The organism is Rhodococcus sp. NPDC077669 (assembly GCF_040686915.1).
Classification (GTDB): Bacteria; Actinomycetota; Actinomycetes; order Mycobacteriales; family Mycobacteriaceae; genus Rhodococcoides; species Rhodococcoides fascians.
Window position 1 is genome coordinate 1 of the sequence record NZ_JBFBMD010000017.1, and the last position, 57,671, is coordinate 57,671.

Annotated in this window: 52 protein-coding genes; 18 read left to right on the forward strand and 34 right to left on the reverse strand. The window is 63.1% G+C overall.

The window, feature by feature from the left end; genetic code table 11:
- Positions 1-109 precede the first annotated feature (109 nt).
- Both AB0P23_RS18130 and AB0P23_RS18135 read right to left on the reverse strand, forming a co-directional pair.
- Complete coding sequence (locus AB0P23_RS18130) at positions 110-946, reverse strand: adenylate/guanylate cyclase domain-containing protein (RefSeq protein WP_283551133.1); 837 nt, start codon at positions 944-946, stop codon at positions 110-112.
- Positions 943-1,923, reverse strand: a complete 981-nt coding sequence (locus AB0P23_RS18135) for a helix-turn-helix domain-containing protein (RefSeq protein ID WP_283551132.1) — start codon at positions 1,921-1,923, stop codon at positions 943-945. The genes AB0P23_RS18130 and AB0P23_RS18135 overlap by 4 nt, the downstream gene beginning before the upstream one ends.
- Before the next feature lie 122 nt (positions 1,924-2,045).
- Here AB0P23_RS18135 and AB0P23_RS18140 point away from each other — a divergent pair, with 122 nt between their 5' ends.
- Genes AB0P23_RS18140 through AB0P23_RS18155 form a run of 4 tightly spaced genes read left to right on the forward strand, consistent with a single transcriptional unit; the run spans position 2,046 to position 4,782 of the window.
- The gene (locus AB0P23_RS18140) at positions 2,046-2,678 is read left to right on the forward strand and encodes an isochorismatase family protein (RefSeq protein ID WP_363798653.1); all 633 of its coding nucleotides are present in this window, start codon (positions 2,046-2,048) and stop codon (positions 2,676-2,678) included.
- A 21-nt stretch (positions 2,679-2,699) separates the two neighbouring features.
- A complete protein-coding gene (locus AB0P23_RS18145) occupies positions 2,700-3,119 on the forward strand; it encodes an EVE domain-containing protein (RefSeq protein WP_230593327.1) in 420 nt (139 codons plus the stop codon).
- 12 nt (positions 3,120-3,131) lie between these two features.
- Positions 3,132-4,118 (forward strand): alpha/beta fold hydrolase, encoded by a 987-nt coding sequence (locus AB0P23_RS18150; RefSeq protein WP_032399070.1) that lies wholly within the window; start codon positions 3,132-3,134, stop codon positions 4,116-4,118.
- Between the two features lie 7 nt (positions 4,119-4,125).
- Positions 4,126-4,782 (forward strand): nitroreductase family protein, encoded by a 657-nt coding sequence (locus tag AB0P23_RS18155; RefSeq protein WP_032399071.1) that lies wholly within the window; start codon positions 4,126-4,128, stop codon positions 4,780-4,782.
- Positions 4,783-4,804: 22 nt separating this feature from the next.
- Here AB0P23_RS18155 and AB0P23_RS18160 read toward each other — a convergent pair whose 3' ends face one another.
- The 3 genes from AB0P23_RS18160 to AB0P23_RS18170 all read right to left on the reverse strand — a co-directional run bounded on the left by AB0P23_RS18160 (position 4,805) and on the right by AB0P23_RS18170 (position 6,906).
- Entirely contained in the window at positions 4,805-5,095 is a 291-nt protein-coding gene (locus tag AB0P23_RS18160) for a DUF1330 domain-containing protein (RefSeq protein WP_032399072.1), read from the reverse strand.
- A gap of 103 nt (positions 5,096-5,198) precedes the next feature.
- The gene (locus AB0P23_RS18165) at positions 5,199-6,266 is read right to left on the reverse strand and encodes a ParB/Srx family N-terminal domain-containing protein (protein WP_283551129.1); all 1,068 of its coding nucleotides are present in this window, start codon (positions 6,264-6,266) and stop codon (positions 5,199-5,201) included.
- A 109-nt stretch (positions 6,267-6,375) separates the two neighbouring features.
- Positions 6,376-6,906, reverse strand: a complete 531-nt coding sequence (locus AB0P23_RS18170) for a GNAT family N-acetyltransferase (RefSeq protein WP_283551128.1) — start codon at positions 6,904-6,906, stop codon at positions 6,376-6,378.
- A gap of 191 nt (positions 6,907-7,097) precedes the next feature.
- On the opposite strand from AB0P23_RS18170, the gene AB0P23_RS18175 reads away from it, so the two are divergent.
- The 5 genes from AB0P23_RS18175 to AB0P23_RS18195 all read left to right on the forward strand — a co-directional run bounded on the left by AB0P23_RS18175 (position 7,098) and on the right by AB0P23_RS18195 (position 12,179).
- Positions 7,098-7,883: an ABC transporter permease gene (locus tag AB0P23_RS18175; protein WP_363798658.1), complete on the forward strand. Its 786-nt coding sequence runs from the start codon at positions 7,098-7,100 to the stop codon at positions 7,881-7,883.
- A 3-nt stretch (positions 7,884-7,886) separates the two neighbouring features.
- Entirely contained in the window at positions 7,887-8,603 is a 717-nt protein-coding gene (locus tag AB0P23_RS18180) for an ABC transporter ATP-binding protein (RefSeq protein ID WP_283551126.1), read from the forward strand.
- A 96-nt stretch (positions 8,604-8,699) separates the two neighbouring features.
- Complete coding sequence (locus AB0P23_RS18185; RefSeq protein WP_283551136.1) at positions 8,700-9,686, forward strand: ABC transporter substrate-binding protein; 987 nt, start codon at positions 8,700-8,702, stop codon at positions 9,684-9,686.
- Positions 9,687-9,714: 28 nt separating this feature from the next.
- Positions 9,715-10,818, forward strand: coding sequence for an LLM class flavin-dependent oxidoreductase (locus AB0P23_RS18190; RefSeq protein ID WP_032384806.1), 1,104 nt, complete (start codon positions 9,715-9,717; stop codon positions 10,816-10,818).
- Between the two features lie 104 nt (positions 10,819-10,922).
- A complete protein-coding gene (locus AB0P23_RS18195) occupies positions 10,923-12,179 on the forward strand; it encodes a DUF4143 domain-containing protein (RefSeq protein ID WP_363798660.1) in 1,257 nt (418 codons plus the stop codon).
- Between the two features lie 37 nt (positions 12,180-12,216).
- On the opposite strand, the gene AB0P23_RS18200 is transcribed toward AB0P23_RS18195, so the two are convergent.
- From AB0P23_RS18200 to AB0P23_RS18215, 4 genes are read right to left on the reverse strand one after another with little or no spacing between them, the layout of a single operon-like run.
- Positions 12,217-13,350, reverse strand: a complete 1,134-nt coding sequence (locus AB0P23_RS18200) for a serine hydrolase domain-containing protein (protein WP_283551125.1) — start codon at positions 13,348-13,350, stop codon at positions 12,217-12,219.
- Complete coding sequence (locus tag AB0P23_RS18205; protein ID WP_283551124.1) at positions 13,340-13,966, reverse strand: TetR/AcrR family transcriptional regulator; 627 nt, start codon at positions 13,964-13,966, stop codon at positions 13,340-13,342. Before AB0P23_RS18205 ends, AB0P23_RS18200 begins: the two co-directional genes overlap by 11 nt.
- Positions 13,963-15,525, reverse strand: coding sequence for a class I adenylate-forming enzyme family protein (locus tag AB0P23_RS18210; RefSeq protein WP_363798663.1), 1,563 nt, complete (start codon positions 15,523-15,525; stop codon positions 13,963-13,965). The genes AB0P23_RS18205 and AB0P23_RS18210 overlap by 4 nt, the downstream gene beginning before the upstream one ends.
- A 26-nt stretch (positions 15,526-15,551) precedes the next feature.
- Entirely contained in the window at positions 15,552-16,214 is a 663-nt protein-coding gene (locus tag AB0P23_RS18215) for a nitroreductase family protein (protein ID WP_027497814.1), read from the reverse strand.
- A 184-nt stretch (positions 16,215-16,398) separates the two neighbouring features.
- On the opposite strand from AB0P23_RS18215, the gene AB0P23_RS18220 reads away from it, so the two are divergent.
- Positions 16,399-18,324 (forward strand): NAD(P)/FAD-dependent oxidoreductase, encoded by a 1,926-nt coding sequence (locus AB0P23_RS18220; protein WP_363798666.1) that lies wholly within the window; start codon positions 16,399-16,401, stop codon positions 18,322-18,324.
- Positions 18,325-18,333: 9 nt separating this feature from the next.
- On the opposite strand, the gene AB0P23_RS18225 is transcribed toward AB0P23_RS18220, so the two are convergent.
- On the reverse strand, positions 18,334-19,008 hold the full coding sequence (locus AB0P23_RS18225; RefSeq protein ID WP_283551121.1) for a hypothetical protein: 675 nt from the start codon (positions 19,006-19,008) through the stop codon (positions 18,334-18,336).
- A gap of 263 nt (positions 19,009-19,271) precedes the next feature.
- Between AB0P23_RS18225 and AB0P23_RS18230 the strand changes: the two genes are divergently transcribed.
- Complete coding sequence (locus tag AB0P23_RS18230; protein ID WP_283551120.1) at positions 19,272-19,796, forward strand: hypothetical protein; 525 nt, start codon at positions 19,272-19,274, stop codon at positions 19,794-19,796.
- 23 nt (positions 19,797-19,819) lie between these two features.
- The gene (locus tag AB0P23_RS18235) at positions 19,820-20,335 is read left to right on the forward strand and encodes a hypothetical protein (RefSeq protein WP_283551119.1); all 516 of its coding nucleotides are present in this window, start codon (positions 19,820-19,822) and stop codon (positions 20,333-20,335) included.
- 66 nt (positions 20,336-20,401) lie between these two features.
- On the opposite strand, the gene AB0P23_RS18240 is transcribed toward AB0P23_RS18235, so the two are convergent.
- Positions 20,402-21,175, reverse strand: coding sequence for a hypothetical protein (locus AB0P23_RS18240; RefSeq protein WP_287454843.1), 774 nt, complete (start codon positions 21,173-21,175; stop codon positions 20,402-20,404).
- A 173-nt stretch (positions 21,176-21,348) separates the two neighbouring features.
- Between AB0P23_RS18240 and AB0P23_RS18245 the strand changes: the two genes are divergently transcribed.
- Both AB0P23_RS18245 and AB0P23_RS18250 read left to right on the forward strand, forming a co-directional pair.
- Positions 21,349-22,287 (forward strand): hypothetical protein, encoded by a 939-nt coding sequence (locus tag AB0P23_RS18245; RefSeq protein ID WP_283550880.1) that lies wholly within the window; start codon positions 21,349-21,351, stop codon positions 22,285-22,287.
- Positions 22,288-22,705: 418 nt separating this feature from the next.
- Complete coding sequence (locus AB0P23_RS18250; protein WP_283550881.1) at positions 22,706-23,623, forward strand: NotI family restriction endonuclease; 918 nt, start codon at positions 22,706-22,708, stop codon at positions 23,621-23,623.
- A gap of 24 nt (positions 23,624-23,647) precedes the next feature.
- On the opposite strand, the gene AB0P23_RS18255 is transcribed toward AB0P23_RS18250, so the two are convergent.
- The 5 genes from AB0P23_RS18255 to AB0P23_RS18275 form a co-directional block, all read right to left on the reverse strand.
- Positions 23,648-24,685, reverse strand: coding sequence for a DNA cytosine methyltransferase (locus AB0P23_RS18255; protein WP_363798670.1), 1,038 nt, complete (start codon positions 24,683-24,685; stop codon positions 23,648-23,650).
- A 566-nt stretch (positions 24,686-25,251) separates the two neighbouring features.
- Complete coding sequence (locus AB0P23_RS18260; protein WP_283550882.1) at positions 25,252-26,121, reverse strand: hypothetical protein; 870 nt, start codon at positions 26,119-26,121, stop codon at positions 25,252-25,254.
- A gap of 341 nt (positions 26,122-26,462) precedes the next feature.
- Positions 26,463-26,840 carry a hypothetical protein gene (locus AB0P23_RS18265; protein WP_063216776.1) on the reverse strand — a complete coding sequence of 126 codons (378 nt, stop codon included), beginning with the start codon at positions 26,838-26,840 and terminating at the stop codon, positions 26,463-26,465.
- A 61-nt stretch (positions 26,841-26,901) separates the two neighbouring features.
- On the reverse strand, positions 26,902-28,212 hold the full coding sequence (codB, locus tag AB0P23_RS18270; RefSeq protein WP_283550883.1) for a cytosine permease: 1,311 nt from the start codon (positions 28,210-28,212) through the stop codon (positions 26,902-26,904).
- Positions 28,209-28,673, reverse strand: a complete 465-nt coding sequence (locus AB0P23_RS18275; RefSeq protein ID WP_032368971.1) for a nucleoside deaminase — start codon at positions 28,671-28,673, stop codon at positions 28,209-28,211. The genes codB and AB0P23_RS18275 overlap by 4 nt, the downstream gene beginning before the upstream one ends.
- 144 nt (positions 28,674-28,817) lie before the next feature.
- Between AB0P23_RS18275 and AB0P23_RS18280 the strand changes: the two genes are divergently transcribed.
- The 3 genes from AB0P23_RS18280 to AB0P23_RS18290 all read left to right on the forward strand — a co-directional run bounded on the left by AB0P23_RS18280 (position 28,818) and on the right by AB0P23_RS18290 (position 32,667).
- Positions 28,818-30,371, forward strand: coding sequence for a PucR family transcriptional regulator ligand-binding domain-containing protein (locus AB0P23_RS18280; protein WP_283550884.1), 1,554 nt, complete (start codon positions 28,818-28,820; stop codon positions 30,369-30,371).
- A gap of 117 nt (positions 30,372-30,488) precedes the next feature.
- Entirely contained in the window at positions 30,489-31,832 is a 1,344-nt protein-coding gene (gene gdhA, locus AB0P23_RS18285; RefSeq protein ID WP_363798674.1) for an NADP-specific glutamate dehydrogenase, read from the forward strand.
- Positions 31,833-32,196: 364 nt separating this feature from the next.
- Positions 32,197-32,667, forward strand: a complete 471-nt coding sequence (locus AB0P23_RS18290) for a GreA/GreB family elongation factor (RefSeq protein ID WP_363798676.1) — start codon at positions 32,197-32,199, stop codon at positions 32,665-32,667.
- A gap of 3 nt (positions 32,668-32,670) precedes the next feature.
- Here the strand turns inward: AB0P23_RS18290 and AB0P23_RS18295 are convergent, their stop codons facing one another.
- The 5 genes from AB0P23_RS18295 to AB0P23_RS18315 are packed head-to-tail and all read right to left on the reverse strand — an operon-like array spanning position 32,671 to position 37,541.
- Complete coding sequence (locus tag AB0P23_RS18295; protein ID WP_094643679.1) at positions 32,671-33,147, reverse strand: RidA family protein; 477 nt, start codon at positions 33,145-33,147, stop codon at positions 32,671-32,673.
- Positions 33,144-34,808 (reverse strand): M24 family metallopeptidase, encoded by a 1,665-nt coding sequence (locus AB0P23_RS18300; RefSeq protein ID WP_363798678.1) that lies wholly within the window; start codon positions 34,806-34,808, stop codon positions 33,144-33,146. Before AB0P23_RS18300 ends, AB0P23_RS18295 begins: the two co-directional genes overlap by 4 nt.
- A gap of 32 nt (positions 34,809-34,840) precedes the next feature.
- Positions 34,841-35,620 carry an ABC transporter ATP-binding protein gene (locus AB0P23_RS18305; protein ID WP_094643677.1) on the reverse strand — a complete coding sequence of 260 codons (780 nt, stop codon included), beginning with the start codon at positions 35,618-35,620 and terminating at the stop codon, positions 34,841-34,843.
- Between the two features lie 25 nt (positions 35,621-35,645).
- Positions 35,646-36,665, reverse strand: a complete 1,020-nt coding sequence (locus tag AB0P23_RS18310) for an ABC transporter substrate-binding protein (protein ID WP_094643767.1) — start codon at positions 36,663-36,665, stop codon at positions 35,646-35,648.
- A gap of 21 nt (positions 36,666-36,686) precedes the next feature.
- Positions 36,687-37,541, reverse strand: a complete 855-nt coding sequence (locus AB0P23_RS18315) for an ABC transporter permease (RefSeq protein ID WP_255032359.1) — start codon at positions 37,539-37,541, stop codon at positions 36,687-36,689.
- A 366-nt stretch (positions 37,542-37,907) separates the two neighbouring features.
- On the opposite strand from AB0P23_RS18315, the gene AB0P23_RS18320 reads away from it, so the two are divergent.
- Positions 37,908-38,555, forward strand: coding sequence for a TetR family transcriptional regulator (locus tag AB0P23_RS18320; protein WP_094643674.1), 648 nt, complete (start codon positions 37,908-37,910; stop codon positions 38,553-38,555).
- Between the two features lie 43 nt (positions 38,556-38,598).
- Here AB0P23_RS18320 and AB0P23_RS18325 read toward each other — a convergent pair whose 3' ends face one another.
- The 13 genes from AB0P23_RS18325 to AB0P23_RS18385 all read right to left on the reverse strand — a co-directional run bounded on the left by AB0P23_RS18325 (position 38,599) and on the right by AB0P23_RS18385 (position 57,635).
- Positions 38,599-39,435 (reverse strand): NmrA family NAD(P)-binding protein, encoded by an 837-nt coding sequence (locus AB0P23_RS18325; protein WP_363798681.1) that lies wholly within the window; start codon positions 39,433-39,435, stop codon positions 38,599-38,601.
- Positions 39,436-39,444: 9 nt separating this feature from the next.
- Positions 39,445-41,361 carry a hydantoinase B/oxoprolinase family protein gene (locus tag AB0P23_RS18330; protein WP_363798734.1) on the reverse strand — a complete coding sequence of 639 codons (1,917 nt, stop codon included), beginning with the start codon at positions 41,359-41,361 and terminating at the stop codon, positions 39,445-39,447.
- A gap of 14 nt (positions 41,362-41,375) precedes the next feature.
- Complete coding sequence (locus AB0P23_RS18335; protein WP_027497755.1) at positions 41,376-43,475, reverse strand: hydantoinase/oxoprolinase family protein; 2,100 nt, start codon at positions 43,473-43,475, stop codon at positions 41,376-41,378.
- A 248-nt stretch (positions 43,476-43,723) separates the two neighbouring features.
- Positions 43,724-44,386, reverse strand: a complete 663-nt coding sequence (locus AB0P23_RS18340; protein ID WP_032384873.1) for a carbon monoxide dehydrogenase subunit G — start codon at positions 44,384-44,386, stop codon at positions 43,724-43,726.
- Positions 44,383-46,863: an aerobic carbon-monoxide dehydrogenase large subunit gene (gene cutA / locus AB0P23_RS18345; RefSeq protein WP_363798683.1), complete on the reverse strand. Its 2,481-nt coding sequence runs from the start codon at positions 46,861-46,863 to the stop codon at positions 44,383-44,385. The genes AB0P23_RS18340 and cutA overlap by 4 nt, the downstream gene beginning before the upstream one ends.
- Complete coding sequence (locus AB0P23_RS18350) at positions 46,860-47,498, reverse strand: (2Fe-2S)-binding protein (RefSeq protein ID WP_032384874.1); 639 nt, start codon at positions 47,496-47,498, stop codon at positions 46,860-46,862. The genes cutA and AB0P23_RS18350 overlap by 4 nt, the downstream gene beginning before the upstream one ends.
- Complete coding sequence (locus AB0P23_RS18355) at positions 47,498-48,412, reverse strand: FAD binding domain-containing protein (RefSeq protein WP_363798685.1); 915 nt, start codon at positions 48,410-48,412, stop codon at positions 47,498-47,500. The genes AB0P23_RS18350 and AB0P23_RS18355 overlap by 1 nt, the downstream gene beginning before the upstream one ends.
- Positions 48,413-48,492: 80 nt before the next feature.
- Complete coding sequence (locus tag AB0P23_RS18360) at positions 48,493-49,953, reverse strand: solute carrier family 23 protein (protein WP_363798687.1); 1,461 nt, start codon at positions 49,951-49,953, stop codon at positions 48,493-48,495.
- A gap of 129 nt (positions 49,954-50,082) precedes the next feature.
- Positions 50,083-51,687: a helix-turn-helix domain-containing protein gene (locus tag AB0P23_RS18365; RefSeq protein WP_363798689.1), complete on the reverse strand. Its 1,605-nt coding sequence runs from the start codon at positions 51,685-51,687 to the stop codon at positions 50,083-50,085.
- A 56-nt stretch (positions 51,688-51,743) separates the two neighbouring features.
- Positions 51,744-52,886, reverse strand: a complete 1,143-nt coding sequence (locus tag AB0P23_RS18370; protein WP_363798691.1) for an XdhC/CoxI family protein — start codon at positions 52,884-52,886, stop codon at positions 51,744-51,746.
- A gap of 141 nt (positions 52,887-53,027) precedes the next feature.
- Entirely contained in the window at positions 53,028-54,404 is a 1,377-nt protein-coding gene (locus tag AB0P23_RS18375) for an amidase (protein ID WP_363798693.1), read from the reverse strand.
- Positions 54,405-54,425: 21 nt separating this feature from the next.
- Positions 54,426-56,144, reverse strand: a complete 1,719-nt coding sequence (locus tag AB0P23_RS18380) for a PucR family transcriptional regulator (protein WP_032375226.1) — start codon at positions 56,142-56,144, stop codon at positions 54,426-54,428.
- Between the two features lie 42 nt (positions 56,145-56,186).
- Entirely contained in the window at positions 56,187-57,635 is a 1,449-nt protein-coding gene (locus AB0P23_RS18385) for an amidase (RefSeq protein ID WP_032375225.1), read from the reverse strand.
- Positions 57,636-57,671 lie beyond the last annotated feature (36 nt).

The window sequence follows — 57,671 nt, forward strand, 5'->3', positions numbered from 1 at the left end:
TACGACTCGACGGCCTGAGCCCGGTGCAATACCGAGCCCAGGCCCTCGCAGCCTAGGATTTCCATTAACCGGTCCAACCCACGGGGTCCAGTGCATGTGAATGGGACATTCATGCGCTCGCGTGGCCGGTCTCCGCACTCGGAAGTGCCGGCAGCGCCACCGGATACAACTGAAAGCTTCCGCTCATTCCCTTGAGTTCGACGTCGCGGGGCGTCCCCAGAGTCAGGCCGTCCGCCCTGGCGATGGCGTCACGCACCGGCTCGCTGACAAGAATTTCTCCGCCCTCGGCTTGGTTCGCCACTCTTGCCGCCATGGCGACGTTGAGGCCGAACAGGTCGTCGCCTCGGCGCACCGAGCTGCCGACGTGCACGCCCATGCGCACGCGGATGCGGTCCCACCGATCTGGGTTCTTCAGCAGGGCTTCTTGGACTTCCACTCCGCAGCGCACGGCCTCGGCCGGGTCGGAGAAGGCGATCATGTAACCGTCGCCCTGGCTCTTGACCACATGTCCGCCGTGGTCCTCGACGTGTTTGCGGATCAGCTTGTTGTGCTTCTCGAGCAGTTTCACCCAACCGCGGTCGCCCAGTTCCTCGTTGCGGGCGGTGGACCCTTCGATGTCGGAGAACATGACCACGATGTCGCCGTCGGCGGTCATGCGTGCCAGGTCGGGGCGTTCGACCTTCGCCCAGCCCGCGAGGTCTTCGACGGAGTTGCGGACGGTCGCGCCGAATCCCTTGTTGATGAGTAGGTCCGTGGTGTGGAACGCGGTTCTGATCGCGAAGGGCACCAGACCACGTCGCTTACGGCGTTGCTGCGATTCGAGAGCGCGGTCGAGTGCTCGGCGCGTGTGCTTCAACTTTCGTCGAGACACGATGAGAACCACACCGAGCGCGATAATGGCGGCGAGCTCGACTCCGGCAACTATCCACAGGATCACGTTGCTCATCCTCGCCTGTCGGCGGTGTCCGTGGTTGCACAACCGACCGCGAACTGCTTCCGATAGGCCGTCGGCGTGACGGCGAACGCCGAGTGGAAGTTCTGACGCAGGGTGACGGCGCTGCCGAATCCGCACGAGGCAGCTATGGTCTCGATGCTGTGGCCGGTCGTTTCGAGTTGGCTGCGGGCGGCGTCGAGCCGCTGGTCGAGTACCCAGCGCGCGGGCGTGGTTCCCGTCGCATACTGAAATTGCCGGATGAAGCTACGCCGGCTCATACGTGCCCGCTCGGCGAGCCGCTCGATCGGTAGTGGCTCGGACAGTCGTTCCAGCGCCCAACTCTGGACGTCGGCGATCGCGGAGTCCTCGGATGCCTCGATCACCGGCCGTTCGATGTATTGCGCCTGACCGCCGTCGCGATGGGGTGCGACCACCAGACTGCGCGCCACTCGCGTTGCTGCTGCCGCGCCGAGGTGTTTGCGGACGATGTGCAGGCAGGCATCTATCGACGACGCCGTGCCCGCGGAGGTCATGACGTCGTCGTGGTCGATGTAGAGCACGGACTCGTCGAGGCCGCTTTGCGAATTGCGGTCGCGCAGTTCGGTCATCTTGGACCAATGGGTGACGGCAGGGCGTCCGGCGAGCAGTCCGGTGTCGGCGACGGCGAACGACCCCAGACACAGTCCCGCGATCTGGGCTCCCCGTCTGTGAGCGCCTCGAAGAGCGGTGGACAGGTGAGCGCCGATGTGTGGCAACGACTCCGGCCACGACGTCACGATGACGATGTCGGCCCAATCGGCGATGTCGGGACCTTCGATCTCGCCGACGGGGAAGCCCTCCTCGGTGCGGATCGACCCCGGTTTGTCGGACCACACCCGCGTCTCCCAGTCGGGGGCCAGCCCGAGGCGCGTCACCTCGCCGAACACCATCAACGGCGCGGCGAGGTGGAACATGGTGATGCCGTCGAACACGTACAGCGCGATGCGCATGAATCTCCGATCGACGAATTGGCGCAATTTCATCGAAAGTATGCATCCGTGCCACTCGTGAACGCAAGGTCGGTGCCGAAGTATGGGTATTGACCGAGTACGCCACTTGAAGGAGAACGTTCATGACTGCACCGCGTAGAGCCCTCATCGTCATCGATGTACAGCAGGAATACTTCGAGGGAGTTCTGAAGATTCAGTACCCGCCTCGCGACGAGTCGTTGGCCAACATCGTTCGTACCATCGAAGCGGCTGTGGCGCAAGATGTTCCGGTGGCCATCGTGCAGCACGAGATGCCCGAGGGCTCGCCTGCTTTCGTCAAGGGAACCCCAACGTACGAGCTTCATCCCGACATTCAGGCCGTCGTGCAGCCGTCCTTCGAGCGGGTCGAGAAGCAGTACAGCAGCGTCTTCGCCGGAACCGACGTCGCGAAGTGGTTGCAGAGCAACAACGTCGACACCGTCACGATCGTCGGATACATGACCAACAACTGCGATCTCGCCACCAGCGCCGACGCCGAAGCACTGGACCTGACCGTCGAAATCCTTTCCGACGCCACCGGCGCGATCAACCTCTCGAACGAGGCGGGGACAGTCTCAGCCGAACAACTCCACAAGGCGCTGATGGTGCTTTACCAGTCCAATTTCGCAGCGGTGGCGACGACCGACCAGTGGATCGACGCGGTCAAGAACGGAAACGGGCTCACAGCGAGCAATCTGGTGGTCTCGGCTGCGCAGGGCAACGACGCGGTGGCGTAGTTCGTCATTAGGATTACAAGTGTGACGGCACGGGCGATAACGGACCAGACGCTCGGCGCATGGGTGATCAAGTGCAATCCGCACAAGACCGACCTCGCACCGATGGTCGAAGCCGGACGTGCGCACGAGAATTGGTGCGTCGCCGACAACTATCGAACTCGTCTGATGGCACCTGGGCAGCCGGTGTTGTTCTGGGTCAGTAGCCATCCGCGACGCGGGATCTGGGGTGCGGGTCGGTTGACCGGCACTCCGGTCCCCGGCCCGCAGTGGAAGGTGTCGACGAACATCACGCTGTTCGATGAGCCGATCCTCGCGTCGGATCTACAGGCCGTTACGGAACTGTCGATGCTCGAGGTGTTCCGGTCGCCGCAGCAGTCCAACCCCTCATGGGTCGACGCGTCAGCGTGGGCAGTGATCCGACAGATGCTGCCTCTCGAATGATGTGATGGCGCTATGACACCGGAGAACGAGCCGACACAGCACGGAATGCTGGATGTCGCGGACGGTCAGCGGATCTACTGGGAGCAATGGGGTCCGTCCGACGGCGTCCCGGCGGTCTACTTGCACGGCGGACCGGGCGGGACCCTGAACTCCAGTCAGTTTCGTCGCCACTTCGACCTGTCCCGTGTTCGCGCGATCGGATTCGAGCAGCGCGGGTGCGGACGGTCGACCCCGCACGCGTCGGATCCCTCGACGTCGTTGGCTACCAACACCACTACGCATCAGATCGCCGATATCGAAGCCCTCCGTGTGCACCTCGGCGTCGAGGCGTGGATCGTCAACGGCGCGTCCTGGGGATCCACTCTTGCTCTTGCCTACGCTCTCGCGCATCCGACGAGGGTTCTCGGCATGGTGCTCGTGTCGGTGACGACGACCAGCCGCGCGGAGGTCGATTGGATCACCGAGGGCGTCGGTGCGGTCTTCCCTGAGGCGTGGGATCGGTTCGCCACCTTCGCCGAGCAGGCCGGCGTTGGCTATCGACGCGGTGAGGGCCGTATAGTCGACGCGTACGACCGCCTGTTCAATTCGGCCGATTTACAGCTGCGGGACAACGCATCTCGCGAGTGGGCACTGTGGGAGGACGTGCACATCTCGATCGGTACCGATGGCGTGCGGCGCAATCCGCGGTGGGACGACGACCGGTTCCGACTCGCCTTCGTGCGGCTGACCGCGCACTACTGGTCGCACGACGGGTTCTGCGATCCACCCTTGCTCGATCGTGCCGACGGTCTGCGAGATGTTCCGGGCGTCCTGATCCACGGCCGAAAAGACATCTCGGGACCAGCTGTCACTCCGTGGCATCTACACCGACGTTGGCCCGGGTCGACACTCGTCATCGATGAGGGCGACGGGCATGGAGGCATGTCCATGGCGGCGCGCTGGGACGCTGCGAACGAAGAATTGACCGACCGGGCCCTGCAGAGGCCGAATGGTGCATGATCGAAGGGTGACTTCTTTCCCGATCGTTGATCTGACTCCCGACGAGCTGCTGACCACCACGCGTACTGTGCGTAAGCGTCTGGACCTGACGCGGCCGGTGCCGATGGAGCTGATCAAGGAATGTCTCGAGATCGCACTGCAGGCCCCATCAGGCTCGAACAAGCAGGGGTGGCAGTGGATCGTCGTCACCGATCCTGATCTCCGTGCCCGCATCGGTGCGATCTACGGCGAACTGTTCGCCGAGTACCAGGCATCGAAGCTATCCGCGTCGGCCTTGTTCGCGGACGATCCCGAACGCGCATCGGTTCAGAAGCGCGTCGGCGACAGTGCCGGTTGGCTCGGCGAGCACATGGGTGAAGTTCCCGTCCTGCTGATTCCGTGCATCAAGGCCGGCAAGACGCTTCCGGCCGGCAACCAGGCCGGTTTGTGGGGCTCGCTGCTGCCTGCGGTGTGGAACTACGCCCTGGCTGCACGGGCACGTGGTCTCGGAACAGCGTGGACGACAATTCATCTCGCGAAGGAAGCCGAGATTTCCGAACTGCTCGGTATCCCCGAAGGCTTCCATCAGGGTGCACTGATTCCGACTGCCTACTACACGGGGGAGACGTTCAAGGTTGCTCCGCGGGATCCGATCGAGACGGTTCTGCACGTCGATCGCTGGTAGGCGCATCGGCCCGGCGCAGCCATCAGACGAGCGTCTCCACGTGGATGATTTCGGTTCTCGCCACGGCCCGCCGATGGACGTCGGCGAGCGCAAGCCGCTCGGGGTCCTTCATGTAGGCCTGCAAGGCCCAATCATCCGGTAGGTGGATGACCTGCACCTCGAGTGGTCCGTCGCCGGTGTCGACTCGGCGGACTCTGCTCACTACTTCGCCGCCGTACTTCGGAATCAGGTCCTGCACCGTGTCCTCGTAACGAGTGAGCGCGTCTGCTTGTCCGTCCGCCGCCCACAGCAGCACACACAGCTTCAGGTTCATGACGCGAGACGGTACCGGACGCCACGAACTGGACCTGGTCGATCACGTATGCAATGCCCGACGCCAGCCCGGCGACATGACGTGGACCTACCGCGACGCGGAGTTAGCGCGGCAGTCCCGACTTGTACTGCAAGGCATACGCCAGTTTGCCGGGCTTGTCGCTCGCGTACGGTGCCGAGAGTTTCCCGAACTCGCCCTTACCAGCAGCCTTGCCGTCGTTCCAGGAAGCCAGTGCGCCGAGTTCCGCTGCGGTACGGTCACTGTCGATCACAGCGTCCTTCGGGGCCGCGACCTGAGCGCGCGAGACCGCGTCGACCGTGCTGAGGTAGCTCGCCAGGTTGTTGCTGTCCCAACCGCTGATGTCCACCGCTCCGGAGTCGCGAACCCATGCACCCCAATAGAATTCCTGGAAGGGGATGGTGCCGGGGGTGAAGCCGATGTCGCGAGCGAAGTACATCAGGCTCCGATACTTGTCGTTCTGGAACATCGCAAGACCGACTCCGGACGGAAGCTGTTCCACCGGTACCTCGTTGCCGTCGACGTCGTAGTTCCACACCCACTTCTCGGCCTTCATCCGAGCCCAGAAGTCGGCAGGGCTCAGGTCGCTGAGATTCGCGACCACTCGCAGACGAAGATGCAGATTCGGTCCACCGTCGGCCGTTTCGTAGAACGACGTCAGAGTGTGGTGTCCGTCGGTCAGATAGGGCACGCCGCCCGGTCCGATGACAACCGTCTTCATGGGCGCGATCGTGTCGGGCGTTTCCTGGCCGACGGGCACGGTGCAGGTGAACGACGACGGATTGTCCAGGCGCGCATCGGGTAGCGCCGAGGCGGCCTCCTCCTGGCCGTTGGCCTCGCACCAGTCGTCGAACTTCTTGTTGATCTCGTCTTTGCCGAGCGTGTAGCGACCGAGTTTGTAGTACACCTCGTCGTATCCGAGTGAGGGTTGCGTCGCGCGCACATCACCGATCGGGAGATCGAGAAGCTCACCCGCTTCGGCACATTGGTAGCCGAGGCCCGAGGACGATCCACTGGGGAGCAGGTCCGCAACCTGACACAACGGCGACGCCGTCCGTGCCGGGGCGGCAGTGGCGACGCCGCCCATCGACGTGGAGACGATCGAGATCAAAGCGAGCGTGCCCAGTAGAGCAGCTCTGCGACGCGATGCCATTCGTGAAACTCCCATAAGTTCGGAAAGTGAAGTTTTCCGAGACTGTCGCACCGCGGTCACCGGCCGGTGTCTAGGAACCGACGCGGAGGTGAACGTCGCATGATGTGCGTCAGCGATCCTCGCGCAGCAGTGCGTAGACGAGCGTGTCGGTCCACTCGCCCTTGCACCACCAGTTCTGGCGGAAGTGCGCTTCCTGACGCATCCCGACCCGGGCGGCCAACCGGGCCGACGCTTCGTTGCGTCCGTCCATCTGTGCGCTGACCCGGTGGATCTGGGGCAGTGAGAACACGTGCTCGATCAACGCATCGACCGCCTCGGTCGCGTAACCACGACCGGCCACGGACGGTGAGAACGTCCAGCCGAGTTCGACGAGTGCCGGCGAACCGTCAACGAGCCATGCTTCGACGTTGCCCACCACGGTCCCCTCGTGTTCGACGACCATCGCGAGCGCCTGGGTGTGCAATCCGGATCGCTTCATCCGCTTACCCACCGCCGCAACGGCGTCGGCATGGGTCCACGTTTCGTGGAGGAGATAGCGGCACACCTCGGGATCGCTGTAGTACGCAAGAACTCTGTTTGCGTCGTCTGGTTCGTACAGACGAAGGGTCAGGCGCTCGGTGTGGATGGGCTCGACTGTCATATGTCCGATTCTGCCCGACCTAAATTCACGCTGATTCGAACCCTGGCCCCGGACCCCTCTCGTAACGGAGGGTGGTGAGTCGAAGCTGATCGTCATCAAGTGGAAGGCACGTGAACATGGTCGTGACGTCGTACGCCGCTCCCGCGGGACCTGTGGACACGCGGCACAGCGTCGTACCGAAGGTCGACCCGGTGCCTGTCTCAGCGAAAACTCCACTGTGGCAGCGATACCGATGGACCGTCCTGCGCGCCTTGTCGCCGATCGTCCTACTCGTTCTCTGGCAGATCGCCAGTGCTGCCGGAGTTCTCTCCGAACGTGTTCTCCCCGCACCGTCCCTGATCTTCGACGCGGGTCTGGAATTGCTGCGCAACGGTGAATTGGCCGACGCTCTGGCTATTTCCGGAACGCGAGTGGTTCAAGGACTCCTGCTGGGCGGCCTGATCGGGGTGGCACTCGGGGCGCTCGTCGGACTGTCGAAGCTCGCCGAAGCAACCGTCGACCCGCCGTTGCAGATGCTGCGCGCACTCCCACACCTCGGATTGATCCCACTGTTCATCCTGTGGTTCGGGATCGGCGAGGCTCCCAAGATTCTGCTCGTCGCTCTCGGAGTCGCATTTCCGTTGTACCTCAACACGTTCTCGGCCATCCGCCAGATCGATCGCGACTTTCTCGACACCGCAGTTGTCCTCGGTTTCTCGTGGCGACAACGATTCACAACGATCATTCTGCCGAGCATCGCGCCCCAATTGCTGGTGGGACTTCGGCAGTCGTTGGCCATTGCGTGGCTCTCGTTGATCGTGGCCGAGCAGATCAACGCCGAATCGGGGCTCGGCTACATCATCAACAACGCGCGGGACTTCCTACGGGTCGACACCATCATCTTCGGGCTCGTCGTCTACGCGCTGATGGGAATCGGCACCGACGGAATCGTACGAATCCTCGAAAAACGAGCCCTCCGTTACCGATTGGATGCGTGAGGCATGACTACGACGACTTCCGTCGCCACCCTGCACGGCATCGACAAGTTCTACGGATCCAGTCACGTGTTGAAGGGTGTCGACCTGTCCATCGAGCGCGGCGAAATCGTCTCGCTGGTCGGACGATCCGGCTCCGGTAAGTCGACCATCCTGCGTGTCCTGGCCGGACTGTCGACCGACCACACGGGGGAGCGGCACGTCGCCGGACATCCTGCAGTCGCGTTCCAGGAACCACGACTGTTCCCGTGGCGGTCGGTTCGCCAGAACGTCTCCTACGGTCTGAACACCGCAGGCGTCACCGGCAACGAAGCATTGACTGCTGCGGACGCGACTCTCGACGAGGTGGGGCTGGCCGAGAAGCGAGACGCATGGCCACTCACATTGTCCGGTGGGCAAGCTCAGCGCGCTGCGCTGGCGCGGGCGTTGGTGGGGGAGCCCGAACTGCTGCTCCTCGACGAACCGTTCGGCGCGCTCGACGCACTGACCCGACTGACCATGCAGTCACTTCTGCTCGACCTGTGGGGACGGCACCGCTTCGGCATCCTCCTGGTCACGCACGATGTCGACGAGGCGATCGCGCTGGCCGATCGGGTTGTGGTGCTCGAGAACGGGGCAGTCTCGGACACTGTCACCGTCGATCTGCCTCGCCCCCACGATCGCGGAACGCCGGGCTTTTCCCGCCTTCGCACCCATCTGCTCGGAGCTCTCGGAGTTCACTGACCGTCCAATTCGGCACCTGACAAGGATCTTTCACGCATGTCGTCACACGCTCGTCCTCGTTCTGTGCGCGCACTCGGTGTGCTCGCTGCCCTGTCCATGACGGTCGTCGGACTCACCGGCTGCGTCTCGCGTGGCAGCGACACCACCGCCACCGAAGCCCCCGCGCTCGTCTCGAACGATCAGCTGGCCACAGTCACCCTCGACGTCGGCGACCAGAAGGGTGGCACCGAAGCCCTGCTGCGCGCGTCGGGTGAGCTGGACTCCGCTCCCTACGATGTTGCGTTCTCCACCTTCACTTCCGGCCCGCCTCAGGTGGAGGCCGCAACGGCCGGACAGATCGACTTCGCGGTCACAGGCAACACGCCTCCCGTCTTCGGGGTTGCAGCCAATGCACGCATCAAGGTCGTCTCCGCCTACACCAACGATGCGAGCGGGGATCAGATTCTCGTGCCACCGGATTCGACTCTGGCGTCGTTCGCCGACCTGCGCGGTAAGAAGATCGCGGTGGGCAAGGGAAGTTCGGCGCACGGCCACGTGCTGCTGCAGTTGCAGAAGGCCGGCTTGACCACCGACGACGTTCAGCTGGTGTTCCTTCAGCCTGCCGATGCGCTGACGGCATTCACCTCGGGCGAGGTCGATGCCTGGGCGATCTGGGATCCGTTCACCGCGATCGCGCAGGTGCAGAACGGCTCGAAGACGCTGACCACTGCCGAGGGTGTGGCCAACGGTTATGGCTTCGGTATTGCCTCGCAGCAGGCTCTGGACGATCCCGCGAAGAACACCGCGCTGCAGGACTTCGTGGTTCGTCTGGCCAAGGCCTCGGCCTGGGCCGAGAAGAATCCGGGAGAGTGGGCGGCGGCATACTCCACGGCCGTCGGCATCGACCCGGCCGCGGGTGAATTGGCGCAGGGGCGAAGCCAGCGACCAGCAATTGCTCTGGACGACAACGTGATCGAATCCGAGCAGACGCTCTTCGATGTATTCGTCGAGAGCGGAAGCATCCCTGGCGGCAACACGTTCGAGGACTTCGTCGACACGCGTTACAACGACGCCATCGCCGCCGCGACCGCCTCCGCCAACTGATCACCCACCACGTCGTAGGAGTTCACTCGTGACCGCACGCATTTTCTGGTTCCTCCCCACCGCAGGCGACGGCCGCTCCATCGTCGGTGCATCTCACGCGTCGGCCAACATCGTCGAACCTGCCGGCTTCCGTCGTCCGTCGCTGCGGTACCTCACGGAGGTGGCTCAGGCCGCGGACCGACTCGGCTACGAGGGGGTGCTGACTCCGACGGGAACGTGGTGCGAGGACGCCTGGCTGACCACGGCGGCTCTACTGCAAAGCACCCGACGGCTGAAGTTCCTCGTCGCCTTCCGTCCCGGCCTCACGCCGCCCACGTTGGCGGCGCAACAGGCAGCGACGTTGCAGCGGTTCTCGGAAGGTCGGGTGCTGTTCAACATTGTCACCGGGGGCGACGACGTCGAGCAGCGTCGGTTCGGTGATTGGATCGACCACGATCGGCGCTACGCCCGCACCGACGAATTTCTCGGATTGGTGCATCGGATCTGGACGGAGACGTCGGTCGACCACGAAGGCGAATTCTTCAAGGTCGCAGATGCACGCGTGTCGGAGGCCCCGGACCCGTTGCCCGAGTTCTGGTTCGGCGGTTCCTCCGATCCCGCACTCGCCGTCGCGGCCAAGCACGTCCAGACGTATCTGACGTGGGGCGAGCCGCCGGCCGACGCCCGCGCCAAGATCGAGAAAGTGCAGGCGCTCGCGGACGCCGAGGGCCGCAAGCTCACCTATGGCATTCGCTTGCACACCATCAGCCGCGACACCTCCGAAGAGGCCTGGGCCGTCGCACAAAAGCTGCTCGACGAGCTTCCCGAGGAGCAGGTGTCTGCGGCACACGCGCTGCACTCGTCCTCGCAGTCCGAGGGACAGCGTCGGATGGCCGCATTGCACGGCGGCAGCAAGGATTCCCTCGAGATCTACCCGAACCTGTGGGCCGGAGTCGGCCTGGTCCGCGGCGGTGCCGGTACCGCGCTGGTCGGTTCGCACGAGGAAGTTGCCAACCTGATCGGCGAGTATCACGACGCCGGATTCGACGAGTTCATCCTGTCGGGCTACCCACACCTCGAGGAGGCGTACCACTTCGCCGAGGGAGTACGCCCCATCCTCGACGCACGAGGAATCACGGTTCCCGCGCGCTAGAGCACGTGGGATCGAACCCGCCGGGTCTGCGCAATTGGGAAATCTGTCCAGTAGATGGTGTGAAAAATGGATGATAGACGAGGGCAAATCTGCATGATGGCTGCGTGTCCAGTGCCATGTACGTCCCGCGAATCGTGGACGAGGAGCTCGACGACCTCCTCCCTCACCTAGCCGCGATCAACCTCGACGGTGCGAAGGGCGTAGGCAAGACCGCCACCGCCACCCGCCGTGCGAAGTCGGTTCTCGAACTCGACAACGCGGTGGATCGGCAGCTGATTTCTGCGGACCCAGATCTGCTCGCGAGATCGGCGCGCCCCATGCTTATCGATGAATGGCAACGATTCCCGCCGTCATGGGATCTGGTTCGCAGAGCCGTGGACAACGATGCGTCGGGTGGGCAATTTCTGCTGACGGGAAGCGCGCCGCCTTCCGACGCTGTCGTCCACTCCGGTGCAGGCCGAATTGTCCGTGTACGAATGTGGCCTCTGAGCTTCGCCGAACGTCGGCCGTCGGATTCGGCTGTATCCCTGAAGGACTTGCTGTCTCCCCGGCAGGTGACTATTTCGGGTTCGACCGAGACCGTGCTCGGCGATTACATCGAAGAAGTGCTGGTTTCCGGCTTCCCTGGCATCCGTCGTCTCGCCGGTCGCGCGAATCGCGCAGCTTTGGACGGCTACCTGCACGCGATCATCGAACACGACTTTCCGGAGCAAGGCCACGTGGTTCGACGTCCGGAATCCCTTCGTGCCTGGATGACTGCATACGCCGCAGCCACATCGACCACAGCATCCTGGGAGTCGATCAGGGATGCGGCAACGCCGGGTGCGACCCACAAGCCAACCCGTCAAACATCGATCAACTATCGCGATGTGCTCAGTCGCCTGCGCATGCTGCATGACGTAGAAGCATGGTTGCCGCAGGATAATTCGTTGGGGAAGCTGGCCAAGGCACCTAAGCACCATCTAGTGGACCCAGCCCTGTGCGCTCGATTGCTCGGCGTGACAGCTGAGTCCCTGTTGACGCCTGGCGGCTCGGCGGGCGTCAGATTGGGGCACCTTTTCGAGTCGTTCGTAACGCAAAGCCTCGAGGTGTACGCGCAAGCGAACGAGGCGAGGCTGTTTCATTTCCGTGGCAGGACTGCCACGGTGGATCTGATCGTCGAGCAAGGCGATGGATCGTTCATCGGCATCGAGGTGAAAGTCTCGCCCGATATCACGGACCACGATGTCCGACATCTGAAGTGGCTTCGGAGCGCAGTGGGCAGTCGAATGAGGGACGCGATCGTAGTGACGACAGGTCCTCACGCTTACCGCCGACAGGACGGTATCGCGGTGATTCCGTTGGCTTTGCTCGCGCCGTAGCCGGTCCTCGGCCGCTCGGAGTCGGTGATACGCACTGTCAGCAGATTCCGGCGTACACCGCCCGGACGTACTGCTCCGCGCGGTCCGAGCCGATGATTCCGGGCCCCATTCGGTTCATCACGTACGAGATGGTCAGCTTCGACTCCGGGTGCAGGACGGTGAGTGATCCGCCCCAGCCTCCCCAGAAGCAGATCTTGCCGTCGGGGATGTAGGGAATCGATTCGTGCTGTGGGAGGGCAAAACCCAGGCCGAAGCGCAACGGAATGCCCAGGGCCAGATCGATTCCGTTGGACTGCTCCTCGAAGATCGTGTCTATCGTCTCCGGGCTGAGCAGCTGTACGCCGTCCACGGTTCCGCCGCGGGAGATGACCGACAGGATTCTCGCGACTGATCGTGCATTTCCGTGCCCGTTCACCGCGCCCATGTCCGCGGCACGCCACGCCGCGGTGTTCGCGGACGAGGCCTTCACCAACGGTCCGAGGAACGTCTTGCGACGCACCATCGTCGGATCGGGCACGGCATCATCGGTCGGCGGGGGCGGCGGAACCACATCGGCGATCCGGGCCCAGTCGCTATCGGCGGCACCGATCTGGAAGTCGGCTCCAAGAGGACCGGCAATCTCGTCGGCGACGAACTGCCGCAACGGCTTTCCGGTGACGCGGCGGACGACTTCGCCGATCAGGTGGCCCTGACTGGCCGCGTGATACCCCGATGTGGTTCGCGAATCCCACCATGGGGCCTGCTCAGCCAGACATGAGGTCGAGAGTTCCCAGTCGTAGAGGTCCTCTTCGCTGAACGGCCTGTCCCAGCCGGAGACCCCGGACGTGTGCGACAACAGGTTCCGAACTGCGATGTCCTGCTTGCCTGCGGCCGCGAACTCGGGCCAGTATGTCGCGACCGGCGCATCGGGATCGAGCACTCCGCGGTCGATCAGCATCAGTGCCGCCAGGCACGTCACCATCTTTGTCGTCGACCACACGTTGGTGATGGTGTCCGACTCCCACGGCAGGCTGCGCTCGGTGTGGCGGTAGCCACCCCAGAGGTCGACAGCGGTATGGCCGTCGATGTCGACCACGATCGACGCGCCGAGTTCGGCTCCGCTGTCGAGGTTGGCGGCGAGCGCGTCACGCACCGCCGAGAACTTGGGGTCGCAGTGACCGTCAATTGCCATGTGATGCCCCCAGAACGCGATGAACGGCCAATTCGACATAGTTGTCGGCGACATCCTCGATGCTCAGCTCGCCGCCGTCGTGGAACCAGTTGCTGATGCCGTTGAGCATGTCGGTCAGCGCGAACGACGCCAGCCGCGCATCAGGAACGGTGAATTCGCCGCTGCGCATCCCCGCGGTGATCACGTCGCGGACGCGTCGTTGGTACTGACGGCGATAGTCCTCGACAACAGTGCGGTGCTCGGGGGTGAGCGAGGCCAGCTCGTGCAGGCCGACGATGTACTCCACCCGTCGCCGATTCAGGTGCACCAGGTGCGCACGCACCAGAGACGACATGCGTTCGGTGGGGGTTCCGGCCGCATCGAGCAGCGGCAGGTTCTCCTCGGCCGGCTCCTGCGTGACCGTCAGACAGATCGCGAAGAGGATGTCTTCCTTGGACGGGAAGTGGTGGTAGAGACTGGCACCCTTGATACCCACGGCGTCGGCGATATCGCGCATCCCCACATTCGAGTAGCCCTCACGCGCAAAGATATTCGCGGCATTGGCGACGATGTCGTCACGTCGTTGTTGCGTCCGAGCCTGGCGAGGCAGTGGACTCACATCGGCCGGCTGCGTCATACGGTCTCCTCGACCGCCGCCAACAGTCGCAGTTCACGCTTGAGGATTTTGCCCTGCGGGTCGACGGGCAGTTCGGCCACGACGTGTACCGACTTCGGTGCCTTGTACGACGCCAACTCGGTGCGGCAGTATTCGATGATCGCGGCCGGGTCGGCGGTCACCCCGTCGCGGGCGATGACGAAGGCGGTCACGGCCTCGGACCAATACGGGTCGGGCACCCCGACGACGGCGGCGCGCAGCACATCCGGGTGCGTGTGGATAGTGCGTTCTACTTCCTGCGACGACACGTTCATCCCTCCCGACTTGATCATGTCCTTCATCCGATCGTAGAAGAACAGGTTGCCGTCGGTGTCGATGCGCACCATGTCGCCGGTGTGTACCCAGCCGTCGCGGAACACCTCGGTGGTGCGCTCGGGGTCCTTGAAGTAGCCGAGCATCACCGACGGAGTGCGACAGATCAATTCACCGATCTCGCTCTCGTTGCCCGCGGGGTCGACGACCTTGATCTCGAGGTGCGTGACGGGCTTGCCGATCCACGACGCGTCGCCGTCGGGAATATCGTCGAGGGTCGAGAACCAGCCGACCGAGCCGAGTTGCGAGAGTTCGGACTGTCCCCAGTAGGTGCCCCAAATGGCCTCGGGTGCCGCGGCGGCCCAGGCGCTGATCGTGTGCGGTGACACCTGGCCACCGTAGGTGAGGCAGCGCCTCACCTGGCTCACTGCCTCCGGGCCGAACTGCTCGTCACGGGCCAGGGCCAGATAGAACGTGGGAGTCTGCGCGATGACGGAGATCTTCTCGGCGGCGACGATGCGCAGCGACTGAGCCGGGTCGACCGTCGCGGGCAGTACGAGGGTGGCTCCCATCAGAGTGAGGGTTGTCATCGAGCCGAGTCCGGCGATGGTGTGGAACGGCATGACGAACAGCCAGGTGTCCTCCGGTCCCGTCCGCATGCCCCAACTCCACGCGGGCGCGGTGGAGATGAGGAAGTTTCGGTGCGGGATCATGACGCCCTTGGGAGCTGCTTCGGTTCCCGAGGTGTAGATGACCATCGCGACGTCGTTTTCGTCCATCTCGACGTCCGGCTCGGTGGACGGGGTGTTCGCCGTCAGTGCGGCGTATTCGGTACCGAAGGTCACCAGGGTGGTGGTGTCGGGCTTCACCGAGGAGATGATCTCGGCGTAGGCCCGATCAGCTACCACCACAGTCGGTTCCGCGTGTTCGAGTTGGTGCTTCACCTCGGCGGCGCGATACATCACGTTGATGCCGGTGAAGGCCGCACCGGCCTTTAGGGTTCCGTAGTACGCCACCACCACGTCGACGCTGTTGCGAGCCATCGATGCGACGCGGTCACCCGTTGTCACCCCGAGATCGACCAGCAGGTTGGCGAACTGGTTTGCGCGCGAATCGAGTTCGCCGTAGGTGGTGACTTCTCGGGTGCCGTCCGCCGCGTAGCTGATGAACGCGACCTTGTTCGGCTGAGTCCGCGCATGGCGACGCAGCTGATCGCCGATGGTGGCGCGGCCGATGGGGGAGCGGTGGTGAATGGCGGTACCGGGCACGGCGGACTCCTTCAGATTCTGTGGTTTTACAGTGCAGGCGAGAGCGCAGCAGAGTCGAACATCGGCTGCGAGAACGTCTCTGCCGCAACGATTTGCTCTACCGGATCACGGGTGAGCTTGCGCGGGAACGACTTCTCCGGATAGCCGACGGCGATGTGCGCGGCGGTGATGTAGTCGTCCGGGATGCCGAGCAGTTCACGAATGGCGGGCTCCTCGTGGCACAGCAACGTCGTCACCGCGGTCGCGACGCCCTGATCGCGCAGACTCAGGCACAGGTTCTGCACGGTGGGGTAGATGGACGCGCCGCCGACGACGGAGAGTCGGCCGAGTTCGTGATCGGTGGGGTGCAGTCCGTCCAGCGCGGCGCAGACCACCACGATGGCGGGCACCTCGTGGAGGTGGCGGGCGAAGTAGTCGGCGTCCTGCACGGTCTTGGGCAGTGCGCCGACGGCGACGGTTCCGCCGGTGATGCCGGCGAAGTAGGCGTCCCACATCGGGAGGTACAGATCGGCGAGAGCCTGCTTGCGGGCGGCGTCGCGCACGACGATCCACCGCACGGGCTGACGGTTGCCGCCCTGCGGGCCGAAGCGCGCGACGTCGAACGCGGCTTTGAACACCTCGTCGGGAACAGGATCGCTGAGGTACCGCCTGCAGGTGCCGGTGGTGCGCATCGCCTCGGTGAGTTCCATGGGTGTTTCCCTTCGCCTGTCCGCTGTTAGGTAGTGCCCTGAAGCATTGTGTGGCGTGGGCCACATTGTCAAGGGCTGAAATGCTGTGAATATCGAGACCGCGAATCCCTTGCGCGAAATTGCCTAACCGTGGTTAGTTGAGCTATCGGAGTCGGATAGAGCAGCACGCAATAGGAGGTAACCGGTGTCCACAGATGCAGCAACGGCAGCGGAGACCGTGGGTGAGGTAGATCGGGATCGGCTCTCGCGGGCTCTCACTGCGGCCAATCTGCCCACACTGGTGGCGGTGCTCTATCAGTTGACCGGCGATCGCACGTGGCTCACCGATCCGTATCGCCCCACCCGTAGTCGGGGTATGGACAACAACGACACGGGCGGGTTCGACGACGCCGTGGCCGACCACATTCGCGCCGCTGCGCTCGACGCGATCTGCGCGTTCCACGAGGGCACGCCCATGGCGGTGCCCGCACCCGACTCGGAGCACCTCGTCGAGATGATCAGCGTGGCTGTCGGTGAGCAGGTTCCACCCGAGTTCGGCGTCATGGTCGCCGAGGACATGGGCTTCACCGCCGCGGACACTCCGGTGGCCGCACCGAACGATATGGCGGTCATCGTGATCGGTGCCGGCGTCTCGGGAATGCTCGCGTCCATCAAGTTGCACGAGGCGGGCATCAGTCACACGGTGCTCGAGAAGAACTCCGACGTGGGTGGTGGCTGGTTCGAGAACACCTACCCCGGAGCCGGCGTCGACACCCCCAGTCACCTGTACTCCTACTCCTTCGCGCCGCGCGCGTGGAGCACACACTTCGGCAAGCGCGACGAGGTGTGGCAGTACCTCAGCGATGTCGCCTCCGAACATGATCTGCGGCAACGCATTCGCTTCGACACCGAGGTGGCGACCGCCGAGTACGACGCGCAGCGGCAGGGCTGGACCGTCACCACGGTCGACGGCGACACGCTGACTGCCGACGTGGTGATCACCGCTACTGGTCAGCTCAATCGGCCGAAGGTTCCCCACATTCCCGGGCTCGAATCGTTCGACGGACCGATCTTCCACACCGCCAACTGGCCGGCCGATCTGGATCTGACCGGCAAGCGGGTCGCCATCGTCGGAACCGGGGCCAGTGCCATGCAGGTGCTGCCGGCCATCGCGTCGACGGTGGGGCATGCGACGGTGTTCCAGCGTTCACCGCAATGGGTCTCGTCGAGTGACGTGTATTTCACCGAGATGGGCGACGACGCCAACTACCTCATGGACGTCGTTCCGCTCTACAGGCTGTGGTACCGAACGCGGCTGGCCTGGAACTTCAACGATCGTGTGCACAGCTCGCTGCAGGTCGATCCCGAGTGGGAGCATCCGCAGCGCTCGATCAACCCGATGAACGACGCCCATCGACGGGTGTTCACCCGCTACATCGAAGCCGAGCTCGAGGGCCGACCGGACCTCATCGAGAAGTCGTTGCCCGACTACCCGCCCTTCGGCAAGCGGATGCTCCTCGACAACGGCTGGTACGCCGCACTCAAGCGCGACAACGTCACCCTCATCGCGGACGCAGTCTCGTCCATCACCGCCAACTCGGTTGTCGCGCAGAATGGTATGGCGACCGAGGTCGATGTGGTGATCCTCGCGACGGGCTTCGAGACGCATAAGCTGTTGACGCCGATCGATGTGCGCGGACGATCGGGTGAGTCCATACGCGATATCTGGGGCCCGGAGGATGCGCACGCGTATCTCGGCATTACTGTTCCCGACTTCCCGAACTTCTTCATCACCTGCGGTCCAGGCACGGTACTGGGCCACGGGGGCAGTTACATCACGATCGCCGAATGCCAGGTGCGCTACATCGTCGATGTGTTGATCGACATGGTGGACAAGCGAATCGGAGCCATCGAGTGCAAGGCGGACGTGGAGACGGAGTACGTCCGCAAGCACGACGAGGCGCACGCGAAGATGATCTGGTCGCACGGCGGCATGGACAACTGGTACCGCAACGACGCCGGGCGCGTGGTCTCGACGTTGCCATGGCGCATTGTCGACTACTGGGAAATGACGCGGCGAGCGGATCTCGACGACTTCGTCACCGAGCCCCGTCGGAACCAGCTCGCGTGAGAGCCGTTCTCAGAACGCGATGTTGACGTCGCGGGAGATCACGAAGCCGTGGTCGCCGCTGTAGCAGGCAATGCCGCCCTCGGTGGAGCGGCAGAAGGTGCCGGTCACTCCGATGACCTGGCCGTACTCGAGTACTCGAGGCTCTCCGTTGCTCGGATCTCCGACGAAGATGCCCTGGTTGGTGCAGATCTGTTCGACGGTGTCGTCCTGGTTAATCTTCACCCCGTAGGTGTTGTTCGCGGCGTTGGCGCACTCGCGTCCGGTGTTTCCCGGCACCGAGTAGCGGACCTGGCAGCCCACGATGGTTCCGGGTGCGTTGGATGAGTTGAAGCCGCAGAACACGTTTTCGCTGGGGGACTGGAAGAAGTACTGACCGCCGGGTTGTTCGTAATCGCGGGCATCGACGTTGACGTCGTCGCGGTTCGGGGCAGGTGGCACAGCAGGGACGCCTTGCTCGACGGGTATGGCCGGCACCGGGGCGACGTCGGTGGTGAGCTCAGCGGTGGGCTCGGAGCCACTGCCGCCGTCGGAGTCGGTGTAGCCATTGGCCGACGGAGCTGCGGCTGCACTGGTGGTGGGCGGTGACGCGGTTCCTGTGGGTTCCTCGGATCCGCAGGCGATGGCTGCGAAACCGGTAGCGGCGATCAGTGCGCAGGTAGCCACGACTCTGCGGACTCGATTCATTTTGTTCGTCCTCACCGGCGTCTGCACAGTGCATCACCTCTGATCAGAGAATCGAACGGGCCAAGTGGTCTGTTAACGTCTTTCGTGTCACGACCCCGTCACGAATCGATATACGAGTGGTCCTTTTGTCGTGATTTCTGCGAGGGTGGGTCGGGAAACGAACCCAGAAGCGCTCGATGTTCCAGGTTCGACCGCGAGTGCTCGGTCCGGTGTCGCAAGCGAACCCGGTATTCCATTGTGCGACGTATCGGAAGGCGTGCTGTATGCGAAAGACGTTGCGGCGAGCGGTTGTATCGATCGCACTGACCGTTCCCTTGATTCTTGGAATCGGCGCAGGAACGGCTGCGGCAGCGCCGCAGACCACGCTGCTCCAGATTCCGGTGGTCACCGGTTTCCAGATCGCACCGGGCGCAGTGCCCGGTGGGCTGTTCCAGACCATTCCGATGAAGGCCACGGTCGGTACCGAGCCGGGTGTTCTGCTGTTGTCCGCGGCGAATATCGCGCCGTATGCAGACCAGTATCCGTACCGAAGTCTCGGTGTGACTTGGCGAAACTGGGACATCGGCTTTCGCGGAAGCGCGGGCCTGCGGCACTGGCAGGACAACCCCAACCCGGGCCCGCCCAACGACCTGCCGCCGCTACACAGTGAGCAGTACCCGCGCGAAGTAGCCCTGCCCACGGGGAGTGGGTGGGTCGAGATCACCGTGACTCACTACCGCGATTACTACGACGGCGAGCCGTACGCCGACACGCTGATCCCGGGCAAAGGCTTGATCTACGTGCCGTGATCGCACCTACGAAAGGCAACTCGATGAGGACATCGATCCGATGCGGAGTCGCCGCCCTGGCGCTGTCCGTCCCCCTGGCCTTCGGCGTAGGTGCCGGAACTGCAACCGCTGCGCCGCAAGAGTCGGTACTGCAGGTGCCTGTCGTCACCGGGCCGGAATTCGTCCCCGCGGGCGTTCCCGGCGGACTGATCCAGACCATTCCGATTCGCGCGGTGGTCGGGGAGAAGCCGGGTGAGGTGCGGTTCTCGGCCGCCGACATCCGGCCGTACTACTACCAGTTCGCTTACCGGCACCTGACGGTCAACTGGCGCAATCTGGCTACCGGTGAGGTGGGTTCTGCGGGGCTGCGCCACTGGAATGACGAGATCGATCGGACTCAGCCGGCCAATCAGGGTGGTTCGCAGGCCTATCGCCTGCCGACCGAGGTGACAGCTCGAACGGGTGCGGGTCCGGTGTTCGTAACGGTGACCCACGACCGCGAGAATCCCGATGCGTCGAACGCTCTGATCCCCGGCTTGGGTGTGCTGTTGGTGCCATGATGTGTGGCATCGGTCGCCGTACTGCGAAAAGTTCCATGCTCGTATCACTATGAATCGCAGGCTGATTCAGAACAACGTGGGTGCGGTGTAGCGGCCGTGTCGTGCTTCGTTCAGTCGGGCGCTCCAGCGCTGCACGAGCCACATTTCGACGAGCTCGGGGCTGGTGCCGATGTCGGTGGCCCATGCCGTGATGAGTTCGACGTAGCGGTCGTAGCGGCGACGGGTGAATCCGGCGACCGACGGGTCTTCGAGCCACCCTTCGTGGATGAGGGTCGAGACTCCGTATTGATCGATCAGCTGCGCCAGGCCGCCGTAGACCGACGCCTTCACCGCCCACAGGAACGTGGCCATCAGGGACATTCCGACGCCGGGTGCATCGGGCCATCCGGACCAGGTCGAGTTCGGGTGGTCGGGCACTGCGCGGTTGCGGACGCAGCTGTCGAGTACAGCGAGGGTCTTGGCGACGGGGTTCTCGTCGGGACGGTTCAGGTGCGGATTCATGACATCCGGGAATCGTCGCATCGCTCTGCGGTGTCGATGGCTGCCCTGCCACGCTGCGCAGAGGAACAGTAGGCCGAGCGAATCGTGTTCGCCTACAGCCAGATCGGTGCCGATCCGTAGATCGTTCCGCTGCACAGTGGCACCGCCGTATTCGACGATTTCGCCGTCGAGATTGCGGCCGTACAGTCGCAGATCGTGCCCAGCCCTGTCGAGGTGGCCGTTCCACCAATCCAGGTCCACCTCCACGCCGTCGTCGAGGACATGCAGGTCGTAGCTGCGGTGCTGACACCACTGCACACAGGCCGTGGGAGGCGGGAACCCCTCGTCGAGTCGTGACATACCGCCATCGAAGCATTGGGTACCGACACATTCGGCGGCGTTTCCGATCTCCCTGCGAGTCACAGTAAACAAGCGCCGGATTGACTGACGTCAAGCTAAAGTGTTCTGAAGCACAACCGAGCAACTTCGGAGTCTGCAACCTAGCGTCGTAATGCCGAATACGGGGGCGAAGCATGATTGGCAAGGATGCGGACCGCCCACTACCGCGTCGGAAGACGCTGGATGAGCAAGCGGACGATTTGCAGCGGTGGAACCAGCGCTGGCTGGAGGTAGAACGGCTTCGGCGCGTCGTAGAGGAGGCAATGCCCGGCAGATCTAGGTTTACCCAGGAAATACACCTGTTCATGTTCATAATCGAGGCGCATCTCGGAAGCGACTGGGTGACGGCAAACGCGGAGTTTCACGCCGATGAGAAGCCCGGCAAGGGAGCCGAGTATCTCCGCAGGGATAGCGACCTTCGAATACCCGAGTTGTCTCAGCACTACCTACGACTGCGGGAGCTCGCTCGCAGACTTTTTGCGTTCGAGGACGAGAATTTCTATGGCCGGCTGCGTGCCAATCTGTTACGGCGAGACCTGGAGGGCGCAGCCTTCGAGGCCGACGTAGTCCAGTCTTTGCTTGCTCTTCCGGTGCTGATCGACCTGCGAGGAGAACGCAACGTCAAGGGAGACGATTACGATATCGACGTCTGGCTCCGTCCACCTCACAAGAAGTGGTCGATCGAGGCCAAGACCAAACACGACGACGGCCCCTACACGAGAGGGGGCTTGCTTAACACAATTCGGGGCGCACGCAGACAACTCCCGGCGAACGGAATCGGCTCCATCTTTATCAAGGTGCCGCAAGCGTGGGCCAGCAACCCTGCCTTTCAGGCCGAAGCAGAGGAGGCAATCGAGTCCTTCCTGCGCAACACATCTCGTGTGCACGCCGTCGTAATCGTGTGGGACATCTACAGCTATGATTCCGTTAACGAGAAGTCGTGGAGCTGGAAGCCAGCTCGGATGGTCTATCGATCACCGGACATCGACCCGCTGGTCGACGAATTGCTAGGATTTTACGAAAGGCTGTGGAGTCAGCCGCGCGACTATGCCGAGCTTATCTTCCCGTTTTAAACGGTCGGTACGATGATGAGATTGGACGTCGTCATTTTTGCGCGTCCTGTTCCGTGCGCAGAAGTTATCCTCGACCGGCAACGAACTGTGACCTGCACCCAAGGCATTACCGTTGTCGGCGGTCGGTGTGGGTCAGGCAAGCTGAGCGTCGCCGAGGCTGGCCGATTTTCGCCGGGGGTGAGGGTGAGAGCTGCCCCGCCGAAGCGCAAAGCTGCAGACGGCAATACCTTCGTCACGGCAAACCGTGTGAGTTACACGCTTGGCGATCGACCGCACGCGACTCAACGATCGGACGCCACGATGCCGCCGATGAACATGAATCCCCCATTGGCCGTCGTCAGAACCGTGTGCCAAAAGGCCTACGAGGTATGCAACTCCAATGCCAGGGTGTAACAACCGGATGAACTAGGCTAGTTGCATGGCTGGAGAAATTTACGAATGGTTTGGGTTTCGCGCGGCGGACCGCTCAGTTCTTGCGCGGGAGTCTGCCGATGCGAAACGGTGCCCGTTTGTTGATGGTCCTTGCACGAAAACAGGAGGGGTATGCTCGGTAAAGCTCCATCAGAGCCAAGAAATCGTGCCGGTATGCCCAAAACGTTTGTACTTTCGGGGCCACGAGTTTTTGCGCGAAATTGCGAAGGAGGCGTTCTCCGGTCTTGATCTGATTCTTGCGCCTGATGGATTGCCCAACCTACTTCCGGGGAGCGACCTCAAGACTGCTAGATCTGAGCACGGAAAGTTTAGAGCGGGCGCGTTTGGCCAAGGCTGGGCAGCTGAAATACGCCTACCTGCGGCGATAAAAGGAGGTGCCCGATATTCGGTAGATTTCACTGTCGTCGCAGTTGATGAAACTGGTGAATTAGTTTCATTTGTTCCAGTCGAGGTTCAGACGATCGATACCACGGGTAGTTATAAAGTGAGCCTGGATGCCCTACATGATGACCGTGAGATTGTCTCGTCAAACATTGGAATGAACTGGGAGAACGTCAATAAGAGAATACTTCCCCAGCTCATCATTAAAGGTTTAATGCTGCAAGCGGAACGATTTTGCAAGACAGGGATCTACTTCGCCACACCAGAATCTGTCTACCGACGCCTCGTTCTCCGCTTAGGCGGAGAAGATCGACTCCGGCAGATACCGAAACAGCCCGGCAGCATCACATTTATGCGCTACCGCCACGACATCGAGGCGGCTTCATTGCCCGGCGCGGTCGTCCCGCTTAGGCGGCTCCCTGACACTACGATCTCTACCAGTGACATGAGCCTCGCATTCATCACTCCGCAGAATCTTCCGCCTGGTGGTGCGTTCGAGCAAGAAATATTGAAGAAGATTTAGCTATTAGCGAGGCTACATGTCGTCTTACAGAGCGGGTATAGCCGGCCTTTTTCTCGCCCGGGTGGACTTTTTGGGTGCTGGCGTGAGTAGAGAAACAACGTGTCTTGCCACCGCTTCGGCCAGAAGTACGGGAACAGCATTTCCAATTTGCCGACCCTGGGCCGTTTTAGATCCCTGCAGTATCCAGTCGTCAGGGAAGGACTGAATCCGTGCAGCTTCGCGTACCGTTAGTTGTCGCGGTAGGGTTGGGTGAATGGGTGGATGAAAGCCAGCCAAATGATTACCGTTTGGGCCGTATCCCCCTCCTGCCCGGATGGTATGCGACGGTTTGTCGTAGTCGAGTCGTGCTCGACGATAGTTGGGGTCTGTTTCGCCGGGTGCTAGATTGTCCCACCGCTCAGCAACGTGGCGGGCGTGTGATGGGGGTACATGGTTGAATTCTTGGTCTTCCAAACCTTCCAGGTCGGCGATCGCGTCCCTAACTGTCTTCCGGTGGTCCTTTGTGGACGGAACTGGCAGCGATGGATCGCCGTCTTTAAGCCCAATAACAAACAGGCGGCGTCTGGCCTGTGGTACACCGTAGTCAGCCGCGTTCAATACACCCATCGCGAAGTTGTAGCCGTGGTCCTCAAGGGCGGACAGTATTCCGGATAAATGATCGCCATTGCGCCTGTGCTGAAGTCCTGAGACGTTCTCGATTACGATTGCCCGGGGCTTTACGGCAGCAACAACGCGGAAATATTCTCGCCATAGAAAGTTTCTTGGATCGGTTGGGTCGCCCTTGCCTGCGCTGCTAAACCCTTGGCAGGGCGGGCCTCCAATAACAATGTCAACGTTAGAGTGCTTCGGCTTGTAGTCGCGGATATCGCCCTCGAATACATCCCACTGTGGCCGGTTATATCGGAGTGTCTTGCAGGATTCGTAGTCATTGTCGACCGCTACCAGAGTCTCACAACCTGCTCTCTCAAAGCCGAGGTCAAGCCCACCTGCGCCAGTGAACAACGATACAACCCTCAGGGATTTCCTCACGCCGCTCCTCGTATCTTCCTGACCGCCCGGCACTGTTCACGACTCGGTAGCCCCAACCGGGTGGCTCGCAACCGTTCTACCTACACCACCGCTTCCGGCACCTGACGAGCCTACAACGTCTGTACGACTCCGTTGGACGTAGCCGCGGACACCACCAGCGTCGCATGGTTCTCTCCAAGCTACGGGGGCCACTTGCACCTGTCGGACCGCCACCCGACCGAGCACTGTCACGGGTCCGGGACCGTGGCCATCAGCGCCCGCGGCGTCTCTGTGACGAGGCAGGTGAGGAGGCGGCAGTGTCTTCGTTCTTCGACCCTCCATGTAACTTGGCTTCCGTATGCCGAGTAGCTCTAGAGTTATTGAGGCTCTGTGATTGCGGAATGGACTTGGGTGACGGCCTCATGGCCTTGGCGCGTGGCGCACGATCTGGGTGTTGAACAGCGTCCATGTGTCGGCGGTGCCGCGCTAAGGGGCGGGAGATTTTAATGTTGGGAGTAGCTCTAAACCGAATTTGACATGTCTGCATTCTTGGTGGTGCTGAGGGGAATGCACTGCCAACTCTTCGGCAATATGTTGGAGGAAATTTTCTCTACTTTGCGTTAGCTGGATTTTTGAGGTTTCGCATTTTGGGCTGCCGCATGGGTTGCTTGTATGCTTAGATTTGTAAATTCAGGTGATACTCTCAGTCCATCGGCCTCTTTTGTGGCAGACAGAATGCGTCTCTCGGACCTCTCGTCACTAAGTAGTGGCCGTCCGCCGAAGGATAGCCGGCCGGCGTCGTCTCTCCAGATAAACTGTTCGACTTGGATATTCTGATATATTCGTGCAACTTGCGGCGCACCTCCGACCGTCCTTGCTGTCTTCGACGCAATTAGTTTGAGTAGAACTTCAAGGGGTTCCCAATCGAAGTACATCCGACGTTGCATAGATTCTTCGAAAGGGTGTCCTCGCATCGGTAGCGGCAGCAGGCCCGCGCTTTGCCCGCGGCTCAGAAGAATTCTCAGTTCTGCCTTGGCTTCTTTCTCAGCGTCACCCACGAAGGTGCAGCGGAATCCAGATTCAGTCGAAATAGCCTTTACTTCTGTCATGGACAGGGATCCCTCTGGACTATATTGAAAAGTGTAGAGCTCAAACCTGCTTCTGCGCCAGGACCAGCCGGCAAGCGCTACCTTAATTTGGGGAGTGTGTTTTCTGTCGCCGATCGGAAGATCGGTTACATGTTCCCTATTGTCGTTATAGACCCGCTTCAGTTCCCTCGCTAAATATCGTATGTCCGTCCGCCCGGCGATGTGTCCATCGAGCAAGTGGCACGTATTGATGGCGTGGATCAAAAAGGCGTAGGCCTCCTCCGCGTCTCCTGACATGATCATTGCGGTTCCCGGATGCGGCAGTGGAACAATTTTCGGGCAACTGTCCCAGCTTTCGCCGCCGCTAATGCGTGAATCGGCCGCAATCACTAATTCTTCCAATGTCGAATTTCGTCGGATCCATATCGCAATTAGAGTCAACTTCCGTGCTCCATCTATGTAAGGGCAAATCTGTCGTTGGTGTGTAAGTCTAGTGCGGGCCGTGTGGGGCTCAGTCAGCCGTTGAAGCTTACCGCTCGACGTTGGAAGGGGTGCTTACTTTTCTAAGACTCAGAACTTTCCTGGGTGAAAGTCAGTTACGCAGAGTGCTTGCAGGCGAAAGCGCGGACATGCGCCGACCCGGCAACCGAAACAGTGTCGATTCCGAAATCGGAAAACGGACGGTCAACGCCATCGAGTACATCAACTGTTGTCGGCGGGTATGTATCCGGTGGCTCTGGGTGTCATCCGAAAGCGATGCGAAGCCCGACGCTCGCTGTGGCCCCACCGGCGCTGAGGATGAAATTGTGTCGTCCTTCGTTGCGGAAGACCATCTGCATCGGCAGGAACCAGAATCGATTCTCGCCGGTGAAGCCGGCACCGGGGATCTGCAGGCCCCGCTGATTCACGATGTGTTCGCCCGTGGCGTCGAGCACTTCGAGCGTCGCGGGAAAGTCCTTACCGATGTCGTCCGGTCCTGTCTGTAGCAGCGCGACCAGACGGCATTCAAGCATGCGGGTGTCGCGAGGGACGGTGCAGGTATCCCAGACGCCGCCGAGGATGTCGAGCATGTCTTCGCTGACTCGCGCGTACTCCGCGAAGAACAGCCCGGTGATGATCATCGGCTTCGGCCACCTCTTTCGACCAACACTGGCGTCGGGGTTGACAGTCGTGTCGACAACCCTAAGCGGCCAGGGAGCCATCTGCTGACGCAGCGCCGCGTCGATGCAGAACCATCGTCAGTGCGATGGCGACGATGATGCCGATCAAGGGCGGAATTCCGAATTCAAGTTCCCCGGACAACCATGCGAGGAATGCGGCAAAGGCGTAGACCGCGAGATGTCGGCAATGCACGAGCGGGGGAGTGTGTCCTTCAGGGATGCCCTGACGCCAGCGGCACAGGAAGTCCCCGATGAGTACACCGCCCAACGGGGGAATGAAAGTGCCGAGCAGGCTCAGGTAGTCGACGAGATGGTTGTGCACGCCGACGAGCGCGAGCAGGGTCCCGATGACGCAGCCGCCGATGATGAACGGTGCCTTGCGCGGATGCCGGAACATCTCTGCGCCCGCAACTCCGAAGGCATATGCGGTGTCGGCGTTGCTTTTCCACAGGTTGCCGAACAGCAGGATCAGGCCCCAGCCGACGAGTCCCAGGTTGTAAAGAACCAGAACGAAGTCGCCCTCACCGAAGGTGATCGCTCCGATCGCCCCGAACAGAATCATCATTCCGTTGCCGAGAAGGAACCCGATGATGCACGCCCACGCCGCTTGCGACCCGGATCGCGCGAACCGAGTCCAGTTGGGTGCCTGGGTCCCCGCGGAGACGAAAGTGCCGACGACCGTCGTGATGGCGAGCGTGACCGTCATGGTCGTCGTGGGTGCGATCGACGTCAGACCGGCGAACCCACCGACCTCGTCGAGAGAGCGGGAGACCACCCAACATGCCAGCGCGATGATCAACGGCGTCGACACGACCGAGACCCAGTACATCCCGCGGTATCCGTAGCACGCGGTGATGCACATGAGGATGCTCGCACCGATCATGACGGCCGCCCGCGCGGCATAGGACTCCCAGCCCAAAGCCTGCGAGGTGAGCTCACCGATGGTGCCGATGATGACGCCATACCAACCGATTTGCGTACCACCGAGGAGCAACGACGCGAGCTTGGATCCACGGGTGCCGAAGCTGTAACGCGCCATGAGCACGGTCGTCAAACCCGTACGTGCACCGGCAAATCCCATCATGGCCACGTACGCGCCCAGAATCGCCGAGCCGGCGACGATCACCAGGATGAGGGTCCAGAAACTGAACGCCGTGCCGAGTGCAGCGCCGGCCAGCATTGTCGGAGTGAAGATGGTGAAGCCCAGCAGCACGATGGCCAACGAGAAGAACGGCTTGCGGGCACTGCGGGGCACGGGCGTGACGGGGTAGTCCAGGTCTACCGGTTCGTCGGCCTTCTGTCCGGTGGACTCGTGATCGGCTCGGTTGCTCATGCCTCCTCGCCGATGTCTTCGAGCCACAGGCCCGGGCGCTCCGCCAACATGCGTTCCATGAGCTGCAGACAGGCGGGGTCGTCGACGACGTCGAGCTGTACCCCATGCTCGCGCAACAGACTCTCCGACATCTCGAAGGAGCGGTTCTCGCCGATCACGATTCGCGGAATTTCGTACAGCAATGCGGTTCCCGCACACATGAAACACGGGGACAGGGTGGTGTAGAGGACGGACTTGCGGTACACCGAAGCCGGCAGCCGCCCCGCTCGCTCGATGCAGTCGGTTTCGCCATGACGAATTGCGCTGTCCATCTGCACGCGCCGGTTCCGTCCCACCGCAAGTACTTCGCCGTCGTGCACGAGTGCCGCGCCGATGGGAACGCCGCCTTCCTCCCAGCCGATCTGTGCCTGTTCGATTGCAAGTCCGAGGAAGTACTCGTCGGTGTGCGCGGGATCGGTCAAGGGGTCCTCCTGAATCGTCTACGAACGGTGAGGGTGATGCGTGCCATCAGTCGACCAGGCCTCGCACAGATTGCCAAGGGACAACGTGTCACTCGAGCAATAGTCGATCTGGAGCACTGTGTCCCGTCGGCGGAGCATGAACGAATGCTGCCGACTCTGCGAAACGTTCTGGCGCTGCCGTCCTTCGAAGCGGCTGCTGTCGAGGTACTCACGGGCTCACCCGACACCGTGGTCGTCCGCTGGGTGCATTCGTCCGAGGTCTACGAGATGGGCGGCTTGCTGTCGGGCGGAGAGCTGTTGTTGACCACCGGACTCGGCCTCCAGGGACGATCGGCCCAGCAGCTGACCGCCTACGTCGACCAACTGGCCGACGCGGGATGTGCCGCTCTCGCAATGGAAGTCGGGCGCTCATTTCTCGTGGCACCGCCGGAATTGGTCGAGGCCGCGCGTCGCCGAGGGGTGGCATTCCTGACGCTGCACACGATCGTCCCCTTCGAGCGGATGGTCGAGGACTTCCACGACCTCGTGATGAGGCGCCGGCTCGGAATGCAGCGCACCGGCGAGCCGGTCTGGCATCAGCTCATGGACCTCGTCGTGGCGGGGCAGGGTATGACTGCCCTACTCGACGCGATCGCACGGCTGGCCGGCTGTGGCGTCGATCTGATCGACGCGGAGGGCCGCGTCGTCGAACACAACGCTACCGCTGCGCCGCGATCGGCCGATGAAAACACGGTCCTCGACGTGCGCGGACCCGCGGGCTCGCTCGGTCGGCTCGTGCTGGCCGGACGGACCACTGCACGGCGCTCGGCCATCGGTCACTGTGCGGCCGTGGCGGTAGCTCTGGAACTCGGTCGACATCCAGGCCTCGGTCCCCGGCAGTCCCGTGCACAGGCCGTGATCACCGATCTCGTGGGAGGCACGTCGACCTCACACGGTGACCTGGTCGAGCGCCTCGGCGCAGCCGGTTGGGCACCCACCGAAGGCCACCATGTTCTGGTGGCCGCCGTCGACGTCGATCAACGAACTCCGGCGCGCGAGCTGTTGATTCCGGTTCGAGAGGCGGTCGAGTCCGTCCTCGGGCGGTGTTTGGTCGGGGTGGCTGCGAACCACGTCGTCGTGCTCGCGCAGGGCTGGGTGCAGCCGTCGCCTGCGCGAGTTCGCTCCGCGTTCAACGAGATCGAGGCTCTGCTCCGCGGCGGATCTCATGGTTCAGCATTGCGCACGATCGGTGCGTCGGCTCCGGTCCTCGGGTTGTCTCACATCTCCGATGCGATCGGCCGAGCGCGTGAGGTGGTCCAGATCGCGCGGCGCTTCGGAACTCGCACCGGTGTTCTGTGCGCTCGCGATGTCGGTGTTCAACGGTTGCTGGGCGCGTGCGTACCGGCCATGATCACGGAGTTCGTCACCGAACAGCTCGGTGACGTGATCGCCTTCGACACCGAACACTCTGCCGATCTCGTGCGAACCCTCGATGCCTTCGTGGCGAACGGCGGTAGTAAAGCCCAGACCGCGATCGGACTGGGCATCAGGCGACAGTCTCTCTACGCCCGGTTGTCGCGACTCGACACGCTCCTGGGCACCTCGCTCGATGATCCGACGCACCTGGCCGGTCTGGGACTCGCTCTGACGGCGTGGCGTATGCAGACAGGTGTTGACCCGCAGGCCGCATTCGCGCGTACATCGCGCTGCGGAAGCTGACCCCACTCGATCGGGAACGTCGTGGATCCGGTCCTGTGAGTCCCCAACCTGTGTGCCCATCTCGCGTCCGTCATTGTTACGGTCTTATTTCACATTCCTCACATAGGAGACGCACGAGTGTCGACGCGAGACCAGATCGAGACGATCTACCAGCAAGTTCGCGCGCGGAACGCGGGGGAGCCCGAGTTCCATCAAGCGGTGACCGAGGTGTTCGACTCGCTTCGAGTGGTGGTCGATCGCAGTCCGGGTTACGCCGACGGCGGGTTGATCGAGCGTTTGTGTGAGCCGGAGCGTCAGATCATCTTCCGTGTTCCGTGGATGGACGACGCCGGCGCAGTGCACGTCAACCGTGGCTTCCGAGTGCAGTACAACAGCGCCCTGGGGCCGTACAAGGGTGGATTGCGGTTCCACTCCAGCGTCAACCTGGGCATCGTCAAGTTCCTGGGTTTCGAGCAGATCTTCAAGAACGCACTGACCGGGCTCCCCATCGGCGGCGGCAAGGGCGGCTCCGACTTCGACCCCAAGGGCCGATCCGAAGCCGAGGTCATGCGGTTCTGCCAGTCCTTCATGACCGAGCTGCACCGCCACATCGGCGAGTACACCGATGTGCCCGCCGGCGACATCGGCGTCGGTGGCCGCGAAATCGGTTATCTCTTCGGGCAATACAAGCGTCTGACCAACTCCTACGAATCCGGCGTGCTGACCGGCAAAGGCACCTCGTGGGGTGGTTCGCAGGTACGCCGGGAAGCCACCGGCTACGGCGTCGCCTATTTCGTCGCAGACATGCTCGAGACGCTCGGCACCTCACTGGATGGCAAGACCGTCGTCGTGTCCGGGTCCGGAAACGTCGCCATCTACGCGATCGAGAAGGTGCATCAACTCGGCGGCACGGTGATCGCATGCTCGGATTCCTCGGGCTACATCGTCGACCCCAACGGCATCGACCTCGAACTGCTCAAAGACATCAAAGAGGTGCGACGCGAACGCATCAGCGCGTATTGCGAGACCGTCGACGGAGCATCGTTCATCGAGAACGGCTCGATCTGGGATGTGCCGTGCCAGGTAGCAATGCCCTCGGCCACGCAGAACGAACTCGATGCCGACGCGGCGAAAGTCCTCGTCTCCAACGGCGTGAAGGTGGTGGCCGAAGGGGCCAACATGCCGACCACACCGGAGGCCGTCCAGATCTTCCGCGACGCCTCAGTCGCGTTCGCACCTGGCAAGGCGGCCAATGCCGGAGGAGTGGCTACCTCCGCTCTCGAGATGCAGCAGAACGCATCTCGTGACTCGTGGAGTTTCGAGTACACCGACGAACGCCTCGCCGCGATCATGCACGGAATCCATCACCGAACCATCGCGACCGCCGAGGAGTACGGCAAGCCGGGCGACTACGTCCACGGCGCGAATATCGCCGGTTTCATCAAAGTCGCCGACGCGATGATCGCTCTCGGCATCGTCTGAAGCACCGGCCTCATCACCGACTGGCTTTTTATTTTCTTTCGGCTACAGTCGGCTGCACGAGCTCGAACCGAAAGAAGGTGTGTCGCTGTGATCCCCGATGGAGCAGAGGTGCGGTAGCGTTCGCGCTTTCGTCACCTCGTTCGATCCTCGGTCCCTCGACTCCGTCCTGGACCCGATTGCAGCGCCACCTCTTTCGACCACCGGCCGTTCTGATCGCGCTCGGTAAAGCCCCTCCGTCGGCGCATCGAGAAACAGCGGTCATCGAATAGTCATCTCGAATCGGCGGGCGCAGTTCTGCGTCCGTGCATCGCGCAATGACGTGCTGCTCGAGCACTCTCACAACCCCAGTCACACAGGAGAAACCGTGACCACTATCGATCACCTGCCGTTCGACACACCCGCACCCCGTGAGCAACAACTGCCGGAGCTACTGGAGAGCCGAGTGATGGCTTTCAACAACGTTCTGGTGCAACGTGCTTCGGGTGACCTCGACAACAACGACGCGTACCACCGCGCTCGCGCCGAGCTGCAGCGCATCGATCGCACGATCGCAGAAGTGAAGAGCCGCATCGCAGAATCGGACGCATCGATAACCATCGACCGCGATATCGCCGGCCCCGGATCTGCTGTCACCGTCATGTTCGATGGTGACGAGAAGGACGTGGACACCTTCGTGCTGGTCGAACACGCGATGGAGAGCAGCGACCGAAGCTGCTCGACCGCTTCACCTTTGGGCGCTGCCTTGGACGGGAGTCGAGTGCGTGACGTACGCACGTACTCGCTCCCCTCCGGTGCCGAAAGCACAGTGACCGTTCTCGACATCGCCTGGAACTAGTCGCTACTTCTTTACTGCAACAACGGCTTCGAGTTCGACCAGCGCGTTCTTGGGCAATACGTGTGTCGGCAAAGTTGTTCTCGCATGGCGTCCAGCTCTGCCCAATACGTCGATCAGCAACTGCGATGCGGTTTCCGCGACGACTGGTTGATCGGTGTAGTCGGGTCCGCTTGCGATCCACACGTTCAGCTTCAGGATCTGCTCGACATTGTCGAGGCCGACGGCCTGTTCGATCCTGGCAAGCAGATTCAGCGCTGCGACTTCTGCTGCAGCAGCAGCGTCCGCCGTGGTGGCGTCCACACCGGCTCGCCCATCGAGAACTTCCCCGTTCGGCGTGCGTGAGATCTGTCCGGACATGTAGAGAACGTCGTCGTGCCGGGTCCACGCGTCGTAGGAGTACGCCGGAGCACCGAGGTCCGGGAGCGTCAAGTTGCGCGTCGCCAAACGCGACTTCGCGTTTTCGGTAGTGGTATAGGTCATGATGCAACCAGGTCGCGCTGGGTGAGAATGTACGTTCGGTTCCGTCCGATGAACCACAGATCCTCGGTGCCGATTGCGACGCCCCCGTAGCGCCAGGGTATTTCGGCGGCTCCGTACGAGCCGACATCGAGTGCGTGCTTGTATCCCGGACGAAGTTCGTTGGCGAACGACTCTTGCTTGCCCATCAGATGCCCGACGTTACGGCCTCGATAGATGGCATCGAAATCCGTGTCCTCTCCGAGCATCCCAATTTCGATCATCCGGGGCAGGTGAGGAGCGAGGAACCGAAGTGCCTCCTCGTGTACGTCTTCGCAGACGACGCCGGGGCGCAACTGGCCGATGATTCCTTGCCTGACGACGGTGAAGAAGAATTCGTATGCTTCCTTGGCCGCGGGTGTGCGGGGGAGCGAACGAGCCATGTCGGATGTCGCGACCACAACGCCGTCGATGGTCACCTGCACTCCTGCGTCGAGTTGAATGCATCTGGTGTCGGAGTCGATCGGGAAATCGACGGGCGGACCCGGGAAAAGCATGCGGTTCGATGAATGCAGGTTGGTGAAGTACGGTTTCACCTCGAACTCGATGTCATTGTCTTTCTTGAACTTGTCGATGTATTCGAGATAGCGGCGGTGGATGTCCAGTTCGGTGAACTCGACACCAGCGTCGATCGCCCCCTTAGCCCAGTTCAGCGCTTCCTCGATCGCGTATACGCTCGTTCTGGCCGCAATTATCTGAAAGGGTAGATCCTCGTGATCGCGAATGTCGCGCCAATGTGCGAGATCGTTCGACGTCGGAACGAGGTCGAGGCCCGCATCGATCAGTTGACCGGCGATACCGACGGACATGAATTCCTCTTCGATACCGATCCGTTTGCCGGGAACTAGCGTCGAAACAGCTTCGCCGAGCGATGAGTAGTCACCGACCGTGTCGCCATAGGAACCTGCGTCGGCAACGGCGAGTCTAATGACGTAGACCTGCTCGTCACCTGGCATCCACACTGCAATGTCGCCGTTGCCGGGTTTACCGGTGACCTCGGAGAAGTTCGGCGGTGCGAGTAATACCAGCGCATCGATGTCGCGTTCGGCAGCAACAGCTTCGAGACCGGTGAAGCGGGCATCGGAGGTGACGAACTCGTCCGTCAACCCTTGAAGATGGGGTACGTCTGCAATCAGCTCAGCGGCGCTCTGTGCACCGCGTACGCGCCACCGCGCGAATTGTGTCATGACCGTCGACGCCGGAATTGCCTGCACAGAAACACGATTCGGTGCGGTGGGTTCGGTTACGACCGTGAGCTTGTCTGCGAGCGTCAGTTGGTGGCTGTAGACGACGTCTGCGTCGAGCAGTACCGGCTCACCCTCGCTCAGTTCGTCGATCAGGGATGTCAAGGTTTCGGCCACGTCGACCCCGGCGATGGGGCGTGGGTCGATCGTGACCCACGGGGCATAGAACCGTATACGCTCGGGGTCCACCCCGGCGGACAGAACGTTGCCCTGTTCTTGTTGGCGTACCAGCAGGGTCGGTTCGGTGCGCTCGCCAGTTGCGATCAAGGGCCGCACGAGGGGGTGCGAGTCCAGACGTATAGCGGTGAACAGCAGGCTTCGGTGCGGATACAGATCGAAATCACTGGCCAGTGTGTCGAGATTTGCGGATAGCCGCAGCATGAGAACTCCAGTCGTAGAGCGGATGTGCAGGGTCAGCTAATTCCAGCGGTGACCCCGATGTGCGATTCGACTTCGCTGACGTAGTCGGCGAAGGTGGGGGAGTAGCGGTGTTCCTTGCCGCGTGGTCGAGGGATATCGATGGTGATGTCGGCGATGATCCGTCCCGGACGATCACCCACCACGACCACTCGATCACCCAGCCAGACGGCCTCGGAAATACTGTGTGTAACGAACACGACACTGCACTGAGCCTTCTGCCAGATGCGTTGAATCTCGAAGTTCATGGTGTCGCGAGTCATCGCATCGAGCGCTCCGAACGGCTCGTCCATGAGTAGCAATTCCGGATCGGAGACCAAGGCCCTACAGATCGCGACGCGCTGTTGCATGCCGCCCGAAAGTTCGTATGAGTACCGTTTGGCCTTGTCCTTCAAACCGACCATATCCAACAGCTCGAGTGCGCGAGCCTTCGATTTGTTGTCACGGGTGCCACGAAACTCGAGCGGTAGCAGGACGTTATCGAGATTGTTGCGCCACGGCAAAAGCACAGGACTTTGGAACACCATGCCGATCTCCTCGATGCCCGCGGCAATCGGCGCACCTTTGATCAGGACATCGCCCTCGGTGGTTGCCTGCAAACCCGAAATGGTCTTGAGTAGCGTCGTCTTCCCACTGCCGGACTGTCCGACGATGGATACGAACTGACCGCTCTCGACGTCGAAATCGACCCCCCTTAGGACGTCGTTCGTTTCACCGTCGCGAGATTTGAAGGAGACTCCGACGTTGTTGACTTCTACTGCATTGCGGCTGTTCATGATTCGCTCCCAGGCGAGTAGACGATCATGGCGCGGAGATAATCTCGGCGGAGATCGGGTCGATGTAGTCGTTGCTGTAAACCTGATCGGGTGTGAGAGTCGAGTTCGGGTCGAGCCCGAGGAAATCACGCGATACGTCGATCATTTGTTGGACGCCCTCGTCGGTCATGAGTCCGAACGGTTCGGACTCCTCCCCGACGCGATTGTTGAGCGCGCACTGCTCGTCGAGCGCGAGCACCACGGTGCTGGTTTCGTATCCTTGGACTTCTTTGTGGAACGACTCCGCGGCATCTTCGGGGTTGTCGCACGACCATAGATACGCCCGCTGCATTGCTCGGTTGAATTTCACGACCTTGTCGGGGTTGGTCTTCAGCTGCTCGTTCGAGAAGATGATGCCGTTTCCGTACAGATCGATCCCAAGATCCGACCACTTCAGTACCACCGGTGTTTTGCCGAGGGCGTCGATCGCCGGTCCGTCGGATACAGACAGCGCCAAGTTGGCATCCCACTGGCCCGAGAGCAATCCGGGAATCTTGGCGCTGCTGGCGGCGTGAATGACGTCCACGTCCTGATCGGCAAGGCCCAACTTGCTCAGCGCGTAGGGCCACATTGCGGTCATGGCCCCGGCACCCTCGGTGGCGATGGTCTTGCCCGGCAGGTCACTCCAGTCGTGAATATCGCCGTCCGACATGGCTACTACCGCGTAGGCAGAGCGAGCCTGAAGCAGGTCTACTTGCGTGACCTGAGCGCCGCGCCCCTGGTTCAGTACTGTGACACCGAAGTCGGCCCACCCTGCGTCCACCTTGCCGGTGTCCACGGCGGCGACGGTGTTGCCTGAACCGGAGCCGGGCATGACGGTGACATTGAGGCCTTCCTCGGCGAAGAAGCCACGGTCGACAGCGGCGAAAAAAGGTGCGTGTTTGGGTAGGTAGCCCACATCAACCATAAGCGACATCGAATTCTCGGAGTTCGTTCCGCCGCAGGCGGCGAGGGGAAGAAGAAAGACTGTCGCAATCAGAACTCGTGCTGCATGTGTCTTACGCATGGTCATCTCCAAGTCGACAGATCATTTCGCGTGGGACTTCCATGGCATGAGCTTCTTGCCTGTGAAATCGACGATGAAGAAGAGCACCAGGGCAATAGCGGCCAGCACGAAGAACGCAGCGAACATCGCGGCCAGATCGACCTGACTGTTGGCAAGCATGATGACGTAGCCGAGTCCCTTCGACCCGGCAATGAACTCTCCGACGACGGCACCGCCTACCGCCAGCGAGATGGAAATCTTGGCCCCGGAGAAGATAGATGGCAGGGCGTAGATGAATTCGATCTTGGTCAGTCGCTTCCACGTCGACGCCCTGTTGATACGGGCCAACTCCTTCAACTCGTGTGGAACCGTGCTGAGGCCGTCGAAGGTATTGATTACTAGTGGGAAGAAGGCAATTGCCATGGCAACGAACGCCTTCGACTCGAAACCGAAACCGAACCACACGATGAACAGCGGGGCGAGAGCAACTTTGGGGATCGTATCGATCGTGACCAGCGCTGGATACAGAAACGTTCGGATGGTCGGCGAGTAGTGGAGAAGCGCGCCACAGATGACGCCCAGGAGGGTTCCGCCGACGAAGCCGGCCAATGCTTCTCCAACCGTGACCCAGGCGTTGGTGGTGAAGTAGTCGAAGCGGTCGAACAGTTCGGCGAAGGCCGCAAGTGGGCCCACGAGAATGTACTCGGGTGGCCGAGTGATCACCACGGCCAACTCCCATAGGCCCAGTAGGCCGAGAATGCCCACGATGGCCTTGGTGCCGGTCAGAAGCGAGTCGCGACGTGGCCATTTCTTTCGTCTGACGGTGCCGTCGGGCATCGGTGGCTTTTCCGGCGGCTCGGTGGCGACGGGACTGGTCTGCATCTCAGATGCTGTCATGGCCATCCATCCTGTGGGGTATCGAAGTCTGTTGTCGGTCGGGCTCGGTAGGCAACGACCGAGCGGTCAAGTCTCGACGCGTTGGGTCGAACACCATTTCACTGTTTGGTGAACTTGCCGAACCGTACAACGTGATCGAGGACACGTCCAGGGGTCAAACGTGTCCAAAGTCGATAGACACATCGAACGCCAACGTTAGCGCCTCTCTCAGCTGGACCTATGCCGAAACTGAATTGCTCGATGCCAAGTGGGACGCGCGGCGGGAGGGCGAGGTGACCATTGGAATCCAAACTGCATCGATGTGGGTCCAGCTGTGATTCACTGTGCGGTATAACAAGTGTTTTCGAGCATGAGGGGATTGGCCAGATGTCGACAGCGTCCGAAATCGGAAGCCGCCGAGGAGCCCGCGGCGGTGATGTGCGCGGCAACATTCTCACCGTGGCAACGGCTGAATTTGCAGCCAAGGGATTCACCGGTGCCAGGATGGATGACATCGCTCTGCGTACGAAGACGACGAAGAAGATGATCTATTACTACTTCGGAGACAAGCAAGGGTTGTACCGATCGGTGCTCGAAGGAGCGATTGTCAACATTCGCGCCGAGGAACAGCGGGTCCACGTCGATGAGCTCGAGCCGGTGGATGCACTGCGGCGGGTAGTCGAGTTGACCTTCGACTACCACGAGAAGAACCCGGATTTTGTTCGCTTGATGGCTAGCGAGAACACGCACAAGGCCGCGTATTTAGGGCAATCAGGGGAGCGAAGCGAGCTGGCAGGCCCCGCGCTGGAGCTTTTAGCCGGGATTCTGCAGCGCGGCCGTGATCTTAAAGTGTTCAAGGAAGGTATCGACGCTGTCGACCTTCACTTCACGATCACGAGCTTCAGTTTTTTTCGCATATCGAACCAGTACACATTCGAGTGGTTGTTTCAATTCGATCCCGTCGCACCTAAGAACAAGGAACGACTGCGAAAGATGTTGACCGACCTCGTCATCGGGTACACGGTGCGTAGTTGAAGGCAGGGGTACCCTCCTGGGCGGATCTCTTCAAGCCCGACCGTTATCCGATCAACGCACGCACCGGCGTCGGCTCCCGGCCCAACAGGGTTGCGGTGACGGCACTCCCGGCCAGAAAGTCTCGGTCGTCGTAGAACTCGAACATTGCCCCGAGTCGATGCTGCTCATCGGCGGACATCGAGTCGCTGTGCAGCCTCATCCATTCGTCGACACTCGAGGACTTCGAGGCGACCACACGACCGGTGGCCACCTCGACCAGACGAACCACGTCCCGGACGCTCAGCGCTTCCGGCCCACCGAGCTCGTACGCCGCCCCATGGTGCAGTTCGGGTCCCTCGATGAGGACCCGAGCTGCTATCTCGGCCACATCGTCGAGGCTGATGAACGAGAACGTGGTGTCCAGGCTGTAGGGCACCGCAAGATCGGCAGCAGTCCCGTCCAGAACCGCCTCGAAGTTCTGTGCATAGGCGCAGGGCTGCAGGATGGTCCAGTGCAAGCCCCGCTCCGAACTGAAAGCACGTAGCTCTTCCTCGCAGCGTGCCTTGTCCATGTGGTGCGGCATCCGCGGGCTGTAAGGCCAGGCCACCGAGTGATACACGACGTGGTCGACCCCTGCCGACGCCGCCGCGTCCAGCGCCCGCACGAGTAGAGCCGGCTCGTCCGGATGCACATTGGGGGCAATGAAATACACTCCGCGGCACCCGGTGAATGCCTCGACCAGTCCATCGCCGGTCTCCAGGTCCACCGGAAAGTCCGGCGCAGAACGACTCAGCCGCCGTACCACCGCCACACCGTCGAGTGCAGCTGCGACGGCTCGTCCGGTCTTACCCGTGGCACCGACGATCGCGATATCGGTGCCACGGGAAACGTCGAGATTCATCAGGTGATCTCAGCGATCGATGAAGTCGTACTCGGCGAACTTCGCACCACCGGAAAGCTGCTCGTATCCCGGTCCACGATCGAAGAACGGCTCATCGAGGCCGCGCGCATTGCGCATCTCTGCACGCAGCTTCTCCGATGCCTCCACATCCGCGGTCGCCGTGTCCTCGGCAATGACGACGCCGTAGTCCTTGGCCGCAAACTCGCGAGAGACTTTGCCCCACAGCACGTCCTGCTCCACCGACTCGATAGGACGTTCCAGGGGATCGCCCCAGCCGCCGCCACCCGTCGTGCGGATACGGATGGTGTCGCCCGCCAGGATCGGCTCGGCATCGGTCAACGCGTCGAACTCACGCTCGTTGGGCTGACCCGGATTCAGCGTCACCGAGAACGATCCGCCGGCCTTGCCGCCCTTGACTCCCCAGCACGCGAGAATCGAACGGTCGGCGATGGACATGAAGTGCGCATCCTTGAGCATCCGGATGTGCTTCTCGTAACCGAGGCCGCCGCGGTAGCGTCCGGCACCGCCCGAATCCTTGGCCAGGCCCAGCTTTTCGACGATGAACGGGAAACGGCTCTCGGTGAACTCGGTGGGCAGGTTCCGCGAATCGGGCACAACGTGAATAGTGTCCTCACCGTCCGCGTAATGCCGACCACCGGAGCCGCCGCCGAGCACCTCACGCATGAGGTACGAGTTGCCGTCGAAGTCGTCGCCGTACACGCCCGTGTAGCGAATGGTTTCCTGATCGGCAGGCATGTTCCCGTCCACGGCCTTTGCCACGACACCGGCGAGCACACCGAGCAGGCGCAGGATGACGAACGTACGAGCGTTGGTCGGGGCCGGGAAGATCGGGGTGATGAGCGTGCCCTTCTCCGGGAACTTCATCTCGATCAGCGGGATGACGCCCTCGTTGACGTCGAGCTCGGCCATGCGCTCGGGGGAGTCCGCGAGGTTGCGGAGCACCGGCGCAAGCCATTTGGCCAGGAAGTTGCCGTCGGCATAATCACCGCAGTGGTTGATCGGGCCCTTGGCCTGTGGCCCGGTGCCGGTGAAGTCGAGGATGAGCCGCTCGCCGCGCTCGTCCTCTGGGCCGGTCTTGGTCAACGTGATGCGCTGAACGTGCAACATGGGCTCGTCGACGCCATCGTGCTCGGCGTAGTCCTCCCAGGTGTACTCGCCCTTGGGGATCTTGCTGAGGATCTCGCGGCGGTAGATTTCGGTGGTGGCATCCATCATCGAGTCGAAGCACGCCTCGACGGTGTCGACGCCGTAGCGCTCGTACAGCTCCGTCATCCGCCGAGCACCCATCAGGCACGCGGAGCATTCGGCGTCGAGATCGGCGGCCAACGCGTCGGGCATGCGGGAATTGCGCGTCATGATCGTCAACGCAGCCTGGTTGGGTACACCCTGATCCCACAGCTTGATCGGCGGAACCATCAGGCCCTCTTCGTACACGGTGGTGGCACCGGACGGCATGGAACCGGGGCAGCAGCCGCCGATGTCGTCGTGGTGGCCGAACGCCTGCACGAAGGCAACGACCGACGGCTCGGTGTCGCCGGGCTTGGTCGCGAACACCGGCACCGTGACGCAGAGATCGGGGAGGTGGCCGATGCCACCCTCGGAGAGATAGACGTCGTTGTGGAAGTAGACGTCACCCGGCTTCATCGTCTCGAGCGGGAAGTCGCGAGCTACCGGATGTACCAGCGCGGAGTAGGAGCGGCCCGTCAGCTTGCGCAGGTTCCGGTCGTGGATTCCGGCGCGGAAATCGTGGGCATCGCGGATCATCGGTGACCGCGACGTTCGCGAAATGGCCGTCTCCACCTCCATTTCGACGCTTGCGAGGTAGCCGGCCACGATCTCGACGAGAACGGGATCAGGCGCAGGCGCGTCGACCGGAGAGAGCCGGTAGGGCTTGTTGTTCACCATGTCGATGACGGTCATCAGTTCGCTCCGTTCGAGTCGAGAGTGCGGGTGATGCGGACGTTGCCGAACGTGTCGATGCGAGCGGAGAAGCCCGGATCGATCGGCACGGTGGAGCTGAATTCTTCGATGACGGCCGGGCCGGTGATCGTGTCACCGGCACCGAGATCGGCGCGGCTGTAGATCGCGGTTTCGTGCCAGCCGTCGAAGTAGGCCTGACGCGTTCCGGTGCGGGCACTCTCGGCTCCGCTGCCCTCGGCGATCTCGGACAGCACCGGGCGCTTGATGGGTCCGATGCCGCTGACGCGCAGGTTCACCCACTCGACGAATTGGCTCTGATCTCCGCGGAAGTCATAGCCGTACAGCTCGCGGTGTGCTTCGTGGAACGCTTCGGCGGCCTGATCGATGGTGGCCTGAGTGATCTCGCCGTCGGCGATCGGCACCCGAACCTCGAAGGCCTGACCGAAGTAGCGCAGATCGGCCGAGCGTGCGTAGCGACGATCCTCGGCCGCGAAACCCTCACCGGCGAGGGCCTCGTCGGCCCGCGACGCCAGTACGGCCAGCTCCGATTCCAGATCCTCGACGCGCAGACGGTCGTGCCGGCTGACATGCGTCTGCACGTAGTCGTTGCGCACATCGACGGTGAGCAGACCGAACGCCGAGACGTTGCCCGGATTGAGCGGTACCAGAACATCTTTCAGACCCAGGATGTCCACCAGGCGGCAGGCGAGCAACGAGCCCGAGCCGCCGAACGTGACGAGGGTGAAGTCGCGGACGTCGAGGCCACGCTTGACCGAGATCTGCCGCAGCGCATTGGCCTGGTTCCAGGCCGACACCTCGAGGATGCCGGTGCCGCAGGCTTCGACCTCCAGCGAGAGCTGGTGCGCGAGGTCTTCGATCCCCTTGCGTGCCAGGTCGGTATCGAGGGGGATCTCGCCGCCGAGCAGGTGGGGAGGAATGCGGCCGAGCAGGACGTGGGCATCGGTGATCGTCGGAGCGGAGCCGCCGTTTCCGTAACACATGGGCCCGGGATCGGCACCGGCCGAATGTGGCCCGACGCGCAGCGTTCCCTCGGGTGTCATCCAGGCGATCGAGCCGCCGCCCGCGCCGACGGTGACGACGTCGATCATCGGGATCTTCGACGGGTAGTTGCCGACGCGTCCCTCGGTGGTCAGCGCGGGCTCGCCTCGGACCACGACGGTCACGTCGGTGGAGGTGCCGCCGCCGTCGCAGGTCAACACTTGTTCGACGCCTGCCGCGCTGGCCACGAGGGCCGCACCCAGCGCGCCGGCTGCTGGTCCCGACAGCACGGTGGTGATGGGCTGGTGCACAACCTCTTTGGCGGAGAGGACGCCGCCGTTGGACTTCATGACGTAGAACGGCACGTCGCGTGCATCACCGGATTCGGTGGCGAACTCCCGCAACCGGTTCGCGATGTTGTTGACGTAGCTGCGAATGTTCGGCTTCACGGCCGCGTCGACCAATGTGGTGATGGCGCGCTCGAATTCGCGGTACTCGCGCAGCACCTCGGTGGAGATGGAGACTGTCGCCTCGGGGTATTCCTCGAGGAGGATGTCGCGGACGCGCTGCTCGTGATCGGGGTTGGCATAGGAGTGCACCAGGCACACGCCGAGCGTCTTGACGCCCTCGGCCTTGAAGAATGCTGCTGCCGCGCGCACATCGTCGTCGTTGAGGGGGCGGATCTCGTTGCCGTCGAACGAGAGCCGGCCGCGGATGGTGCGCACGCGGTGTGCGGGCACGATGCGATCGGGCTTGACCCAGAAGTAGGAGTTGCCGTAGCCGTCGGGTACCGACTGGCGCGCGATCTCGAGTACGTGCTCGTAGCCCTCGGTGGTGATGAACCCCAGGTTCTCCACCTTGCCTTCGAGCAGCTTGTTGGTAGCGACGGTGGTGCCATGGCTGACGGCGCTGAGCGAATCGCCGGATACCCCGAGCTGGCGGAGTACCTTGTCGATGCCGGTCAGGAATCCCTCGGCCGGATCACTGGGAGTCGACGGAGTCTTGGTGGTCACCATGGCTCCCGACTCCTCGTCCACTGCCACGACGTCGGTGAATGTGCCACCGGTGTCGATACCGACCCGAATCTTTCGTGGTTCCACGCTTCCTCCTCGATATGGTTCGTAGGCCACGCGTCCGTTGATCGGATCGGCGGGTACCTGACGTGTACTCACATTCGACCCGTTCTGCGTCTCAGTATCTTTGGCACAAGGTGCCAAACTCCGGCCGAGCATTTGAGCTTCGCGCGCCCTGCACCGGCGTCGAATTGGCAGTACTTGCAACGACAAAGGCCGCTCACCCCCGATGGTTGGGATGAGCGGCCTTTGTCGTGAGCCGTGACGGCGCGGAGCTACCGGTGACAGGACGAGCGAGTGAGCAGTCCGCCCAACACGACTCCGGCCAGTGCGAAGCCTGCGCCGGCTGCGGCGGCCAGCAGAGTGCCGCGGACGGACTGCGCGGCGACGGGTGCACCGGCACTCACAGCGCGTCCGGCCGCGACAGGCAGGGCAGTGGGGGTGGTGCCGGAATCGCTGGCTGATACCTCCGCGGGCGCAGCAGCGGCCTCCGGCACCCCGTTGGCGATGACGCCGTCGAGGCCGTTGAAGAACACTCCGGCCATCTTCTTTGCGACGCCGGTGATCATGCGCTGACCAACCCCGCCGACCATGCCGCCGACCACGGCGTCGGCGTCGTAGCTGAGCATCGTGCCGCCGCCCTCGGTGGGCTCGAGCTTGATGGTGACATCGGCGCGCACCGTGCCCGGTGCGCCGGCACCGGAGGCGGTCATGACGAACGACTCGGGCCGATTCTGTTGCGAGAGGACAACTTCACCGTCGTAGGTGCCTTTGATGGCTGCGACGCCTGCGGTGATCGAGAGCTTGTAGTGATCGTCGCTCAACTGCTCGAGCGACTGCACTCCGGGGATTGTCGCGGCTAGTACCCGGCCGTCCTGCATGCTGTCGTACACCTCGGCGGGAGGTGCGGCCAGCGTTGCGGTTCCTGCGATTCTCATGAAATCTCCTCGGTTGTCTGAGCGACCGCGTGGGTCAGCCGCAGCTCGTACAGGTCGGACGGTGAAATAGGCATCGAGGTGATCGAAAAGCCCTCGGCGTCTTCGACGGCGGCCGCGATGACGGCGCTGGTGGGGATGACACCGGCTTCGCCGGCACCCTTCATGCCCAACGGATTGAGCCCGGACGGGGTGACGGTGTGGTCCATCTCGATCGTCTCGGGAACTTCGGTGACGAACGGCATCAGGAAGTCCATGAACGAGGCGTTCAGGAGTTGCCCGTGCTCGTCGTAGGCGATCTTCTCGTACAACGCGCCGCCGATTCCCTGGGCGACGCCGCCGTGAATCTGGCCCTCGACAATGCGGGGGTTGATGACGTTGCCGCAGTCGTGCACCACCGCGTAGCGCTCGACGTGGATCTCGGCCGTCACCGGATCGGTCTCGACGATCGCCGCGTGGATGCCCGACGCGAACGTCGAGCGCGGGGGAGAGTAGTAACCGGTGGCTTCCAGGCCCGGCTGCTCGCCCTCCGGCACCGGCGGGATCGTCATGTCGGTGTCCATCTTGGCGAATCCGGTGGCCTGCCTCGACTCTTTGTCGAAGGCATAACGCAGCGGATTGGACAGTACGGCAACAACACCGAGGGAGATTGACGTGCCCTCTGCTCCGGGTTCGGTGCCGATCTTGCAGACGTAGCCCCCGCGCAATTCGAGCTCGACGGGGTCGAGATCGAGTGCACGCCCGGCGATGACCTTCGCTTTCTCGGCGACCATCTGCGCGGCCACGTGGAACGCCGAACCGGACATCACCGCTCCACGGGAGGCGAATGTGCCGACGGCATAACCGAATCGACGAGTGTCGCCGGTGGTGATCTCGACGTCCGCGATGGAGACACCCAGGTCATCGGCGACGATCTGCGCGAACGTCGTCTGATGGCCCTGGCCCTGCGTCGTCAACCCCGTTGCGCCCTTGATCTTTCCCGAGTTCTCGATGAGCACGTGCGCGCCCTCGTACGGTCCGGGGCCGGTGCCCTCGACGTAGGCACCGACACCGATACCGACGGTGCGGCCCTGCGCGGCTGCCTGCTTCTTGTATTCGGGGAATCCGTCCCAGTCGATCAGGGCCTTGAGCTTGTCGATGCCGGCCTGGTAATCGCCGGTGTCGTAGATCAACGGTCGACCGTCCTGGAACATCAATCCGAAGTCGTAGGGCATCTCCTCGGGCCTGATCAGATTCTTCTCGCGGACCTCGAGCCGGTCCTTGCCGAGGTACGCGGCGATGGCGTCCATCGAGCGTTCCATCGCGAACACACCCTGCGGGCGGCCTGCTCCTCGATACGGAATGACGATGACGGTGTTGGTGTACAGCGAATAACCGTTGCAGCGGAACGAGACCGGCTTGTAGGGCCCGAGCACCTGCGTCGCAGTGTTGATCAGCACGATGATGCCGTACGGCAGGTATGCGCCGTTGTCGTGCCAGACGGTGAAGTCGAACGCCAGCAGCCGTCCCTCGTCGTCGAAACCGAGCGTGACCTCTTGGACCTGTGCACGTTCGTGCGCACTCGAGATGAAGTGCTCGCGGCGGTCCTCGACCCACTTGACCTCGTTGGAGATACCGGCTCGACCGAGCTGTCGGGCTGCCCACGTCACCATCACCTCCTCCGGCCACGGGTGCATGATCTTGACGCCGAAGCCGCCACCGACATCCGGGGCGATGCAGTGAATCTTGCTCATCGCCATGCCGAGTCGCGCCGCGACGGCCGCGCGCACCGACGTGGAGGTCTGCGTGGACGACCAGAAGGTCAGCGTCTCTTCGTCGCTGTCCCAGCGCGCGTAGACGCCTTTGCCCTCCATCGGCATCGCCGCCGAACGCTCGATATTCAGGTCGAGGGTGATGCGGTGTGGTGCGGCGGCCAGTTCGGCGTCGATGTCTCCGAAACCGTGCTGCAGGTGCGCGGCCACGTTGTCCGGAACGTCGTCGTGTACTCGTCGAGCCGCGACGCGCGCGGTGTCGATGCCGACCACCGGTTCGAGGATGTCGTAGCGGACGTCGATGACCGCGCAGGCGTCTTCGGCCACGTAGCGGTTCGTTGCGATGACCATGACGATGGCCTCACCGACGTGATTGACCTCGTCCTTGGCGAGCGGGAATCCGTTGCGTGGAGCCACGATTGCCGGATGGGGGATCAGCAGCGGCAGCCCTTCGGCCATCTCGGCCGAGTCCGCTTCGAGATCGTCGTAGGTGTACACCGCGTGCACACCCGGCATGGCCAGGGCGTCGTCGATGTCGATGGCGGTGATGCGGGCATGGGCGTGTGGGGAGCGAACGAAGGCGGCGATCAGCGCGCCGTGACCGAGATCGTCGAGATACTTGCCCTTGCCGCTGAGCAGGCGCTCGTCCTCCGACCGCGACAGCGGCTGGCCGAACAGGGGAGCGGTGTTGGTGGGGGTGTGCGGCGGGGCCGTGCGCGTGGTGCTCATGCTCGGCCCATCCGTCCGCCGACGGGACTGGTGGATCCGCGTACCTTGCGGTCGAGTGCGGCACGACTCGACTCGTCGTCGGGACCGAGCGGAAACTCGCCCGCCCGCTCACGTTTGATCTCGGCAGCGCGCAGCACCGAGGCCTTGATGTTCTGATAGCCCGTACACCGACAGATGTTGCCGGCGATGGCCTCGGTGGCCTCCGCCTGCGTCGGCGAGTCGTTCTCTTCGAGGAACGCGGCGATCGTCGTGACGAATCCCGGTGTGCAGAAACCGCACTGCAGACCGTGGCAGTCCTTGAAGGCCTGCTGCACGGGATGCAGAGTGCCGTCCGGCTCGACGAGACCCTCCACCGTGGTGACGGTCTGGCCTTCGAGGCTGGCGGCGAGCATCAGGCAGGCCCGGACGGGCTTGCCGTCGAGAAGCACGGTGCACGCGCCGCACACGCCGTGCTCACATCCGACGTGGGTGCCGGTCTGACGAAGGTCGTGGCGGATGGCGTCCGACGCGAGAGTGCGGGCCGGGACGACGATCGTCTGCTTGGTTGCGTTGAGGGTGAACGTCACCTGTACGTGTTGTTCACCGGTCTCCGCCATCAGATCGTCCAACTGCTGTTCGATATCTGTTGTCTTCATCAGTGGTTCACTCCGGAATCGGCGTGCTGCGGGTGAGCGGACTTCGACGACGCGCCGTCGACTGCGGCGGCCATCACCACCCGTGCGGTCAGTGCGGCGACGAGTTGGGATCGGTACGCCGCGGTGGCATGAATATCGGACTCGGTCTCGACGCGTCGACGTGCGTACTCCGACAACGCGTTCCACTTCGGATCACGTGCGTCGGACACGGCGGCCCCACCGATGACATCGGTGTAGTCGACGACCTCGCCGAATTCTCCGGCGGAGACATAGGTGACGTGCGCGGTGCGCACCGCGTTCTCGGCAACGGTGACGCGGGCCGCCACTCCGACGAGCGCGTAGTCGCCGTGGCGGCGCGCAACCTCGTCGATGGCCGTTCCTTCTCCGACCCGGGCAGCGGGAACTGTTGCGGCGATGGCGATCTCGTCCGTCTCGAGCGAGGACTCCAACGGCCCGAGGAACAGATCCTTCGCCGCGATCTGTCGGCGTCCGCGGACGGACTGCACCGTCACCGAACCGTCGAGCAACCGGATGACGGCAGGCATCTCGGCCGACGGGTCGGCATGGACGATGGATCCGACGGTGGTCCCACGGTTCCGGATGGTCGCGTGGGCCACCAGCTGCAGTGCCCGTCCGAGCAACGGCTGCGTCCGGGCGGCAGCCCGGTTCGACGCGAGCGACGCGTGCGTGGCCAGAGCCGCGAACGTGACGCCCGAGTCGGTCGACCCGGTGATGTCGTCGAGACCGTCGATACCGGTGATGTCGATCAGGTTCCCAGGAGCGGCCAGGCGCATCGACAGCATCGGAATCAGAGACTGCCCGCCGGCGAGTACCTTGCCGTCGACCTCGGCCAGGATCCGGCACGCCTCCTCGATCGACCGCGGCCGATGGTATTTCAATGGAGAAGGTTTCATATCCCGATCCTGCCTGCCTGTGCCTGGAAGTGTTTCGTCAAGAGGTGACAAACGTCACGCCCCAGTGTTGCAATCGCTCGTTACCGCAACGGCTTCAGGGTGCCGACCTCGCCGGCAACCCCGTCTCCGTCGTTACCGTCGGAACGTGCTGTGGTAGAGGAGGATCGATGCCGAGGCGACGCGTCGACCGGTGTCTTCATGTGGGCCGGGGCAATGCGAGCGCACAGGTGGTAGAGCCCTATGACGACGATCGTGCCGAGGGATATACCGCTCAACGAGAACGAATCGCTGAAGACGAGCGAGGTGTCGCCGATCGCGATGATCAGACCCGCGGCAACCGGCATCATGTTGAGCGGGTTGCCGAAGTCGACACCGTTCTCGCGCCAGATCTTGGCACCCAGCAGACCGATCATGCCGTAGAGGACGACGGTGATACCGCCGAGTACGCCGCCGGGGGTGGCCGAGATCAGCGCGCCGAACTTCGGCGAGAATCCGAGGATCATGGCGATGATTCCGGCCGCCGTGTATGCCGCCGTCGAATAGACCTTGGTCGCCGCCATGACGCCGATGTTCTCGGCGTAGGTCGTCGTCGGTGAGCCACCGACCGAGCTGGCCATGACCGTTGCGATGCCGTCGGCAGCGAGTGCCCGGCCCATCATCGGGTCGAGATCGTCACCGGTCATCTCCGCGACAGCCTTGACGTGGCCCGCATTCTCGGCGATCAGAGCGATGACACCCGGGAGGACGAGAACAATGAAGGCGAGACTGAACGACGGTGCGTGAATGCCGACGATGCCGTTGGCCTCGTCGCTGAACGGCGGGAGTCCGAACCATTGCGACGCCTCGACACCCGACCAGTTGACGCGGAAGTGCTCGGTGACCTCGCCGGCCGTGGCGTCGTAGGACGTGATGGGCCCGGATACGAGGTCGAGGATCCAGGACAGCGCGTACCCGAACACCAGCGACAGCAGAATCGCGATCCGTCCGAGGAACCCGCGCAACGCCACGCTCATGACGATGAGCACGAACATCACTGCGAGAGCGACCCATTGATCCTGTGGCCAGTAGGTGCTGGCCACGACGGGCGCGAGATTGAAGCCGATCAACATGACCACCGCACCGGTGACGACCGGGGGCAGCACCCGCACCACGACGCCGCCGCCCATGAAGTGGATGGCGAGCCCGGCGAGAGCCAGGACGAGACCCGATACGAGGATGGCGCCGGTGACCTCGGCCGACGTTCCACCCTGCGCTCGGATGGCGGCGACGCCGCCGACGAACACCGCGGACGTACCGAGGTAGCTGGGGATGCGGCCCTTGACCATGAGCAGGAAGAAGATGGTGCAGAAGCCCGACATCAGAATGGCGAGTTGAGGATTGAGCCCCATGATGATGGGGAAGACGAACGTGGCCCCGAACATCGACACCACATGCTGGCCGCCGAGACTGATGGTGCGGCCCCAGTTCAACCGTTCGTTCGGCGCGACGACGTCACCCGGTCGAACATTCTTTCCGTCTCCGTGAATCTTCCAGATAGGCATGTCGAGCCTTTCTCCAACGTATCGAACCGGGGTGGTTCGCGGGATGGGTAAAGCATTGTCCTGCAACGTTACTGACGCATTTCCAAATCGCTACGAGCGCAATCTGCCAAGCGCTCGATGGCGGGTCCGTCACATGTGGTGGTCGGTTCCGCGCATGGCCATGATTTTCAGCGCAAGGGAAAGATCCAGGCGTAGATCGGCGCGATCGGTGAAGGGGCCCAGTATCTTTTCGAGTTTCGTTATTCGGTATCGCAAGGTGTTGTAGTGAAAGTGCAGTGCCCGAGCGGTTTCGGCGATGTTGATGTTGGTGGCCAGCAACGTCTCCAGCGTTCTGCGCATATCGCGTGCCTCGTCGTCGTGTCCGGCGAGGTCGTGCAGGGTTTCCCGGGTGAACGATTCGAGCTCGTCGACGTTGTCCACCAGGCTCAGTAGTCGAAACACGCCGAGTTCGTCGAACGTGGTGACGGCCCAGTCCCCGGATACCTGCCGGCCGACCTTCAACGCGGTACGCGCCTGGCCGTACCTGCTGGGGATGTCGGCCACCGTGGTGCACGGACGCGAAATCCCGACCGTGAACGGTTGCCGACCACCGCCGCCGTCTCCGTGCACTCGTTCGACGATCTCGTGCACGTCCGCGACCGTCGTCGGACGTTCGCCCATGATGATGACGGTCTCGGTGCCGAGGGCGGCGATGGCGGCCTGCGGATCTCGTTGTGCCAGAGCCCCTGCGAAAGCCGACATCTGCCGATCGACGAGTGGCCTGCGGCCGGGCGTCGGTTCGTCGTCGAGGTGTGGGATCGGTTCGATCGCGACGATCACCACCGGCCTGCCGAGATCCCAGCCGAAGCGTCGAGCATGCGCCACCGCGTGTGCGTGCTCGCCGCCTCGGCCCAGGAGAAGATCGCGCAGAAAATTCGATCGGTGTTTCTCCTCGACTGCCGACAGCGCGAGATCGCGAGTCACGACCATCGCCAACACGCCTGCGGCCGCGTCGGCAGTGTGCAGGTCCGATTCCGTCAAAGGCCGACGTGAGGAGAACAGGACGATGCGTCCGTGGTCGATTCCGTTGGCAGTGATGGCGCATACCGCGATCGCATTGCCCTGTTGCGAACGAAGACCGAGGCCGCCGTCGACGGAGTCGGTGCGCAGTCTTCCGGTGGGATCGAGGGCGGTGCTGGTGCGGAGGGCGGACAGTTCGTCGTCACTGCCTGCCGAGGCAAGTTCGCGTCCGTCCACCGTGGTGATCGACACTGCCACATCGCATTCGACCGAGGTTGCGAATGCCAGTTGTGCCACCCCGCCGCCGGCGAGCGTGATGTCGGTCAATGCCCGGCGCAGACGTTCGGACCGAAACATCGCTCGTGCCTGCGTCTTTGCGTTGTCGCGTAGGCCCGCGGTGAGATCGTGCCCGGGGTCGAGTTCGCCGCAGACCTGAACCAGCGGCAGGCCCAGTGTCTCGGCACTCACGCCGACGCTGTCCGGAACGGCGAGGTCGTCGTCCACCCGCACCAGAATCCCGGCAACGCCGAGGGAATGCGCTTGGGACAGCAGCGCTGCCGTCGGCTCCGTCAGGTGCGTGAGGGCCTCGCTCGTCGTGGACAACAGGTCACCCGGCCGAATCCAGAACCGAATGCCGGCGGGGTCGTCGACATGATTGATTCTGCGTACCGGCCGGCCGAGGCCGGCGCGACCGGCGAGCAACGTGGCGTGCGCCAGCAGGTTCGAGCCCAGCACGGTCTCGACGGTATGCGGTACCTCCGTGGTGGGCGAGCGTCGCTCGTCGTGCAGTGTCAGCACCTGACGGCCGATCGAACGGGTGATGTCGCGTCGATCTCGGCAGCGGCATCGCGGTGGATCGGCCCACTGAGACTTCGCAATTCGAGCCCGGTCGTCTGCCGTGAGACCTTGAGGATCTCGGCCACGATGGAGATCGCCGTTTCCGGTGGCGTGGAGGCACCCAGATCCAGCCCGATGGGGGAGTGCAACCGCGCCAGCTCGCTTTCGGTCACGCCGCGCTCGCCGAGCAGTTCCACCCGGCGGCGGTGGGTAGATCGACTGCCCAGCGCGCCCACGTAGGCGGCACCACTGCGCAGCGCAACCTCGAGCAACGGAATGTCGAACTTCTCGTCGTGGGTGAGAACGGTGATGACGGTGCGCTCGTCCACCGGCGCAGTAGCGAGGAACGTGTGCGGCCACGCCACCACGACGTCGTGCGCGTCGGGGAATCGTGCCCGGGTGGCGAACACCGGGCGGGCGTCGACGACGGTGACGGCGAAGCCGGCGAACGTGCCCAGGCGGCACATCGCGGCGGCGAAATCGATGGCACCGAACACGTACATCCGGGGCGGTGGCCCGAACAACTCGACCAGGACGGACCGCGCGCCGTCGTCGACGAAGTGAATGTCCAGGCCGGACTCGCCGCGGTGTAGTCGGTCGAGAACGGCGAGACTCACGCTCGAACCGTCGGACTCGATGTCGGTGAGTCCGTCGGGATCGACGGTTGCTTCCGCTCCCAGAACCGCCTGTCGCGTCGGGGCCCCGGTGGTGAGGTCGGTGAGCACGGCCACCGGCTCGCCGCTCGAGACCAGACGAGCGACGTCTTCGAGTGCGGCGCACGCGTCGCTGTCGATGAGACGAACGAACACCTCGATGGTGCCGCCGCACGTGAGGCCGACGCCGATCGCGTCGTCGTCCGCTACCCGGTAGGTCTCGCTCCTGGCCATGCCGTCGGTGAGGACGTCGTTCGCCAGCTCGTACAGGGCACCTTCGATGCAGCCCCCGGAAACGCTGCCGACAACCTGACCGGATGCGGCGACCGCCATTGCCGCACCCGCAGGGCGCGGTGACGACTGCCACGTACGTACCACCGTGGCCAGGGCGAACGGCTCACGTTCGCGCAGCCACGGGGCCACGTCGTCGAGAATGTCGCGCATGCCGCCGCCTTTCGACCGGATGAGTGATGCCCATCACGCTAGTTGCTGGCGCGGGCCGACCATGAAACACATTTCGACCAAATCGACAGCGGGTCGTTGTAAGAACCTGCCGTCGCGGTACGGATGGACGGACCGCGCGGACTACGTCAGAGCGGCGGCGACGGCGAGAGCGTGATGCTCGTGCCACGGCTTGGCGATGATCTGCACTCCGATCGGCAGACCGCTGCTGGAGGTGGCAACGGGAATCACCACCGAGGGCACCCCGAGGATGCTGATCGCTCGGCTACTCGCCAGCGCCTGCGACCACGACAGAGAGGCACCGTCGACCTCGAAGCTCGTCTCACCGAGCGGAGGGGCGAGAATCGATGCAACGGGAAGTATCAGGACGTCGCCCATCGTGGACACCAGCTGGTGCTGCATCTCGGCGCGTCGAGCCCACAGTGCCTCGACGTCTGCGGCCGTGGTGGTTCCGACGGCAGCCAGAATGGCCCGAATGTTGGCGCTGAACTCGGCGGGGCCGTATTGCTCGATGTCCGTTTGGGTTTCGCAGGCCCGCATCCGAGTGAACAGCTCATGAGCTTCGCGTAGTGCGGTGCCCTCGTACGGCGTCACCGATCCGACGATCGGCTCTGTGCGCAGTGCTGCGGCCTCGACGGCAGCGCGGATCTCCGCATCGACCGGAATCGTGCCTTCTCCTGTGGCCCAACGAATATCGAGCTCGCGGAGGTTCACGCTCGAAGGGTCGGTCCAGGCGTATTGAGGCGACGACAGCACGCGCAGCAACAGGATCACGTCGTCGAGAGTGCGGGCCATGGGTCCGATGGTCTGCACGGTGCCGTGCATGGTCGCCGGATTCGTCAGCACTCGGTTGTCGCTCATGACACCGGGATACTGCCCCTCGGAGTCGATTCGACCCGGTGTCGGCCTGATCGAGCACAGACCGGTGCAGTGCACGGGCCACCGCACCGAGCCACCGAAATCGGTGCCCAGTCCCACCACACTCATGCCCGACGCGATGGCCGCCGACTCACCGCCACTGCTCCCGCCCGGTGACAGCTTCGTGCCGGCGGGAGAGAGCGGGTTGACGGTGTAGCCGAACAGGTCGTTGTGCGTCAGTCCGCTGGCACCGAACTCGGGTGTGTTGGTCTTACCGATCAGGATTGCGCCCTCGGCGCGCATCCGAGCAACGGCGGGAGCGTCGACGCGAGGGACGTTGTCCGCGAGCGCATGTGAACCCGCCGTGGTGCGAACTCCGGCGGTGGCGATCAGGTCCTTGACCGTGAACGGCACTCCGGCGAGGTCGCCGACCCGCTCGCCGCGGGCGATGCGGGCATCGATTCCGTCGGCTGTCAGCAGTGCCGATTCGGCAGCGACGGTGACGATCGCATTCAGCTCGGTATTGATTCGGTCGATGTGTTCGAGGTGCTGCTCGGTCACCTCGCGTGCGGACACGGTGCCGGCGCGCACTGCTGCCGCGAGTGCGACGGCGTCGGTTCCGATCGAATTGCCCTCAGGCACTGAGTGTCTCCTCGGGTGGTGTCACAGCCCCTTCATCTCCGCGACCCGCAGCGCCAGCGCTACATCCAGGCGCAGAATCGGATCGGTGGTGAACGGGCCGACGATGGACTCCAGCTTGCCGATGCGGTAGCGGAGCGTGTTGTAGTGGAAATGCAAGACGCGGGCGGTCTCTGCGACGTTGCAGTTGGTGTCCAGCAGCGCCTGCAACGTCTGGCGCAGGTCGACGGCATCGGCGTCGTCGCCGGCGAGTGAGCCCAACACCTCGGTAGCGAAGGCCTGCAGCTCGGCTCCGTCGGTGACCAATGACAGCAGTCGATGCACGCCGAGGCCGTCGAAATGCGCTACCGAGCCGTTTCCGCGCATGCGGCGTCCTACGACGACTGCCTTGCGGGCCTGATCGTAGGCGCGCGGAATGTCGGCAACGGAGTCGATAACGCGACTCACGCCTGCGCCGAACGAGTTTCGTCCGCCGCCCTTGTCTCCGGCGACGGACGCGATCAGATCCTCGACGACGTCCCGTTCGGTGCCGGGTTCGGCCGGCATCAGCGTGACGACCTCGTTGCTGAACCCGACGACGGGAGCCCGACGATCGCGCCGGCGAACCACCTGCTGCCATGCCGCGGTCAGCCGCTCCTGCGGCAGGCGGCCGGACACGGCCGGCTTCACCGAATTGCTCACGGCAACTTCGACGATCTCGTCCAATTGGGCCACGATGACCACCATGCTTCGATCCACGTCCCAGTCGAGCTGGGCGCAGTACTCGATGATCTGTTCGGGGGATTCGGTTGCGCCGTTGAGGACGTCCCGAAGGAAGTCGCCGCGAAACTTGGACTCGACGGCAGAGACCGCGAGCTTCTTGATGACCGCCAACGCCACGACGGTGGCCGCGCGTTCGAGGGACTGCATCGTGACGGGACCGAGTCGCTCGGCGGCCGCCACAGCCACGATCAGTCCATGGTCGGTGCCGCCCGCGATGATCGGTGCGACGGCAATGCGGTGCCCGCTGTCGCCCGGGACCGGTTGCAGGCCTTCGTGGAGTCGTTCGGTGAGCAGGCGACCGGACGGGTCGAACAGTGGCATCTCTTCCAAAGCCGCGAGATCTGCGTCTGCTCCTGCTGTGGCCTGGACTCGACCGTCCGGAGTGCAGATGAGCACCGTCGCCTCGAACAGTGTGGCGACCTCGTCGGCGATCTGCGGTAGATCGCCGCCTTCGAGCACGATCGAGGTCAGTGCTCGATGCATGCGATCGGCGATATCCAACGCCCACGCCTGCCGGTCGACGAGGTGGGTGAACACCTCGGAGATGACCTCGTCGAAGCCGACATCCCGGCGAATGAGGAAGAGCGGCAGGCCGAGTCGATCCGCTGCCTCGATCATCGCGGCGGGGACGTCTCCGAAGTAGCGTCCTTCTTTGACTCCGAGCGCTGCCGCGCCGCGTTCGGCGAGTCCCTCGACCAACTCCACCAGGGCACCGGCATCGAACGGGCGGCCCGAATCTGCATGCCGCAGTGGGAAACCCGTTGTCAGCAGCAGTTCGTTCGGTTTCACCCACGGCAGGATGTCGGGTACTTCGATGACGTTGACGCGTCGAACCACATTCTCGAGTCCCTGCTCGCCCGCAACAAGAGTGGACCCGGAGAGGCTGGGGAGTGCAAGCAATTCTGCGACGGTGAGCGCGTAACTCGCCGACGCCGGGAAGTCTCGTACTCGTGGCCGAAGCGCACCGACCATGTCATCCATTGTTCAACAATACTGTGTTGCGCATGTCGCGACGGCGGGGGATCAGCCGACGTGCAGTGCCGGCGGGAGTACGCGTTCGACCCACCGCGAGGCCTGCTCGTAGGCGTAGGCGAGCTGCAGAACCGCCCGGTCGGCACCGTGCCTGCCGATGATCTGGACCCCCATCGGCAGACCGCGATCGTCGAACCCGACCGGGACGGCGGCGGCAGGAACGCCGGTCATCGTCCAGGGCACCACCGTTTCCATCCACCGGTGATAGGTGTCCATGGGTCGACCCGCGATGGACTGCGGCCAGTGTTGGTCCTTGTCGAACGGGAACACCTGAGCGGTGGGCGCGAGAACGAAGTCGTAGGTCTCGAACAATGTCGTCAGTGCGCTCTGCCAGTCGTTGCGAGCCTGCGCTGCCTTGGTGACGTCGAGTGCGGTCAATGCGACGGCATGCTCCATCTCCCACAGCATTTCGGGCTTCATCAGCTCCCTCGTGCGCGGGTCCTCGTACAGATCGGCCATCCCGAGCTGCGCCCACCACCGCCACGTCAGGAACGAGTCCCAGATTTTCGCCGGGTCGTACGACGGCACGGTGCTCTCCACTGCGCAGCCGAGGTCCTCGAAGACGGTGAACGACGACTCGCACAGATCGAGGACACCGGGTTCGGTAGCCAGGTGACCGTTCCAGTCTCCGACCCACGCGATGCGGGCACCGCGGAAGCTGCGTTCGAGAGTGCGGGTGAAGATCTCCGGGTCCTCGTCGATGCCGAGGGGCGCGTTGGCATCCGGGCCCGCCATCGTCGACAGCAGATGTGCGACGTCGGTGACCGATCGGCCCATCGGTCCGGCGACCGCGCCCTGGGCGATGAAGCCGGGCTCGGGAATGCGTCCCCACGACGGGCGAAAGCCGACCACATTGTTGAAGGCTGCGGGGTTGCGCAGCGATCCCATGTAGTCGGTGCCGTCGGCGACGGGCAGCATGCGCAGGGCCAATGCTGCCGCCGCACCTCCGCTGCTTCCGCCTGCAGTGCGCGAGGTGTCGTAGGGCGAGACCGTGGTTCCGTACACCGGGTTGTACGTCTGAGATCCGAACCCGAATTCCGGTGTGTTGGTCTTGCCGATCACGATGGCACCGGCCGCTTTCACGCGGGCGACGAACAGATCGTCCGCGTCGGCGATGCGATCCGCGAAGATCGGTGACCCCGATGTGAACGGTAGGCCTCGGGCTGCGGACAGGTCCTTCACCGCATGGGGAAATCCGTGCATCCACCCGAGATACTGTCCGTCCGAAAGCTGCTGATCTCGCTCGCGTGCCTCGTCCATCAGCTCGTCGCGATCACGAAGGGCGACAATGGCGTTGACCGTCGGATTGTGTGCCTCGATGTGGTCGAGGTACGCCGTCATTGTCTCGACGCACGAGACCTCGCGGCGCTTGATCTTGCCGCTGAGCTCGACCGCGTCGGACATCAGAAGTTCGGCAGCGGGTCCGACGGTGGTTGCCATGGTGGTTCCTTCGTTCGAGAGAGACGCAGAAGCAGG

Bases quoted from the DNA above. Each gene is read 5' to 3' on its own strand.
- AB0P23_RS18130 (WP_283551133.1), bottom strand. From the start codon at position 946: ATGAGCAACGTGATCCTGTGGATAGTTGCCGGAGTCGAGCTCGCCGCC.
- AB0P23_RS18135 (WP_283551132.1), bottom strand. From the start codon at position 1,923: ATGCGCATCGCGCTGTACGTGTTCGACGGCATCACCATGTTCCACCTC.
- AB0P23_RS18140 (WP_363798653.1), top strand. From the start codon at position 2,046: ATGACTGCACCGCGTAGAGCCCTCATCGTCATCGATGTACAGCAGGAA.
- AB0P23_RS18150 (WP_032399070.1), top strand. From the start codon at position 3,132: ATGACACCGGAGAACGAGCCGACACAGCACGGAATGCTGGATGTCGCG.
- AB0P23_RS18160 (WP_032399072.1), bottom strand. From the start codon at position 5,095: ATGAACCTGAAGCTGTGTGTGCTGCTGTGGGCGGCGGACGGACAAGCA.
- AB0P23_RS18165 (WP_283551129.1), bottom strand. From the start codon at position 6,266: ATGGCATCGCGTCGCAGAGCTGCTCTACTGGGCACGCTCGCTTTGATC.
- AB0P23_RS18170 (WP_283551128.1), bottom strand. From the start codon at position 6,906: ATGACAGTCGAGCCCATCCACACCGAGCGCCTGACCCTTCGTCTGTAC.
- AB0P23_RS18180 (WP_283551126.1), top strand. From the start codon at position 7,887: ATGACTACGACGACTTCCGTCGCCACCCTGCACGGCATCGACAAGTTC.
- AB0P23_RS18185 (WP_283551136.1), top strand. From the start codon at position 8,700: ATGACGGTCGTCGGACTCACCGGCTGCGTCTCGCGTGGCAGCGACACC.
- AB0P23_RS18200 (WP_283551125.1), bottom strand. From the start codon at position 13,350: ATGGCAATTGACGGTCACTGCGACCCCAAGTTCTCGGCGGTGCGTGAC.
- AB0P23_RS18205 (WP_283551124.1), bottom strand. From the start codon at position 13,966: ATGACGCAGCCGGCCGATGTGAGTCCACTGCCTCGCCAGGCTCGGACG.
- AB0P23_RS18215 (WP_027497814.1), bottom strand. From the start codon at position 16,214: ATGGAACTCACCGAGGCGATGCGCACCACCGGCACCTGCAGGCGGTAC.
- AB0P23_RS18225 (WP_283551121.1), bottom strand. From the start codon at position 19,008: ATGAATCGAGTCCGCAGAGTCGTGGCTACCTGCGCACTGATCGCCGCT.
- AB0P23_RS18230 (WP_283551120.1), top strand. From the start codon at position 19,272: ATGCGAAAGACGTTGCGGCGAGCGGTTGTATCGATCGCACTGACCGTT.
- AB0P23_RS18235 (WP_283551119.1), top strand. From the start codon at position 19,820: ATGAGGACATCGATCCGATGCGGAGTCGCCGCCCTGGCGCTGTCCGTC.
- AB0P23_RS18240 (WP_287454843.1), bottom strand. From the start codon at position 21,175: ATGTCACGACTCGACGAGGGGTTCCCGCCTCCCACGGCCTGTGTGCAG.
- AB0P23_RS18245 (WP_283550880.1), top strand. From the start codon at position 21,349: ATGATTGGCAAGGATGCGGACCGCCCACTACCGCGTCGGAAGACGCTG.
- AB0P23_RS18250 (WP_283550881.1), top strand. From the start codon at position 22,706: ATGGCTGGAGAAATTTACGAATGGTTTGGGTTTCGCGCGGCGGACCGC.
- AB0P23_RS18265 (WP_063216776.1), bottom strand. From the start codon at position 26,840: ATGATCATCACCGGGCTGTTCTTCGCGGAGTACGCGCGAGTCAGCGAA.
- codB (WP_283550883.1), bottom strand. From the start codon at position 28,212: ATGAGCAACCGAGCCGATCACGAGTCCACCGGACAGAAGGCCGACGAA.
- AB0P23_RS18280 (WP_283550884.1), top strand. From the start codon at position 28,818: ATGCTGCCGACTCTGCGAAACGTTCTGGCGCTGCCGTCCTTCGAAGCG.
- AB0P23_RS18295 (WP_094643679.1), bottom strand. From the start codon at position 33,147: ATGACCTATACCACTACCGAAAACGCGAAGTCGCGTTTGGCGACGCGC.
- AB0P23_RS18300 (WP_363798678.1), bottom strand. From the start codon at position 34,808: ATGCTGCGGCTATCCGCAAATCTCGACACACTGGCCAGTGATTTCGAT.
- AB0P23_RS18305 (WP_094643677.1), bottom strand. From the start codon at position 35,620: ATGAACAGCCGCAATGCAGTAGAAGTCAACAACGTCGGAGTCTCCTTC.
- AB0P23_RS18310 (WP_094643767.1), bottom strand. From the start codon at position 36,665: ATGCGTAAGACACATGCAGCACGAGTTCTGATTGCGACAGTCTTTCTT.
- AB0P23_RS18315 (WP_255032359.1), bottom strand. From the start codon at position 37,541: ATGACAGCATCTGAGATGCAGACCAGTCCCGTCGCCACCGAGCCGCCG.
- AB0P23_RS18320 (WP_094643674.1), top strand. From the start codon at position 37,908: ATGTCGACAGCGTCCGAAATCGGAAGCCGCCGAGGAGCCCGCGGCGGT.
- AB0P23_RS18325 (WP_363798681.1), bottom strand. From the start codon at position 39,435: ATGAATCTCGACGTTTCCCGTGGCACCGATATCGCGATCGTCGGTGCC.
- AB0P23_RS18330 (WP_363798734.1), bottom strand. From the start codon at position 41,361: ATGGTGAACAACAAGCCCTACCGGCTCTCTCCGGTCGACGCGCCTGCG.
- AB0P23_RS18340 (WP_032384873.1), bottom strand. From the start codon at position 44,386: ATGAGAATCGCAGGAACCGCAACGCTGGCCGCACCTCCCGCCGAGGTG.
- cutA (WP_363798683.1), bottom strand. From the start codon at position 46,863: ATGAGCACCACGCGCACGGCCCCGCCGCACACCCCCACCAACACCGCT.
- AB0P23_RS18350 (WP_032384874.1), bottom strand. From the start codon at position 47,498: ATGAAGACAACAGATATCGAACAGCAGTTGGACGATCTGATGGCGGAG.
- AB0P23_RS18355 (WP_363798685.1), bottom strand. From the start codon at position 48,412: ATGAAACCTTCTCCATTGAAATACCATCGGCCGCGGTCGATCGAGGAG.
- AB0P23_RS18360 (WP_363798687.1), bottom strand. From the start codon at position 49,953: ATGCCTATCTGGAAGATTCACGGAGACGGAAAGAATGTTCGACCGGGT.
- AB0P23_RS18370 (WP_363798691.1), bottom strand. From the start codon at position 52,886: ATGCGCGACATTCTCGACGACGTGGCCCCGTGGCTGCGCGAACGTGAG.
- AB0P23_RS18380 (WP_032375226.1), bottom strand. From the start codon at position 56,144: ATGGATGACATGGTCGGTGCGCTTCGGCCACGAGTACGAGACTTCCCG.
- AB0P23_RS18385 (WP_032375225.1), bottom strand. From the start codon at position 57,635: ATGGCAACCACCGTCGGACCCGCTGCCGAACTTCTGATGTCCGACGCG.